General features: G+C 67.4%; 57 protein-coding genes and 1 tRNA gene (2 of these 58 cut by a window edge). 27 read left to right on the top strand and 31 right to left on the bottom strand.

Annotated features, from left to right (window positions below; all coding sequences use genetic code 11):
• The 6 genes from mmsB to ASE67_RS12680 all read right to left on the bottom strand — a co-directional run.
• Window positions 1–381: the 5' portion of a 3-hydroxyisobutyrate dehydrogenase gene (mmsB, locus tag ASE67_RS12655; RefSeq protein WP_268795373.1), read on the bottom strand. 702 nt of this gene lie to the left of the window's left edge; only the first 381 of its 1083 coding nucleotides appear in the window; the start codon lies at window positions 379–381; the stop codon falls past the left edge of the window.
• Entirely contained in the window at window positions 344–1120 is a 777-nt protein-coding gene (locus ASE67_RS12660; protein WP_055761870.1) for an enoyl-CoA hydratase, read from the bottom strand. The genes mmsB and ASE67_RS12660 overlap by 38 nt, the downstream gene beginning before the upstream one ends.
• A gap of 15 nt (window positions 1121–1135) precedes the next feature.
• Complete coding sequence (locus ASE67_RS12665) at window positions 1136–2170, bottom strand: enoyl-CoA hydratase/isomerase family protein (protein ID WP_055761873.1); 1035 nt, start codon at window positions 2168–2170, stop codon at window positions 1136–1138.
• A gap of 139 nt (window positions 2171–2309) precedes the next feature.
• On the bottom strand, window positions 2310–3449 hold the full coding sequence (locus ASE67_RS12670; protein WP_055761876.1) for an acyl-CoA dehydrogenase family protein: 1140 nt from the start codon (window positions 3447–3449) through the stop codon (window positions 2310–2312).
• A gap of 67 nt (window positions 3450–3516) precedes the next feature.
• The gene (locus tag ASE67_RS12675) at window positions 3517–4449 is read right to left on the bottom strand and encodes a polysaccharide deacetylase family protein (RefSeq protein ID WP_235511900.1); all 933 of its coding nucleotides are present in this window, start codon (window positions 4447–4449) and stop codon (window positions 3517–3519) included.
• A 153-nt stretch (window positions 4450–4602) separates the two neighbouring features.
• Window positions 4603–6132: a CoA-acylating methylmalonate-semialdehyde dehydrogenase gene (locus ASE67_RS12680; protein ID WP_055761879.1), complete on the bottom strand. Its 1530-nt coding sequence runs from the start codon at window positions 6130–6132 to the stop codon at window positions 4603–4605.
• A 141-nt stretch (window positions 6133–6273) separates the two neighbouring features.
• On the opposite strand from ASE67_RS12680, the gene ASE67_RS12685 reads away from it, so the two are divergent.
• Window positions 6274–6552: a DUF2798 domain-containing protein gene (locus ASE67_RS12685; protein WP_055761881.1), complete on the top strand. Its 279-nt coding sequence runs from the start codon at window positions 6274–6276 to the stop codon at window positions 6550–6552.
• Window positions 6553–6646: 94 nt separating this feature from the next.
• Window positions 6647–7879 (top strand): glycoside hydrolase family 27 protein, encoded by a 1233-nt coding sequence (locus ASE67_RS12690; protein WP_235511901.1) that lies wholly within the window; start codon window positions 6647–6649, stop codon window positions 7877–7879.
• 53 nt (window positions 7880–7932) lie between these two features.
• Here the strand turns inward: ASE67_RS12690 and ASE67_RS12695 are convergent, their stop codons facing one another.
• Window positions 7933–9063 (bottom strand): SGNH/GDSL hydrolase family protein, encoded by a 1131-nt coding sequence (locus ASE67_RS12695; protein WP_082457120.1) that lies wholly within the window; start codon window positions 9061–9063, stop codon window positions 7933–7935.
• A 113-nt stretch (window positions 9064–9176) separates the two neighbouring features.
• On the opposite strand from ASE67_RS12695, the gene ASE67_RS12700 reads away from it, so the two are divergent.
• A complete protein-coding gene (locus tag ASE67_RS12700) occupies window positions 9177–10196 on the top strand; it encodes a cupin-like domain-containing protein (protein ID WP_055762857.1) in 1020 nt (339 codons plus the stop codon).
• A gap of 12 nt (window positions 10197–10208) precedes the next feature.
• Here ASE67_RS12700 and ASE67_RS12705 read toward each other — a convergent pair whose 3' ends face one another.
• The 3 genes from ASE67_RS12705 to ASE67_RS12715 are packed head-to-tail and all read right to left on the bottom strand — an operon-like array spanning window position 10209 to window position 14454.
• Window positions 10209–11702 carry a tryptophan halogenase family protein gene (locus ASE67_RS12705; protein ID WP_055761887.1) on the bottom strand — a complete coding sequence of 498 codons (1494 nt, stop codon included), beginning with the start codon at window positions 11700–11702 and terminating at the stop codon, window positions 10209–10211.
• Window positions 11699–12964: a tryptophan 7-halogenase gene (locus tag ASE67_RS12710; RefSeq protein WP_055761890.1), complete on the bottom strand. Its 1266-nt coding sequence runs from the start codon at window positions 12962–12964 to the stop codon at window positions 11699–11701. Before ASE67_RS12710 ends, ASE67_RS12705 begins: the two co-directional genes overlap by 4 nt.
• Window positions 12961–14454 (bottom strand): tryptophan halogenase family protein, encoded by a 1494-nt coding sequence (locus ASE67_RS12715; RefSeq protein WP_055761894.1) that lies wholly within the window; start codon window positions 14452–14454, stop codon window positions 12961–12963. The genes ASE67_RS12710 and ASE67_RS12715 overlap by 4 nt, the downstream gene beginning before the upstream one ends.
• Before the next feature lie 204 nt (window positions 14455–14658).
• Between ASE67_RS12715 and ASE67_RS12720 the strand changes: the two genes are divergently transcribed.
• Together ASE67_RS12720 and ASE67_RS12725 are read left to right on the top strand one after the other, a co-directional pair.
• Complete coding sequence (locus ASE67_RS12720) at window positions 14659–17940, top strand: TonB-dependent receptor (RefSeq protein ID WP_055761897.1); 3282 nt, start codon at window positions 14659–14661, stop codon at window positions 17938–17940.
• 205 nt (window positions 17941–18145) lie between these two features.
• Window positions 18146–19486 (top strand): glycoside hydrolase 5 family protein, encoded by a 1341-nt coding sequence (locus ASE67_RS12725; RefSeq protein WP_055761900.1) that lies wholly within the window; start codon window positions 18146–18148, stop codon window positions 19484–19486.
• A gap of 49 nt (window positions 19487–19535) precedes the next feature.
• On the opposite strand, the gene ASE67_RS12730 is transcribed toward ASE67_RS12725, so the two are convergent.
• The 3 genes from ASE67_RS12730 to cpdR all read right to left on the bottom strand — a co-directional run bounded on the left by ASE67_RS12730 (window position 19536) and on the right by cpdR (window position 21772).
• The gene (locus tag ASE67_RS12730; RefSeq protein WP_082457122.1) at window positions 19536–21125 is read right to left on the bottom strand and encodes an amidase; all 1590 of its coding nucleotides are present in this window, start codon (window positions 21123–21125) and stop codon (window positions 19536–19538) included.
• Between the two features lie 120 nt (window positions 21126–21245).
• Window positions 21246–21320, bottom strand: a tRNA-Val gene (locus ASE67_RS12735).
• 74 nt (window positions 21321–21394) lie between these two features.
• Window positions 21395–21772: a cell cycle two-component system response regulator CpdR gene (gene cpdR, locus ASE67_RS12740; protein WP_055761907.1), complete on the bottom strand. Its 378-nt coding sequence runs from the start codon at window positions 21770–21772 to the stop codon at window positions 21395–21397.
• Between the two features lie 100 nt (window positions 21773–21872).
• Here cpdR and ASE67_RS12745 point away from each other — a divergent pair, with 100 nt between their 5' ends.
• Window positions 21873–22739, top strand: a complete 867-nt coding sequence (locus ASE67_RS12745; RefSeq protein WP_055761910.1) for an N-formylglutamate amidohydrolase — start codon at window positions 21873–21875, stop codon at window positions 22737–22739.
• A gap of 187 nt (window positions 22740–22926) precedes the next feature.
• Here the strand turns inward: ASE67_RS12745 and ASE67_RS12750 are convergent, their stop codons facing one another.
• The 3 genes from ASE67_RS12750 to ASE67_RS12760 form a co-directional block, all read right to left on the bottom strand.
• Complete coding sequence (locus ASE67_RS12750) at window positions 22927–23460, bottom strand: cytochrome b (protein WP_055761917.1); 534 nt, start codon at window positions 23458–23460, stop codon at window positions 22927–22929.
• Window positions 23460–24245, bottom strand: coding sequence for a SapC family protein (locus ASE67_RS12755; RefSeq protein ID WP_055761920.1), 786 nt, complete (start codon window positions 24243–24245; stop codon window positions 23460–23462). Before ASE67_RS12755 ends, ASE67_RS12750 begins: the two co-directional genes overlap by 1 nt.
• Before the next feature lie 84 nt (window positions 24246–24329).
• A complete protein-coding gene (locus ASE67_RS12760) occupies window positions 24330–25772 on the bottom strand; it encodes an FAD-binding oxidoreductase (protein WP_055761923.1) in 1443 nt (480 codons plus the stop codon).
• Between the two features lie 106 nt (window positions 25773–25878).
• Here ASE67_RS12760 and ASE67_RS12765 point away from each other — a divergent pair, with 106 nt between their 5' ends.
• The 4 genes from ASE67_RS12765 (at window position 25879) to ASE67_RS12780 (ending at window position 29524) form a co-directional block, all read left to right on the top strand.
• A complete protein-coding gene (locus tag ASE67_RS12765; RefSeq protein WP_156348610.1) occupies window positions 25879–26328 on the top strand; it encodes a hypothetical protein in 450 nt (149 codons plus the stop codon).
• Window positions 26329–26557: 229 nt separating this feature from the next.
• Window positions 26558–28036 carry a DEAD/DEAH box helicase gene (locus ASE67_RS12770; protein ID WP_055761929.1) on the top strand — a complete coding sequence of 493 codons (1479 nt, stop codon included), beginning with the start codon at window positions 26558–26560 and terminating at the stop codon, window positions 28034–28036.
• A gap of 4 nt (window positions 28037–28040) precedes the next feature.
• On the top strand, window positions 28041–28247 hold the full coding sequence (locus ASE67_RS12775) for a DUF1289 domain-containing protein (protein WP_055761931.1): 207 nt from the start codon (window positions 28041–28043) through the stop codon (window positions 28245–28247).
• Between the two features lie 65 nt (window positions 28248–28312).
• Window positions 28313–29524, top strand: coding sequence for an SDR family oxidoreductase (locus tag ASE67_RS12780; protein WP_055761934.1), 1212 nt, complete (start codon window positions 28313–28315; stop codon window positions 29522–29524).
• Between the two features lie 78 nt (window positions 29525–29602).
• Here the strand turns inward: ASE67_RS12780 and gmk are convergent, their stop codons facing one another.
• The 6 genes from gmk to ASE67_RS12810 all read right to left on the bottom strand — a co-directional run bounded on the left by gmk (window position 29603) and on the right by ASE67_RS12810 (window position 33397).
• Window positions 29603–30265 (bottom strand): guanylate kinase, encoded by a 663-nt coding sequence (gene gmk / locus ASE67_RS12785; protein WP_055761937.1) that lies wholly within the window; start codon window positions 30263–30265, stop codon window positions 29603–29605.
• 159 nt (window positions 30266–30424) lie between these two features.
• Complete coding sequence (locus tag ASE67_RS12790; RefSeq protein WP_055761940.1) at window positions 30425–30631, bottom strand: hypothetical protein; 207 nt, start codon at window positions 30629–30631, stop codon at window positions 30425–30427.
• On the bottom strand, window positions 30628–30846 hold the full coding sequence (locus tag ASE67_RS12795; RefSeq protein ID WP_055761943.1) for a hypothetical protein: 219 nt from the start codon (window positions 30844–30846) through the stop codon (window positions 30628–30630). The genes ASE67_RS12790 and ASE67_RS12795 overlap by 4 nt, the downstream gene beginning before the upstream one ends.
• A gap of 246 nt (window positions 30847–31092) precedes the next feature.
• Window positions 31093–32478 (bottom strand): class II fumarate hydratase, encoded by a 1386-nt coding sequence (fumC, locus tag ASE67_RS12800; RefSeq protein WP_055761946.1) that lies wholly within the window; start codon window positions 32476–32478, stop codon window positions 31093–31095.
• 23 nt (window positions 32479–32501) lie between these two features.
• Window positions 32502–32918: a GNAT family N-acetyltransferase gene (locus ASE67_RS12805; RefSeq protein ID WP_055761949.1), complete on the bottom strand. Its 417-nt coding sequence runs from the start codon at window positions 32916–32918 to the stop codon at window positions 32502–32504.
• Window positions 32915–33397, bottom strand: a complete 483-nt coding sequence (locus ASE67_RS12810; RefSeq protein ID WP_055761952.1) for an SspB family protein — start codon at window positions 33395–33397, stop codon at window positions 32915–32917. Before ASE67_RS12810 ends, ASE67_RS12805 begins: the two co-directional genes overlap by 4 nt.
• A gap of 81 nt (window positions 33398–33478) precedes the next feature.
• Between ASE67_RS12810 and hisB the strand changes: the two genes are divergently transcribed.
• The 9 genes from hisB (at window position 33479) to ASE67_RS12850 (ending at window position 39109) form a co-directional block, all read left to right on the top strand.
• Window positions 33479–34066 (top strand): imidazoleglycerol-phosphate dehydratase HisB, encoded by a 588-nt coding sequence (gene hisB / locus ASE67_RS12815; protein ID WP_055762863.1) that lies wholly within the window; start codon window positions 33479–33481, stop codon window positions 34064–34066.
• A gap of 1 nt (window position 34067) precedes the next feature.
• Window positions 34068–34373: a YciI family protein gene (locus tag ASE67_RS12820; RefSeq protein ID WP_200922225.1), complete on the top strand. Its 306-nt coding sequence runs from the start codon at window positions 34068–34070 to the stop codon at window positions 34371–34373.
• On the top strand, window positions 34370–34969 hold the full coding sequence (hisH, locus tag ASE67_RS12825) for an imidazole glycerol phosphate synthase subunit HisH (protein WP_055761953.1): 600 nt from the start codon (window positions 34370–34372) through the stop codon (window positions 34967–34969). Before ASE67_RS12820 ends, hisH begins: the two co-directional genes overlap by 4 nt.
• Window positions 34957–35685, top strand: a complete 729-nt coding sequence (gene hisA, locus ASE67_RS12830; RefSeq protein WP_055761958.1) for a 1-(5-phosphoribosyl)-5-[(5-phosphoribosylamino)methylideneamino]imidazole-4-carboxamide isomerase — start codon at window positions 34957–34959, stop codon at window positions 35683–35685. The genes hisH and hisA overlap by 13 nt, the downstream gene beginning before the upstream one ends.
• Window positions 35682–36443 carry an imidazole glycerol phosphate synthase subunit HisF gene (gene hisF / locus ASE67_RS12835; protein WP_055761961.1) on the top strand — a complete coding sequence of 254 codons (762 nt, stop codon included), beginning with the start codon at window positions 35682–35684 and terminating at the stop codon, window positions 36441–36443. Before hisA ends, hisF begins: the two co-directional genes overlap by 4 nt.
• Window positions 36444–36617: 174 nt before the next feature.
• On the top strand, window positions 36618–36773 hold the full coding sequence (locus ASE67_RS18235; RefSeq protein WP_156347750.1) for a hypothetical protein: 156 nt from the start codon (window positions 36618–36620) through the stop codon (window positions 36771–36773).
• 1 nt (window position 36774) lies between these two features.
• Window positions 36775–37092 (top strand): phosphoribosyl-ATP diphosphatase, encoded by a 318-nt coding sequence (locus tag ASE67_RS12840; protein WP_055761964.1) that lies wholly within the window; start codon window positions 36775–36777, stop codon window positions 37090–37092.
• A gap of 5 nt (window positions 37093–37097) precedes the next feature.
• Window positions 37098–37475, top strand: a complete 378-nt coding sequence (locus ASE67_RS12845; protein WP_055761968.1) for a histidine triad nucleotide-binding protein — start codon at window positions 37098–37100, stop codon at window positions 37473–37475.
• Between the two features lie 107 nt (window positions 37476–37582).
• A complete protein-coding gene (locus ASE67_RS12850; RefSeq protein WP_055761971.1) occupies window positions 37583–39109 on the top strand; it encodes an amino acid permease in 1527 nt (508 codons plus the stop codon).
• Between the two features lie 81 nt (window positions 39110–39190).
• Here the strand turns inward: ASE67_RS12850 and ASE67_RS12855 are convergent, their stop codons facing one another.
• Window positions 39191–40189, bottom strand: a complete 999-nt coding sequence (locus tag ASE67_RS12855) for an adenosine kinase (protein WP_055761974.1) — start codon at window positions 40187–40189, stop codon at window positions 39191–39193.
• 137 nt (window positions 40190–40326) lie between these two features.
• Between ASE67_RS12855 and ASE67_RS12860 the strand changes: the two genes are divergently transcribed.
• From ASE67_RS12860 to ASE67_RS12880, 5 genes are all read left to right on the top strand, one after another.
• Window positions 40327–41025 (top strand): EI24 domain-containing protein, encoded by a 699-nt coding sequence (locus ASE67_RS12860; protein WP_055761978.1) that lies wholly within the window; start codon window positions 40327–40329, stop codon window positions 41023–41025.
• The gene (locus tag ASE67_RS12865; protein WP_055761981.1) at window positions 41018–41395 is read left to right on the top strand and encodes a hypothetical protein; all 378 of its coding nucleotides are present in this window, start codon (window positions 41018–41020) and stop codon (window positions 41393–41395) included. Before ASE67_RS12860 ends, ASE67_RS12865 begins: the two co-directional genes overlap by 8 nt.
• 130 nt (window positions 41396–41525) lie before the next feature.
• Complete coding sequence (locus ASE67_RS12870; protein WP_082457123.1) at window positions 41526–42566, top strand: mannose-1-phosphate guanylyltransferase/mannose-6-phosphate isomerase; 1041 nt, start codon at window positions 41526–41528, stop codon at window positions 42564–42566.
• A 47-nt stretch (window positions 42567–42613) separates the two neighbouring features.
• Entirely contained in the window at window positions 42614–43360 is a 747-nt protein-coding gene (locus tag ASE67_RS12875) for an HAD-IIB family hydrolase (RefSeq protein WP_055761987.1), read from the top strand.
• A gap of 192 nt (window positions 43361–43552) precedes the next feature.
• Window positions 43553–44632, top strand: coding sequence for an acyltransferase family protein (locus ASE67_RS12880; protein WP_268795377.1), 1080 nt, complete (start codon window positions 43553–43555; stop codon window positions 44630–44632).
• Window positions 44633–44974: 342 nt separating this feature from the next.
• Here the strand turns inward: ASE67_RS12880 and acnA are convergent, their stop codons facing one another.
• The gene (acnA, locus tag ASE67_RS12885) at window positions 44975–47650 is read right to left on the bottom strand and encodes an aconitate hydratase AcnA (protein WP_055761993.1); all 2676 of its coding nucleotides are present in this window, start codon (window positions 47648–47650) and stop codon (window positions 44975–44977) included.
• Window positions 47651–48264: 614 nt separating this feature from the next.
• On the opposite strand from acnA, the gene ASE67_RS12890 reads away from it, so the two are divergent.
• Window positions 48265–48861: a 5'-methylthioadenosine/S-adenosylhomocysteine nucleosidase gene (locus ASE67_RS12890; RefSeq protein WP_055761995.1), complete on the top strand. Its 597-nt coding sequence runs from the start codon at window positions 48265–48267 to the stop codon at window positions 48859–48861.
• Here the strand turns inward: ASE67_RS12890 and ASE67_RS12895 are convergent, their stop codons facing one another.
• The 5 genes from ASE67_RS12895 to xseA are packed head-to-tail and all read right to left on the bottom strand — an operon-like array spanning window position 48862 to window position 52927.
• Window positions 48862–49938, bottom strand: coding sequence for a lactonase family protein (locus ASE67_RS12895; protein ID WP_055762000.1), 1077 nt, complete (start codon window positions 49936–49938; stop codon window positions 48862–48864).
• 35 nt (window positions 49939–49973) lie between these two features.
• Entirely contained in the window at window positions 49974–50498 is a 525-nt protein-coding gene (locus tag ASE67_RS12900; RefSeq protein WP_082457125.1) for a superoxide dismutase family protein, read from the bottom strand.
• Window positions 50499–50554: 56 nt separating this feature from the next.
• On the bottom strand, window positions 50555–51346 hold the full coding sequence (locus ASE67_RS12905) for a M23 family metallopeptidase (RefSeq protein ID WP_055762004.1): 792 nt from the start codon (window positions 51344–51346) through the stop codon (window positions 50555–50557).
• Window positions 51343–51540 (bottom strand): DUF2093 domain-containing protein, encoded by a 198-nt coding sequence (locus tag ASE67_RS12910; RefSeq protein WP_055762007.1) that lies wholly within the window; start codon window positions 51538–51540, stop codon window positions 51343–51345. Before ASE67_RS12910 ends, ASE67_RS12905 begins: the two co-directional genes overlap by 4 nt.
• Before the next feature lie 13 nt (window positions 51541–51553).
• Window positions 51554–52927 carry an exodeoxyribonuclease VII large subunit gene (gene xseA / locus ASE67_RS12915; RefSeq protein ID WP_055762010.1) on the bottom strand — a complete coding sequence of 458 codons (1374 nt, stop codon included), beginning with the start codon at window positions 52925–52927 and terminating at the stop codon, window positions 51554–51556.
• On the opposite strand from xseA, the gene purD reads away from it, so the two are divergent.
• Both purD and ASE67_RS12925 read left to right on the top strand, forming a co-directional pair.
• A complete protein-coding gene (gene purD / locus ASE67_RS12920) occupies window positions 52926–54197 on the top strand; it encodes a phosphoribosylamine--glycine ligase (protein WP_055762013.1) in 1272 nt (423 codons plus the stop codon). The genes xseA and purD overlap by 2 nt on opposite strands.
• A gap of 4 nt (window positions 54198–54201) precedes the next feature.
• Entirely contained in the window at window positions 54202–54873 is a 672-nt protein-coding gene (locus ASE67_RS12925) for a hypothetical protein (RefSeq protein WP_055762017.1), read from the top strand.
• A gap of 36 nt (window positions 54874–54909) precedes the next feature.
• Here the strand turns inward: ASE67_RS12925 and ASE67_RS18740 are convergent, their stop codons facing one another.
• Both ASE67_RS18740 and ASE67_RS12935 read right to left on the bottom strand, forming a co-directional pair.
• On the bottom strand, window positions 54910–55521 hold the full coding sequence (locus ASE67_RS18740) for a PAS-domain containing protein (protein ID WP_268795374.1): 612 nt from the start codon (window positions 55519–55521) through the stop codon (window positions 54910–54912).
• Between the two features lie 87 nt (window positions 55522–55608).
• Window positions 55609–55929, bottom strand: partial view of a hemolysin family protein gene (locus ASE67_RS12935; protein ID WP_055762022.1) — the final stretch only. Its footprint extends 984 nt past the window's final position; the window shows 321 of its 1305 coding nt (coding positions 985–1305); the start codon falls outside the window, past its right edge; the stop codon is at window positions 55609–55611.

A 55929-nucleotide genomic window follows, 5' to 3' on the forward strand; every position in this document is an offset into this window, starting at 1 on the left:
CACCACCGCCTGCGCGCCGCTTGCGGCCTCGACCGCATCGGCGACCGTCAGGCACCCCGCCGCCTTCGCCCGTGACAGCGCGTCGGCCGACAGGTCGAACGCGCGGACGTCATGCCCCGCCTTCGCCAGATTGGCCGCCATGCCCCCGCCCATATTGCCGAGGCCGATAAAGCCGATGCGTGCCATGCTGCTTCTCTCCTGTAATGTACGTCCGTTCGTCTTGAGTAGCCGTTGAGCCTGTCGAAGCGGCGTAGCGAAGGACCGCCGCGGGTGCTTCGATACGGGTCTTCGACTGCGCTCAGCCCCTACTCTGCACGAACGGATGTGTCGGGTCCGGGCCGACTCACCGCCCGGTCCAGTTGCCTGGACGCTTTTCGACAAAGGCGGTCATGCCTTCCTTCTGGTCCGCCGTGCCGAACAGGCCGTGGAACAGGCGGCGTTCGAACTGCACCCCCTGCGACAGCGTCGTGTCGAACGCGGCGTTGACCATTTCCTTGTTCGCCTTGACCGCCAGCGGGGCCATCGCGGCGATGGTGGCGGCGGTCTTCACCGCGTCCTCGACCAGGTCGTCGGCGGGCACGATCCGCGCGACAAGGCCGCAGCGTTCCGCCTCTTCCGCGCCGATCATCCGGCCGGTCAGGCACATTTCCATCGCCTTGGCCTTGCCCACCGCGCGCGCCAGCCGCTGCGACCCGCCCATGCCCGGCGTCACCGCCAGCTTGATCTCGGGCTGGCCGAACTTCGCGGTATCGGCCGCCAGGATGAAGTCGCACATCATCGCCAGCTCGCAGCCGCCGCCCAGCGCGAAGCCCGCGACCGCCGCGATGATCGGCTTGCGGGTGCGGGTGAAGGCATCCCAGCCGCTGAAATGGTCGCCGCCATACATCGCGGCGAAGTCCATTTCCTGCATCTCCTTGATGTCGGCCCCGGCGGCGAACGCCTTGGCCGACCCGGTGATGACCGCGCAGCCTTGGCCCGGATCGGCATCGAACGCGCACATCGCATCCAGCAGTTCGGACAGGATCTGCCCGTTCAGCGCGTTCAGCGCCTGCGGCCGGTTCAGCGTGACCAGCGTCACCGCATCGCGGCGCTCGACGAGGATGGTTTCATAATCAGACATCGGGGTTCCTCGGACTCAGTACGGCTGCCATTCGTCGGCGGGGGAAAGCGGCGCGAAGATGCGGTCGATCATATGGTCGCTGACCGCCGCCGGGGTGGCGGGGTCCCATTTGGGCGCGTGATCCTTGTCGACGATCACCGCGCGCACGCCCTCGACGATGTCGGGGCGCTGCACGATGCGGGTGACGACGGCATACTCCTGCCGCATCTCATCCTCGAAGGTCGGCATGGTCGCGCCGTCCAGCAGCAGCTTGAGCGATACCTTGCACGACAGCGGCGATCGCCCGCGGAGCGTCGCCAGCTGTGCCTGCGCCCAGTCCGATCCGTCCGCCTCCAGGGCAGCAAGGACTTCCTCGAAATCGTCGCTGGCGAACAGCCGGTCGATCACTTCGCGCTGCGCAAGGATCGGCGCATCGCACGCCGGCATCGCATGGTCGGACAGGATCGCCTCGGCCGCCAGCGGATCGGCGGCGATGGCCTGCTTGACCCTCTCCAGCGTGTCGGCGGGCAGCAGGTGTGTGGCAAGGCCCAGCGCCAGCATCTCGCTGCCGTCCAGCCGCGCACCGGTCAGCGCCAGATACTGGCCGATGCGACCGGGCAGGCGCGACAGATACCAGCCGCCGCCGACATCGGGAAACAGCCCGATCGCGGTTTCCGGCATGGCGAAGCGACTGTTCTCGGTCGCGATGCGGAAGCGGCAAGGCTGCGAAATGCCGACCCCGCCGCCCATCGTCACGCCGTCCATGACGGCGATGGTCGGCTTGGCATAGGTGAACAGCCGGTGGTTCAGCCGATATTCGGTCGCGAAGAACGCGCGGGCGGCGGCGCCATCGGTGGCGCTGCTTTCCGCGATCATGCGGATGTCGCCACCGGCGCAGAAACCGCGACCCTCGGCGTGGTCGATCAGGATTGCATAGACGGCCGGGTCCCCGCGCCATTGCTCCAACGCGACGAGCATCGCGTCGCACATGGCGTGGTCGAGCGCGTGGAGCGCCTTGGGCCGGTTCAGCCGGATGCGGCCGACATGATTTTCGACGAACGTCTCGATCATGCCAGTTCCTCCCCGCTCGCGGGGAGGGGGACCAGCGAAGCTGGCGGAGGGGGAGCGCCGCACGCGCAACCGTGGTGGAGCAGGACACCCCCCTCCACCATGCTGCGCATGATCCCCCTCCCCGTGCCGGGGAGGATCTTCATCGTACCAGCTCCCGTCCGACGATCATCCGCATCACCTGGTTCGTGCCCTCAAGGATCGAATGCACCCGCAGGTCGCGCCAGAAGCGTTCGATCGGATAGTCCATCAGATAGCCATAGCCGCCATGCAGCTGCAGCGCCTGATCGACCACCTTCGATCCCGTGTCGGTGGCGAAGCGTTTCGCCATCGCGGCGAAGCGCGTCTTGTCGGGCGCATTCGCCGTTACCTTGGCAGCGGCGGTGTAGAGCAGCGCGCGAGCCGCCTCCAGCTCGGTCGCCATGTCGGCCAGCGTGAACTGCGTATTCTGGAAATCGGCGATGGGCTTGCCGAACTGCTGCCGCGCCTTGGTATAGCCGATCGCTTCGTCGAGACAGCGCTGCGCCCCGCCCAGCGAGCAGGCGCCGATGTTCAGCCGCCCCCCGTCCAGCCCCTGCATCGCGATCGAAAAGCCCTGCCCTTCGGCACCGACCAGATTGGCGGCGGGCACGCGCACCTGGTCGAGGATCACTGCGCGGGTCGGCTGCGAATGCCAGCCGAGCTTGCGTTCGTTCGCCCCGAACGACACACCCGGCATGTCGCGTTCGATCAACAGGCACGAAATGCCCTTCGGCCCTTCCCCGCCTGTGCGGCACATGACCAGATAGACGCCGTTGTCGCCCGCGCCGGAAATGAACTGCTTGGTCCCGGTGACGATATAGTCGTCGCCGTCGCGCACCGCCTTCGTCTTCAGCGCCGCCGCGTCCGACCCCGACGACGGTTCGGTCAGGCAATAGCTGGCGAGCTTGTCCATCGTCACGAGGTCGGGGAGGAAGCGCGCCTTCAGCTCCGCCGATCCGAACGCGTCGAGCATCCATGCCGCCATGTTGTGGATCGAAATGAACGCACTGGTCGACGGACAGCCATAGGCCATCGCTTCCATGATGAGCGCCGATTCCATCCGGCCGAGGCCGATACCGCCCGATTCCTCGGACACATAGATCGCGGCAAAGCCCAGCTCCGCCGCCGCCTTGATCGTGTCGCGGGGGAAAATGTGCTTCTCGTCCCACTCCGCCGCATGGGGGGTGATCGCATCCGCCGTGAACCGGCGGGCAAGCTCCTGAATCTCGCGCTGGTCGTCGGTCAGATCAAACTGGGTCACGCTTTACTCTCCATTATCGTTCCGGCGGCGGTCATTGTGGGCGCGCCGTCTCTTGTAGCTGGCGCCGTCATGGCACCTTGTGCAGCACCCGCTCGCGATAGAGCGGGATCGCGATCGACAGCGTGTTGCGTTCGTACCAGCGCGGGGCCGGGACGCCCTTTTCCCACGCCATTGCTTCCAGCCGGTTGCCCTGTGCCGATGGCGTATCGGGCTGTGCCCTGGCGATCGGATCGCGATAGGCGACGTCGGCCGTGACGATCTCCCACCCTTTCTTGCGCAACGCGGCGACCAGATCGGCGATCCAATAGGCGGCGAGGTCGGTTTCGTGGAGCAGCATCACCTGCACCGGCTGCCGCCCCAGCGCCTGCTTCGCCAGCCGGTCGCTGAACTCTGCCGATTCGACATGGGTTTCAACATACAGGTCGCGCAGCGCGTCCATGTCGACCGGCTTGCCTGCCTTGCGCGCCTCGAGCGTCAGCCCTTCGATATTCCAGTCCGACCCGTCGACCGTGACATAGCCGTTCGACAGTTTGCGCGCGGCCAGCCCGGCGCGCACCGCGTCGCGCTTCGCCTTGTCGGTGCCGCCTTCGTCAAGGAACGGAAAGCGGAACCACGGCCGCAGCCCCTTGCGCCCCATCAGCCACCCGCTTGCCCGATCAATATCGGCCAGATAGGCCTCCGCCGTCATCGACTTGAGCGCCGGATGGCTGAAGCTGTGATTGGCGATGACATGCCCCGCCCTGACATAGGCCGCGATCCGCCGCTCGCCGCCGACCCCATCGGGCGCGGACAGGTTGCCCGGCACGACGAAGAACGCCGCCTGCCGCACCTTCGCCTTGCGCAGCCCCGCGATCAGCCGCGCAGTGCGTTCGTCGGGCGTCAGGAACGGCCCGCGCGCCCGTGGCGCATCGTCGAATGTCAGCGCGATGCGTTTCTGGGCGACGGCGGGGGTCATCGCCGCCAGCGACAGGAGGATCATTGCGATCAGGCGTCGCATCATCTTGGCAGTTCCTTCGAACGGAGGGTGGCTACCGACCATGTTAGAGCAGCATCATGAACGTTGGCCACACGCTCCCCGTATCCCCGCGCAGGCGTGGGCACGGTCGGCGTCGGGACGAAGGTCAGAACCACGGTTGCTTGAAAACCCCAGCCCTCACCCCATCGTCGGAATGACGAACGCATCCTGCGTCCGCGCCGCGGCACCATCCTCGGCCTGACCGCCCATTGCCGATCCGTCGGGCCAGCGCTGGGTAATCGTCTTGACCTTGGTCCAGAAGCGCACGCCCTCTTCGCCATGCTGGTTCACGTCGCCGAACGCGCTGCGCTTCCATCCGCCGAAGCTGTGGTAGGCGACCGGCACCGGGATCGGTACGTTGATGCCGACCATGCCGACATTTACCCGCGCGGCGAATTCGCGCGCGGCGTGGCCGTTGCGGGTGAAGATGGCGACGCCGTTGCCGTACTGGTGCTCGCTGGGCAGGCGCACGGCGCTTTCGAAATCGTTGGCGCGGACGATCTGGAGGACGGGCCCGAAGATTTCCTCGCGGTACGATTCCATCTGCGGCGTGACATGATCGAACAGCGTCGGGCCGATGAAGAAGCCGCGCTCGTGGCCCTGCAACGAGAACCCGCGCCCGTCGACTACCAGTTCGGCGCCTTCCTCGACGCCCTTGGCGATCCAGCCCTCGACGCGCGCCTTGTGCTGGGCGTTCACCACCGGGCCGTAATGTGCGTCGGCATCGGTCGACACCCCGACGCGCAGCGCGGCAATGGCGGGGATCAGCTTTTCGCGAAGCGCGACAGCGGTCTTTTCCCCGACCGGCACGACGACCGGCAGCGCCATGCACCGCTCGCCCGCCGAACCGAACGCGGCACCGGCGAGATCGGCGACGACCTGATCGAGATCGGCATCGGGCATCACGATGCCGTGGTTCTTGGCCCCGCCCATCGCCTGCACGCGCTTGCCCGCCGCGACGCCGCGCCGATAGACATAGTGCGCGATATCGCTCGACCCGACGAAGCTGACCGCGCCGATCGCCGGATGATCGAGGATCGCGTCGACCACCGTCTTGTCGCCATGCACGACCTGCAGGATGCCCTCGGGCGCACCCGCCTCCAGCATCAGTTCGGCCAGCCGCACCGGCACCGACGGGTCGCGTTCGCTGGGCTTCAGGATGAAGGCGTTGCCACACGCGATGGCGACGCCGAACATCCACATCGGGATCATTGCCGGGAAGTTGAACGGGGTGATCCCCGCGCCGATGCCGATCGGCTGGCGCATCGAATAGACGTCGATCCCCGGCCCCGCGCCCTGCGTATAGTCGCCTTTCAGCAGATGCGGCACGCCGCAGGCGAATTCGATGACGTCGAGGCCACGCTGGATATCGCCCTTCGCATCGGCGACCACCTTGCCATGCTCGCTCGACAGCATCTCGGCCAGTTCCTGCATGTTCGCTTCGACCAGCTGCTTGAACGCAAACAGCACGCGGGCGCGCTTCTGCGGATTGGTCGCGGCCCATGCCGGCTGCGCGGCCTGCGCGGCGGCGACGGCATGGTCGAGATCGGCGGCGGTGCCGAGGCGGACATGCGCCTGCACCTCGCCGCGATTGGGATCGAACACGGCGCCAGTCGCGCCGCCTGTGGCATTGAAATCGCCCGCGATCACATGATCGATGACCCGCATACACTCTCCTGTCGGTCGCGGTTGAGCGGTCGCTTGCCGACTCATTTCCGCGTGTAATTTTATTGCTTTTGGCATAGCCGTGCGGCGCTGTCAGCGGGCAATCGTCGGAACCTTGCCTCGGATCGTCCGCTTGGACGCCCGATGGACGACGCCTCTCCCCCCACCCGCGCGCAGCAGGCCGTGACGGTCCGGTCGCGCTTTCGCTATCGCCTGACCTCCTCGGTCATCAACGCCCTGATCTTCTCCTCCCTGATCGGTGCGGTCAGCGCGCTGGTCCGGGTCGGGCCGGCCGGCTTCTGGAGCGCGTTTGTCCAGGGCGCACCGATCGGCTTCGTGACCGCGCTCCCCGCCTCGCTGCTGGTCGTGCCGCTGGTGCAAAAGCTGGTCGACCGGCTGTTCGGGATCGACCCGCCGGAATGATCGCCGGTAGGCACGGTTGACAACGCCGTCATATTAATAAGATAATTTGATTGCATAAAGCCGGGCGGCGCCGTCACGGTCAGGGGAGAGCCACATGCCGGCACGTTTTTCGACCATCGTCGCCATGCTTTGCGCAGGGTTCTGCGCGATACAGCCGGTCGCGGCGCAGGAGGTGCTGGACACCGATCCCAACACGCTGGCCCCGTCGAAAGACCCCAAGCGCGTTGCCAACGGCCTGGCGCAGACGCCGCCGATGGGGTGGAACAGCTGGAACAAGTTCGCGTGCAACGTGAACGAAAAGGTCATCCGCGCCACCGCCGATGCCATCGCGTCGAACGGCATGCGCCAGGCGGGCTATGCATATGTCGTGATCGACGACTGCTGGCACGGCACGCGCGACGCCAACGGCTTCATCACCGAGGACCGGACGCGTTTCCCGAGCGGCCTGAAGGCGCTGGGCGACTATATCCATAGCAAGGGGCTGAAGTTCGGCATCTATTCGGATGCGGGCACCAAGACCTGCGGCGGGCGTCCCGGCAGCCAGGGCCATGAATATCAGGACGCGATCCAGTATGCCCGCTGGGGCGTCGATTACCTGAAATACGACTGGTGCTCGACCGGAGTACGTAACGCCGAGGAAGCATACGCCACCATGGCCGACGCGCTGAAGGCCAGCGGGCGGGCGATCCTGTTCTCGATGTGCGAATGGGGCAACAACCGACCGTGGCTGTGGGCGTCGAAGATCGGCAATATGTGGCGCACCACCGGCGACATCACCGACAAATGGACCGGCAAGCATAACTACAGCTACGGCGTCGCCTCGATCGTCGACATGAACGAGCCGCTCTGGCCCTATGCGGGTCCGGGCCACTGGAACGATCCCGACATGCTGGAGGTCGGCAATGGCGGCCTGACCGATACCGAATATCGCGCGCATTTCTCGCTCTGGGCGATGATGGCCGCGCCGCTGATCGCGGGCAACGACGTCGCCACCATGAACCAGGCGACGCGCGACATCCTGCTCAACCGCGATGTGATCGCGGTCGACCAGGACAAGCTTGGCCAGCAGGGCCACCGCGTCGTGCGCGACGGCACCAGCGAGGTGTGGGTCAAGCAGATGGCCGATGGCGGGCGCACGCTGCTGCTGTGGAACCGGGGCGAGGCCCCTGCGCGGATCACCGCCGACTGGGCAACGCTCGGCCTGCCCGCTGCGACGAAACTGAAGGCGCGCGACCTGTGGGCACACAAGGATCTGGGGCGGCTGTCACGCAGCTACAGCGCCGAGGTCGCGCCGCATGGCGTGGCGATGGTGCGGCTGGAGCCGTAGGATCGCTGTTGAAATCGTCACTCCCGCGTCGGCGGGAGTGACGAAAGGCTCGATTATTTACCCCAGACGCCGTTGCGCCCGTCGATCGCCTTGCCGATCGCATCGGCGATCTTGCCGTCATCGGCGACGTTCGGGTGGAAGTGGCACCCGCCAAAGCTGAGGCCGGTGACCGGCACCACCGCAAAGCGCGTTTCTCCCTTGGCACGCAGCAGATCGCCGACCTTCGCCACCTCGCGCGCGATCTCGCCATCGGCAAGGTCGGTCGCCCACAGGACGAAGAACGCGTGCGGGCTGCGACGGCGCAGATCCTGCACGAAGCGGACATAGCGCGCCTCATAATCGGCATGGAGCGCGTCGCGGCTCTTCCACCGTTCCTCGGGCTTCAGCGGCGTGGAAAAGTCGTTGGTGCCGAGTGCAATGACGATCACCTGCGGCCGCCACCCGGCATCGTTCGCGGGCGTCTTTCCGTCGAACAGTGCATAGGGGTAGGCATCGGGTACGGTCGGCGCGGCGAACCCGCCATAGTTGCGCACGATCCCGCGCCCCGAAATGGCGTTGACCCGGTAGGCCGCGGCGTAGCGACGCGACAGCTGCCCGGCGATCCCCTGCGACGTGTCGGTCGTGTCCCATACCTGCCCATCGCTGCAGTCGCGACTGGTGGAGGTGTTGCCATAGCCGACGGTGTGCGAATCGCCGATGAACTCGATCGCGCGGCGACGGACGGCGGGGGCGGTGAGCGGGGTCGATCCGGCGGGCGCATATAGCCCGCCGAACGCGGTTGCCCCGGCCTGCGATTCGCTCACCACGTCGACGCGGATGCGGTGGCGGCCGGGCGTAGCGGCATTCAACCGGTAACGACCGGGTGCTGGGCGGACCAGCGCGATCGGTGCGGCATCGTCGATGCGGATGCGCAGCGACACCTCGCCCGGCCCGACCGCCAGGTCGACCGCGCGCCCCTGGAAACCGCCCTCGAAATAGGTGCCGGGCCATTGCCGGCGGTAGCGCGACAGGTCGCCCTCCCCCGCAACCACCCGTCCGCCGATCGTCAGCGGCAGCGCGCGGCCGGGCGCGGTATCGGCGGGCAGCGGACGCAGGGCCAGGTCGGCGGGTGCCTGCACCGGGGCAGCGGCCGTGCCCAGCAGCAACATCAGCGGCAGGCCCGCGCGCAACAGGGACGGATGCATCGGATTCTCCTCTGGCCGTACACGGGCGGCGCCCACGAAAACGGTGTCTTTTGCCGGCCATAGCTGGCACGCACGCCCGGTCCAGCGGAAACGACAAACGACGGAATGGGATGATGAGCGACTGGATCGATACCGCGCCCCGTGTGCCCGAAGCAACGATCCCGAAGGATGCCGCCGCGTTCGACACGCTGCTCGACGCCGCGCGCCCGGTGGTGCTGCGCGGCCTCGTCGCCGATTGGCCGGCGGTGGCGGCGGGGCAGCAGGGACCGGCGGCGATGGCGGCTTATCTGCGGCGCTTCGACGGCGGACGTCCGCTGGGCTTGTTCGCCGGAGCGCCGGAGATCGACGGGCGATTCTTTTACCGCGACGACATGCGCGGATTCAATTTCGAACGCGGCAACATACCCTTGCCCGTCCTGCTCGACGGGCTGCAAAAGGCCGCGACCGAAGCCCATCCGCCCGCCTTCTACGCCGGGGCCAGTGCGGCCAAGGATCATTTTCCGGGCTGGACCGACAGCAACGTGCTGCCGCTGCCGACCGGCGATGCCACCGCGCGGCTATGGATCGGCAATGGCAGCCGGGTGTCGGCGCATTTCGACATGGCAAGCAACGTGGCGGTGGTCGTTGCCGGGCAGCGGCGGGTCGTGCTGTTCCCGCCCGAACAGATCGCCAACCTGTATATCGGCCCGCTGGACGTCACCATGGCGGGACAGCCGGCGACGATGGTCGATATCGAACGGCCCGATCCTGCCCGCTTCCCCCGGTTCGCCGAGGCGCAGGCCCATGCGATCGTCGCCGACCTGGGGCCGGGCGATGCGATCCTGATCCCGACGCTGTGGTGGCATGAAATCCGCGCGACCGGCGCGCTGAACGTGCTGGTCAATTACTGGTGGACGCGCGGCACGCCCGATGCGCCGTTCCTCGCGCTGGTGCATGCGATCCTGGCGGTGCGCGACCGGCCGGCGGCGGAACGCGCGGCGCTGCGCGTCTGGTTCGACCATTATGTGTTCGGCGACGACGCCCCGGCGGTGGCCGATCACCTGCCGGTGGCGGCACGCGGGGTGCTGGGCGCGCCGGGGCCGGAACGGGATGCACGGATTCGCGGGTATCTGCGGCAGATGCTGGGGGGTTGAGCCCCCCCTTCGTCACCCCAACCGCGCCAGCACCGTACCGTGCGACGGCAACCCGGCGACCGCCGACTGCGTCGCGTTGCGCATCTGGCGCAGCGCCCCTGCCAGCCGCTCCCCGTCCAGCGCGTCGGCGACCGGATCGTGACCGACCGGATCGACCCCCTGCCCCAGCAGCACCGCGACCCAGCTTGGCGTGGCGAACAGTTCGTCGTCATAGCGGAAGATGCGCCCCTTGCGCCGGAACAGGTCGAGCTTGCGCGTCAGGCTGTCGGGCACGTCCATCGTGCGGACATGGTGCCAGAACGGCGAATCGTCGCGCGCCGTTGCGTGATAGTGCAGGATGATGAAGTCGCGGATCGACCGGTAATTGTCCGCCATCTGCCGGTTATATTCGGTGCGCTCCACCCCCGAAAAATCGCGGTCGGGGAACAGCGCGAACAGCTTCGATATCCCCTGCTGGATCAGATGGATGCTGGTGGATTCAAGGGGTTCGAGGAACCCGCCCGACAGGCCGATCGCGACGACGTTCCCCTCCCACATGCGGTGCCGCTGCCCGGTGGTGAACGACAGGCGGCGGGGGGCAGCGGTAGGCGCGGAATCGAGGCGGGAGAGGAGCAGCGCCTCCGCCGCATCGTCGTCGAGGAACCGGCTGCAATAGACCACGCCGTTGCCGGTGCGGTGTTGCAGCGGGATGCGCCATTGCCACCCCGCCTGGTGCGCGGTGGCGCGGGTATAGGGCAGGACCGGTTCGGTGCGCTCGGTCGGCACCGCGATGGCGCGGTCGCACGGCAGCCAGTGCGACCAGTCCTCATACCCCACCCCCATCGCATCGCCGAGCAACAGCGAGCGAAAGCCCGAGCAGTCGATGAACAGCTCGCCCTCGACCCGGCGGCCGTCGTCCAGCACGACCGCCGCGACATGGCCGTTGTCGGCACGCTCGACCGCGACGATCCGCCCCTCGACCCGCTTTACGCCCTCTGCCTCGGCCCGGCGGCGCAGGAACGCGGCATAGAGCGTCGCGTCGATATGATAGGCATAGGCCATGCCCGACAGCGGCGATCGCGGATCGCCGACCGGCGGGCTGAACGCGGCGGCGCGTGCCGCGACGGTGCTGGGCGAATAGTCGGCGATCGGGCCGATCCCCGCTTCCCCGCGCAATTTCAGCCAGAGCTGGTGGAAATTAATCCCCTCGATATCGCGGCCGAAGCTGCCGAAGGGATGGAAATAGCCGCTGTCGGGGCGGTGCCAGCCGGCAAACTCGATGCCGAGCTTGAAGCTGCCCTTCGTCTCGCGCAGGAACTCGGCCTCGTCGATGCCGAGCAGGTTGTTGAAGTTCAGAATCGACGGGATCGTCGCCTCGCCCACCCCGACCGTGCCGATGGCATCGGATTCGACCAGCGTGATGCGGCGCTGCCCATCGTCGAGGAACCGTCCGGCGGCAGCGGCGGTCATCCACCCGGCGGTGCCCCCGCCGATGATGACGACATGGGCGATACGACGGTCGGTCATGCGATATAATCCAGTGCGGCAAGACGGGCGACAAGGTCGTTGATAAGGCGGGCGGCCTCCGCCGGGGAAACCGACAAGGCGATGGGATCGGGCCGCGCAGGCCATATCCCCTGTCCCAGCAGCACGGCGGTCCATGCATCGCGCTGGACCAGTTCCTCGTCCGCCGGCACGACCTGCCCCCGGCGCGCGAACTGCGCCAGCAGCCGGTCGAGCGAGGGCGGACGGCTGGTGTCGCGGAACTGGTGCCAGAACGGCCCCTGCGTCCGCCCGCCACCATGATAATGCAGCCCCAGGAAGTCGCGCATCCGGTCGGCCTGCAACCCGGCGCGGCGGTTATATTCGGCCTGCAACAACGGTTCGGGATCGCACGCGGGCAATAATTCCAGCAACAGCGCCAGCTGCCCCAGCGCGAGGGTGAAGCCCATGCGGCCAAGCGGCCCCGGCTGCACCGCCGCATCGCCCAGCGCGACGACCCGTCCGGCAAAGGTTTCGGACAGGCGGCCGGGGGCGATGGCGATGCCGTCGCCGCCCGCCTCCACCCGCACGCCGGGCCAAGTCGCCTGCCACCCTCGCGCGGTCGCGCGATAGCGGTCGCAGCTGCCGGGGTCGGCATCCGCCGCAGCGAACGCGACGCGCACGCCCGGCACGGCATCGCGCCAATCCTCGAACGCGCGGTTCGCCGTCAGCAGGCGGGCGGGGCCGCTCGCGTCGATCACCAGGTCAGCATCGGTGAGTGCTTCGGCGAAGCGCACGCCCGCCTGCCCGCCGATCGAGCGCAGCGCCTGCACCATCCGCGCGGGGTCGAGGTGCAGCGCGGGCTCGACTTGGGCGTCGGCGATGCCCGCCGCCGCCGCGACACAGGCCGGGACCAGCGCATGGAACGGCGGCACCCGCTCCCGTGCCACCCGCGCCCGCAGCCAGAGCGCTGCGACCCGCCCTTCGGCCAGCGTCGCGGCGGCATCGTCGCCGACCATCCATTCCGCGCCGTCGCGGCTCCAGTCGGCAAAGGCGCTGGCATAGCGCGCCCGCGCCACCCCGCGCGCCAGCAGCAGTTCGCGCGGCATCCCGATCCGCGCCAGCACGGCATGGACCGCGGGCAGCGCCAGCGGAAACCGGTCGGCCAGCGCATCGTCGGCAACCGGTGCCGGGGTCAGTGTCACCTCGGCATCCGGCAACGCCTGTTTCAGCGCCACCGCACTCACCAGCGCGACCGGCCCGCCACCGACCACCGCGACCGATCGCAACCCCGTTCGTGCGTTCATGCCCGACGCTCCAGCGCGGCATCGTGCGTGGGCATCGCCGCAACCCGATCGGCAATCGCAGTCGCCAGCGACCCCAGCGCACGGTCCAGCCCGGCGGCATCGGGCCGGTCGGCGCGCGGGTCCCACCCCGCGGGCAGCACCCCCTGCCCCAGATACACCGCGACCCAGCTGGGTTCGAGGAACAGCCCATGGCTGTATTTCGACACCTGCGCACTGCCGCGCCACAGCGCCAGCTTGTCAGCCAGCGTCGTCGGGATCGTCATGGTCCGCACATGGTTCCAGAACGGCGAATCGTCGCGCGTCGTCGCGTGGTAATGCAGGATCAAGAAGTCGCGGATACGGTCATATTCGGCATCGATCGCCGCATTGAACCCGTCGCGATCGACCTCGGCCACCCGCCCATCGGGGAAATGTTCGATCAACGCGGTGATCGCCGCCTGCACCAGATAGATACTGGTGGATTCGAGCGGTTCGAGAAACCCCGAGGCCAGCCCGACTGCGACGACATTCCCCGCCCAGCTGCGCCGCCGCCGTCCTGCACGAAAGCGCAGGAACCGCGGCTCGGCCAGCGCTTCACCGTCCAGCCCGGCGAGCAACGCCGCGGCCGCTTCGTCGTCGGACACATGGCCGCTGGCATAGACATAGCCGTTGCCGACCCGGTGGCGGAGCGGAATGCGCCAGCGCCAGCCGCCGGGCATGGCGGTCGCACGGGTATAGGGTTCGATCACCCCGGCCGGACTGGCGCACGGCACCGCCACCGCCCGGTCGCACGGCAACCAGTGCGACCAGTCCTCCCACGGTTCCCCCAGTGCATCGCCCAGCAACAGCGAGCGGAACCCCGAGCAGTCGATGAACACGTCGCCCTCGATCCGCTGCCCATCGTCCAGCGTGACAGCGCGCACCGTGTCGCCCTCGCGCTCCACCGCGACGATCCGCCCCTCGATCCGCGTCGCGCCGCGCGCCTCCGACCAGTCGCGCATAAATGGTGCGAAGCGGGTCGCGTCGAACTGATAGGCATAGCCGAACGAGGTCGTCGGATCGTTCGGGTCGCTGCCCGGCCGTTCGAACCGGCGCTGCTCGGCCGCCGTCACGCCCGCCGAAAACGCGCCGATCGGCGGCATGGCGCCTGCCGCCGCCCGCCGGAGCCAGTAATGGTGGAACGCCACCCCGCCCAGCGGCCGGCCATAGGTGCCAAAGGGATGGATGTAGCGGTCGCCGAGCGCGCCGAAGTCGCAAAATTCGATGCCGAGCTTATAGGTCGCCTCGGTCGCGGCCATGAACGCCGCTTCGTCGATGCCAAGGCGTTCGAGGTAGAGGCGCAGGTGCGGCAACGTCGCCTCGCCCACGCCGACGATGCCGATCGATTCGGATTCGACCAGCGTCACGGTGCACGCGGCCGGCAACAGCCCGACCAGCCCCGCCGCCGTCATCCATCCCGCCGTGCCGCCGCCCACGACGACGACCCTGACGCCCTGTCCTTCTTCGGTCATCCGCTCCCCGTCACCCGATATGTCACCATACAGCAACAGTGATCGCAAGATCGTATATTAGGAAAGTCATTTATCATATTTCTGTTGTGTTGCTGAAGTCGCAGACCTACCGGGACGATAACCCGCATTAGCGAGGTTGTTGATCGGGTCCTGCAGGGACCATGGGGAGGAAGCGTGATGGTGGTACGCCATAAGCAGACGGCTATGGACGGTTTGAACGCGCGCAAGCGGCTGGGTGCAACGGCATCGATGCTGGCGCTGACGGTAGCGGTGCAGCTGGCAGCCACCGGCGCCATGGCACAGACGACGGCGGCGCCCGCATCGCGCGACGACACGTCGAAGCCGCAGACCGAAGTCGCGCCGCAGACCGACGGCATTCCGGCCGGCAGCGGTGCTGGCAAGCGCCCCGTTTCGGGCAGCATGTCGATCCAGAACCAGGGCACCGTCGACCAGTCCAACGTGACGGCATCGGACGTTCAGACCCCGGCCGCCAATACGACGGACGGAGATGACATCGTTGTCACCGGCCTGCGTCAATCGCTGGCGAACGCACAGTCGATTAAGCGCAATGCTGACACCATTGTCGACGCGATCACCGCCGAGGATATCGGTGCCCTTCCCGACCGTTCGGTCAACGAAGCGCTGCAGCGCGTCGCCGGCGTCGCGATCACCCGCTTTGCCGCTGCGACCGACACCGCGCACTTCTCGGTCGAAGGCTCGGGCGTCACGATCCGCGGCCTCGCCTATGTCCGTGGCGAATTCAACGGCCGCGACAGCTTCGGCGTCGGCGGCGGTCGTGAAATCGGCTTCAACGACGTACCGACCGAACTGGTCGGCTCGGTCGAGGTGTACAAGAACCTGACCGCCGACATGATCGAAGGCGGCATTTCGGGTTCGGTCAACATCAACACCCGCAAGCCGTTCGATACCAAGGACACGCTGGTCTATCTGTCGGGCAGCGTGAACTATGGCGACTATAACGGCCGCAGCGAGCCGGCCGTGGTCGGCCTGTTTTCGAAGCAGTGGGACCTGAACAGCGGCGGCCGCTTCGGCATCATGGCCAGCGGCAGCTACAACCGCCAGCGCAGCCGGTCGGACTCGGTGTTCTATTCGGCGTTCCTGCCGCGCTACAACGACGACAAGAACGGCAACGGCGTACAGGACAATGGCGAAGGCCGCGTCCTGAATGGCGGCACCCCGTACCAGTCGACGCTGTTCGACCGCTATCCGGTCCCGTCGGGCCGCGATGTCGTCTATGTGCCGCTGGGCGCGGGCATGCGCATGCAGAATTTCGACCGCAAGCGCGTCGGCTATTCGGGCGCCGCGCAGTATGAGAACGCCTCGCGCAACCTGCTGGTCACCGCGCAGTTCCTGCGCGCCGAATCGTCGCAGACCTGGCTCGACCGCACCGTCGAACCCAACGTCTATTATGCCGATGCAAACGCGATCTTCCCGCAGGCCGGCACCACGCCGACCTATAACGACGACGGCCTGTTCACGAGCGGCTCGCTGATCCGTCAGGGTGGCGGGCAGTACACCACGCTGGGCAACCGCTACTTCCAGACGAAGGGTTATACCCAGGACCAGTCGCTGAACGTGAAGTGGGACCCGACCGATCGCCTGCACCTGAACTTCGACGGCCAGTACGTCTATTCGAAGGCGCGCGATTCGGACGACGTCGTCGAACTGGCGAACTTCAACGGCGTGTCGATCGACGGTCGCGGTGACGTGCCGCAGATCAACCTGATCCCGGGGAACGGCCAGTCGGTCGCGAACTATTTCGGCAGCCAGACCAACACGTATATCCGCGACGCGATGAACAATCGCACGCACAGCGATGGCGACGAATGGGCGTTCCGGGCCGATGCGCAGTATGACGTGTCGGACGATTCGTTCCTGCGCAAGATCCGCGTCGGCGGCCGCTATGCGACCCGCGACCAGACGGTGAAGGCCAACGACTACAACAACTGGGGCGCGGTGTCGGACACCTGGACCTCGGGCGGACTGGCGTCGGTGGACAAGTATCGCGACAGCATGTCGCCGGTGAACTTCGCCGACTTCTATCGCGGTCAAGCGGTGCAGCCGCCGACGGCATGGGGCATCCGTGACAACATCCTGACCGACCATGACGCGCTGACCGCACTGCTGCGCACTGCCACCAAGCAGGGCGGCGGCGGCTATACCCCACTCGAGGATCGCGGCACGGCCGCCGCGCCGCTCGTCGACGGTTATTTTCGGCCGAACGAAGTCTATCGCATCACCGAAAAGACCTATTCGGGCTATGCGCGCCTCGACTTCGGTGTCGATGACATCGGCGGCGGCTCGTCCAGCCTGTCGGGCAATATCGGCCTGCGCTTCGTGCATACCGAGGACCAGTCCTTCGGTGCGACTGCGTTCCCGAACATCGCCAACACGCTCGGTGGTTTCCCGACCGTCGCGGCATTCTGCGCCAGCCCGAACACCACCGGCACCGTTCGCCCGATCTGTACGCTGTCGGCCGCACAGCAGCAGGCGATCGTCGCCTTCTCGAACAACGGGTCGATCAACGACGTCGCTTCCCAGAAGTTCGACAAGTGGCTGCCCAGCCTGAACATCAAGTATCAGGCGACCGACCAGCTGCTGTTCCGCGTCGCGGCATCGAAGGCGATTTCGCGTCCGGGCTTCACCGATCTGCGCAACTTCGTCGGCCTGTCGCCGTCGTCGTCGAACACGACCGGCATCTACGGCTTCTCGGCCAATGCCCGGAACCCGTTCCTGCGTCCGATCGATGCGAAGCAGGTCGACCTGACCGCTGAATGGTATTTCGCCAAGGTCGGTTCGCTGACCGCCGCGGTGTTCTACAAGCAGTTGTCGAACATCATCCTCGACAATTTCGGGTATAGCCGCAGCTTCACGAATAACGGCCAGACCTTCGCCGCCACGATCAACGGCCCGGTCAACGTGCCGGGTAAGGCGAACATCAAGGGCGCGGAATTCTCGTACCAGCAGACCTACGATTTCCTGCCGGGCGCGCTGCGTGGGTTGGGGACGCAGGCGACGTTCACGTACATCTCGCCGGGTCAGCTGCCCAATGCACGGCCGGACAACCGTCCGGAAGACGGCAACCGTCCGCCGCTCGACGTCGCGGGTCTATATGACGGCCTGCCGCTGGCACAGCTGTCGAAGTACAACTTCAACGTCTCGGCCTTCTACGATCTGGCCGGGGTCTATGCGCGCATCGCGTATAGCTGGCGTTCGAAGTATCTGCTGACCAACCGCGACTGCTGTTTCCCGTTCCTGCCGGTCTATTCGGACGCGACGGGCCAGGCGGACGCCTCGCTGTTCTATACGGTCAACAAGCAGTTCAAGATCGGCGTGCAGGTCCAGAACCTGCTCGACGCGACGACCAAGACCTCGTTCGTGCTGAACGGCGACGGCCTCGAAGCGCCGCGCTCGTACTTCAAGAGCGATCGTCAGTTCCAGCTGAGCGTCCGCCTGACGCTCTGATCCTTCGGCTTCGAAGGATGCCTGTTCAGGGGGTCGCAACCATCCGGTTGCGGCCCCTTTTTTCTACGCCGAGCCGCCGCCGGGTAATTGAGAAAACAAATATCAATATTGCCGTTGACAGCGATGACACTCCCCGCCCAATCTGTCGGCATCGATCAAGACAAGGACGCGGCGACATCGGATCGACGCGCACGAAGGGGACCTGATGACCAACATCGCTCGACGCACATTCCTCGGCACGTCCGCCCTGCTGGCCGGGTGCACCATGGCGCCGCCGGTCGCGACCACGCCGGCCGCCACGAACCGCGCCTTCGTCCGGCGCGATGGCGCGCGGCTGATGGTCGGGACCGAGCCCTATCGCTTTGCCGGTGCCAACATCTGGTACGCGGCCTATCTCGGCGCCGATGCCCCTTACGGTGACCGCGCGCGGCTGGGACGCGAGTTGGACGCGCTGGCGGCGATGGGCGTCACCAATCTGCGCGTGCTGGCCTCGGCTGAGGAAGGGCCGCTCAAGAATTCGATCAAGCCGGGCTTTCGGGGGCCGGGCAAGGATTACAACCAGACGCTGCTCGCCGGCCTCGACTATGCGCTGGCCGAAATGGCCAAGCGGAACATGCGCGCGGTGCTGTACCTGACCAATTTCTGGGAATGGTCGGGCGGCATGATGACGTACCTGTCCTACGTCAACGGCGGCCAGTATCTGAACATGAACGATCCGGCGCATCCCTGGCCGGAATTCGCGAACTACAATGCGCAATTCTACGGCAATGCCCGCGCGATGGAGCTGTATCGCGACTGGATCCGCACCGTCGTCGGCCGCACCAACAGCGTGACCGGCCAGCGTTATGCCGATGATCCCGCGATCATGGCATGGCAGCTGTCGAACGAACCGCGCCCCTCGGGCGACCTCGCGCACGCCAACCTGCCGCAATTCTACGCCTGGGTCCGCTCCAGCGCGCAGCTCATCAAGTCGATCGATCCCAACCACCTCGTCTCGACCGGCAGCGAGGGATTGAAGGGCGGGCTGGAGCGCGCCGACATCGTGCTGGCCGAACATGCCATTCCCGAAATCGACTATCTGACCGTACACATCTGGCCGAACAACTGGGACTGGGTAAAACAGACCGACCTCGCCAACACCGCCGCCCGTGGCGAAGCACTGACCGACAAATATATCGCCGATCATGTCGCGCTGGCGAAGCAACTGAACAAACCGATGGTGATCGAGGAGTTCGGCTACCCACGCGACGGCGGCAGCAACGACCCGTCCGTGGCGACCACCTACAAGGATCGTTTCTATGGTCGCATCTATGCCGCTGCGCTGAAAAGCATGGCCGAGGGCGGGCCGATCGTCGGCACCAACTTCTGGGCATGGAATGGCGAGGCGCGGGCACAGCATCCCGACTATCGCTTCGCCGAGGGCGACCGGCAGTATATGGGCGATCCGCCCCATGAACCGCAGGGCTGGTACGGCATCTTCACCGGCGACACGACCATCCGGCTGGTCGCGGACCAGGCGGCGGCGATCGCCCGGTTGCCGCGCTAGAAGCGACCTTCGTCATTCCCGCGCAGGCGGGAATGACGGCGGGCGCGGGTCAGCGCCCCGCCCCCTCCAGCCCCGGTGCCACCGCCGCCTGCGAGAGGTAACGCGGCGCGACCCGTGCCTTTGATCGCTGTTCATAGGCATAGCCGGCCGACAGGATCGCCGCATCGGTGCCCGCCGTACCGATGAACGACAGTCCGACCGGCAACCCCTGCATCAGCCCCATCGGCACCGTCAGATGCGGATAGCCGGCGACGGCAGGCAGTTCGGACGCCGACGGCCCGCCATATTGGTCGCCATAGACCGGATCGCTGAGCCACGCGGCGGCATAGGTCGGTTCGACCAGCAGATCGGCCCGCGCGGTCTTCAGCATCGCGTCGATCCCCTCGCGCCCCGCCAGCCGCAGCGAGGTTGCGCGGGCGGTGCGATAGGCGGGATCGGCCAGCCCCTTGGTCTCCATCGCCGCCTCGAACAATTCCTGCCCGAAAAACGGCATCTCGGCAGCGGCGTTGGCGCGGTTGAACGCGATGACCTGTTGCAGCGTCCGTGCCGTCACCGCCGATGGCGTGGTCGCCAGATAGGCGTCGAGATCGGCCTTCAGCTCGGTCTTCAGCACCAGCAGTTCCGCCTCGCCCAGCCCGTCGCGCTTGGGCGGCGTCACCTCGACCAGCGTCGCCCCGGCAGCCTGCAGGACCTTCAGCGCCGCATCGAACCGCTCGGCCAATGCCGAGGGCAGCCCGGCGGGACGAATGACGCCGACCCGCTTGCCCTTGAGCGCGCCTGCCGACAGCCCGGCGGCATAGTCGCGCACCACCGTCCGCGCGGTGGCCGCATCGGTCGGATCGGGACCAGCCATCGCCGACAGCAGCAACGCGACGTCGCGTACCGATCGACCCATCGGTCCCGGCGTGTCCTGGCTATGGCTGATCGGCACGACCCGGCTGCGGCTGACCAGCCCCAGCGTCGGCTTGAACCCGACCAGCCCATTGATCGATGACGGACAGACCACCGACCCATCGGTTTCGGTCCCGACCGCAACGGCGGCCAGGCTGGCGGCGATCGCCGCGCCCGATCCCGACGACGATCCGCAGGCGGTGCGATCGAGCGCATAAGGGTTGCGCACGAGCCCACCGACCGCACTCCACCCGCTCATCGATCGGGTCGAGCGGATGTTTGCCCATTCGGACAAATTGGTCTTGCCGAGGATCACCGCCCCGGCACGGCGCAGATAGGCGACGACCGGCGCATCGCGGCGGGTGACGTTATCCTTGAGCGCCAGGCTGCCGGCGGTGGTCGGCACGGGATCGGCGGTTTCGATATTGTCCTTGATGAGCACCGGCACGCCGTGCAGCGGCCCGCGCACCCGCCCCGCGCGCCGTTCATCGTCCAGCGCCCTGGCCTGCGCCAGGGCATCGGGGTTGGTTGCGATCACGCTGCGCAGGGTCGGCCCCTGCCGGTCGATCGCAGCGATCCGGGCGAGATACGCCTGCGTGATCGCGACGCTGCTGGTCGCGCCGGCCTGCATCCGTTGCTGAAGCTGGTCGACCGACACTTCCTCGACCGGCGCGGCCGTCGTCTGTGCCGCCGCCGGTGCCGCGATGATCGCCAGCGCCGCGACGCCCGTCAGTCCATATCTGCGCATATCCGCCCCCTTCGATCCACGGACGGAAAGCTATCGCAGCCACGGCCGCGCGCAATGGCCGAAACGGACCCCGGACAGCAAAAACCCCGCCAATCCAATGGACTGACGGGGTTTTCGAAATGGTGGGCGCGGCAAGGATTGAACTTGCGACCCCTGCGATGTCAACACAGTGCTCTACCACTGAGCTACGCGCCCGGCGCTGTCCTTCCGGGGAAGGGAGCGAAACCGGAGACGCGCTGTTAGCCGCGCCGATTCCGCCTGACAAGCCCTTAATTGCTGGTCGGGATTCTTTCTCCCTCGAACAGCCGATCGACCTCCGCCACCAGCTCCCGCAGGTGGAACGGCTTTGACAGGATGCGAGCGTGCGGCACCTGCCGCCCGGCCTTCAGCGTCACCGCAGCAAAGCCGGTGATGAACATCACGCGCAGGTCGGGCACCATCTCCCCGGCCCGCTGCGCCAGTTCGATGCCGTCCATTTCCGGCATCACGATATCGGTCAGCAGCAGGTCGAAAGATTCGGTCTGCAGCAGCGGGATCGCCGCCGTGCCCCGATCCACCGCGCTGACGAAATAGCCGGCACGTTCCAGTGCGCGCGTCAGATATTCGCGCATCACCTGATCGTCCTCGGCCAGCAAGATTCTGAACATCCGACTCCCTTCGATGCCAGCCCCGACCCTAGGCGAGGGTGGTTAACATTTTCCAGCCGGACGCTCGACAAGCGCGACAGGGCGTGATCCTTTGCGACCGATGGAAGCCCCCAACGCCCCGCCCCTGTTCGACCGGTACGGATCGGACGAACCGGCGTCGCCGGTGGTCGTGTCGGTGCCCCATGCCGGGCGCGACTATCCGCAAGCGATGCAGGCGTTGCTGACCATACCGGTCGCGCGGTTGAGCACGCTGGAGGATCGCCATATCGATGCGGTCGCCGGGCTGGTCCGGGGCAAGGAGACGATGTTCGTCGCCCGCCGCCCGCGCGGCTGGATCGACCTCAACCGATCGCCCGATCGCGACCGCGATCCGCAGGTGGATGCCGGCGTCGATCCGCGCAGCTTTGCCGCACAGGCATCGGACAAGGTGCGCAACGGCATCGGGCTGATCCCCCGCCGGGCGGGCGGTGCCGACAATATGTGGCGGCGCAAGCTGAGCGACGCCGAAGTCACGACACGGATCGCGCAGGACCATGCGCCCTATCACGCGGCGCTGAGCGCTGCGCTGGACGCCGCCCGCGCGCGGTTCGGCATTGCGCTACTCCTTGACCTGCATTCGATGCCGCCGCTGCCGGGCGTCACCCCGGCGCAAGTCGTGCTGGGCAATCGCCACGGCCATAGCTGCGCTGCGCTGTTCACCGATCTTGCCGCCGGCATCGTGCGCGACGCCGGGCTGCGCGTGGCGATCAACCATCCCTATGCCGGCGGGTATATCCTGGCCGCCCACGCCCGCCCCCGCGCCGGCATCCATGCGCTCCAGCTGGAAATCGATCGCAGCCTGTATCTCGACGAGCTGCTCGATCGGCCGGGCGCGGGCGTCACGACTACCGCGCGCTGGGTTCGCGCCGCGATCGACGCGCTGGCCGGCGCCGCGCTGGCGACGTCGCACCGCATCGCAGCGGAATAGCCCCAAGAAAAAAGCCACCCCGTGCGGTTGCACGGAGTGGCCAAGGTTCAGGGAGGAGGCGCGTGAAACGCGCCGCACGGTCCAACGAAAGGGGGGACATCGAACCGTGTAACTGCAATCTAGGGAGCGGGTCGGACAGGTTCAAGACCCATTTTGCAGTTGACCGTGACTTTATCGCAACGGCGCGTCAGCGTACCGCGCGGGCCCCCGGCAGCATCCGCGACAGCACCCCGTCGCGCAGCAGGAAATGATGCCGCAGCGCGGCGGCAACGTGCAGCGCGACCAGCCCGGCCATCCCAAATCCGACCACTTCGTGCAGTTCATGCCCCAGATGCGCCGCCGACGACGAAATCGGCAGATAGGGGAGCGGAAACAGCCCGAACCAGTCGAGCGGATAGCGCTTCGCACCCGACACCATCGCCCAGCCGGTAAGCGGCACGAGCAGCAGCAGGACATAGAACAGGACATGCGACGCCTTGGCCGCCGTCCGCTCCCAGGACGCCATTTCCGGCGGGAGCGGCGGCGGGGCGTGGCCCAGCCGCCAGCCGATCCGGCCGATCGTCAGGGCCAGCACGGAGATGCCGATCGCCTTGTGCGCCGACATCGAGCCCCCGACGATGCCGATCCACAGATTGACCAGCACCAGCACGGCGATGATCCAGTGAAACAGGATCGCGCCGCGCGAATAGCGCTGGGCGTGGATCGGCTGGACGGTCACCATCAGAAGGTCGGAACGGCGACGGGCTGCGGCTGCACCTTGCCCTGGCGCATCTGGCGCGCGAACACGTCCCGCATCAGCGACAGCGAGAAGAGGTGGGCGAAGATCAGCGGCAGCATGCCCGACTGCTGCATCTTGCGCAGCTGGTCGCCGCGCAGGTCGTTCAGCTTCTCCTCGGACACCATCTGGAACCCGCGATAGATGAAGGGCTGGTCGTTGCCTTCCTGCTGGATCGCGACTTCGCCATCCATCAGCAGGCCCAGGTCCTTGATCTCCTTCATGAACATGCCGGTGCGCTGCCCGGCCTGCTCGAACTGCTCGTTGAAGGCGAGGATCTGCTTTGTCACTTCGCTCGGCTGGTCACCGTCGAACAGCGGCTCGCCATCTTCGAACGGGCCAACGACGTCCGACGTCGGGTCGAAGCACAGCGACAGGTCCTCCGATTCGGGACGCAGGCGCGCGAGCAGATAGGGATAGCGGCGGATATAGGCCGGGATATAGGTTTCCGGGTCGATCAGCCGGCCTTCGTCGTCCATGAAGGTGTTGACGCCTTCGTTCAGGCCCATCAGCGCCAGCGGCACGGGATCGTCACCGACCGAGAACACGATCGGCATCCGGCGCTGCACCAGCGGGAATTCCTCGACCGTTACGGGAATCGCGTGCTGCCCGACCAGGAACGGCGCGGTCTCGCTCGCGCGGACCTTCCAGTTGCCATGGGTCTGGCTCGAAAGCGGTTCGAGCTGGTTGTAGAACAGCGGAAGCGATTGATTCTGCGGCGCGCTGGCCATTTCAGGGTCTCCAGATACTCTATAGTCGGCCCGGTCATACCATGCCGGACGGCCGCCCCCCCGGGCGAGCCTCGGGAGCAACGTCTATGGATTGGCGGTGCGCGGCGCAAGCGATACGAGCTTGCCGGGATTGAACAGGCCGCGCGGGTCCAGCCCGGCCTTGATCGCGCGCAACGCCGCCAGCCGCGCCGGTGGCCCGAGCCGCTCCAGTTCGCCGAGCTTCATCTGCCCGATGCCATGTTCCGCCGAGATCGATCCGCCCGCCGCGCTCACCGCATCATGGACGAAGCGGGTGACGACCGGCGCATCCTCGGCATACCAGCGCGCCGGATCGACGCCGGCAGGCGCGCGGACGTGGAAATGGACATTGCCGTCGCCCAGATGGCCGAAGGCGGTGGCGTGGGTGCCGGGAAACTGTGCCTCGGCCGCCCGCGCGGCCTCCACCATGAAGCGCGGCATCGTGTCGACCGGGACCGAGATATCGTGCTGTACCGCCGGCCCGGTCGATTTTTCCGCCGCCGACAGCGAATCACGCAGCGTCCAGAATGCCTCGGCCTGCGCCTCACTGCTTGCCAGCACCGCGTCCGCCACCAGCCCCGCCTCGATACCGTCTGCCAACAATTGCTCCAGCGGCGGCCCCGGCGGCGATTCGCCGGACGCGGCCACCGCCTCGACCAGCAGCTGCCACGGATGGTCGCCCGACAGCGGTGCGCGCGCGCCGGGCAGATGCGCGACCGCCAGCGCCAGCGTGTCGGCGGGAATGATCTCGAAACTCTCGATCCGGTCGGTCGCCGCCTGCATGGCGCGCAGCAGGTCCAGCCCCGCCTGCGGATCGGTGATCCCGACCCACGCCACCGCCCGCTCGGCAATCGCAGGTACCAGCTTCAGCGTGACGGCGGTGACGATGCCCAGAGTCCCTTCCGCCCCGACCAGCAGCTGCGTCAGGTCATAGCCACGATTGTCCTTGGGGAGCGCGGCCAGCCCGTCATGCACGCTGCCATCGGGCAACACCGCCTCGATCCCCAGCACCAGTCGACGCATATTGCCCCAGCGCAGCACCTGCGTACCGCCGGCATTGGCCGAGGTCAGGCCGCCGATCGTGGCACTCCCCCGCGCGCCCAGCGTCAGCGGGAAACGCTGCCCCGCGTCGGCCGCCGCTTCGTGCAGATGCTGCAGGATCACGCCCGCCTCGGCCACCGCCTGCCCCTCGCCCACCTGGCGGATGCGGTTCAGCCGGCGCAGCGACAGCAGCACCGCCGATCCATCGGCCGGCGGGGTTGCGCCGCCGACCATCGATGTGTTGCCCCCCTGCGGTACCAGCGCGACGCCGTGCCGCCCGGCCAACGCCACCAGCGCGGCGATTTGGCCGGTATCCGCCGGTTCGAACAACGCGGCGCTGGCCCCATGATAGCGCCCGCGCCAGTCGGTCAGCCACGGCGCGATCCGGTCGGCATCGGTGGTCACGATCCGGTCGCCAAACGCGCTGCGGGCGTCGGCGACCATGGCGGCGATGGCTGCGGTCGTCATCTAAACGGGTTAGCATCCCGCTCCCCCTTGCCGCCAGTTCATCTGAGGTTAAATTCCATCGTAGGATGATCCCAACGTGACCGCCCTGCCGCTTTCCGCAGCGACCATGATGTTGCTCCTGCTCGCTTTGCCCGGCGCGGCGCAGCGTCGTCCCGTCGACACCCCGCCGGCGGTGACCACCGTGCGGACCGAAGTGCGGGTGCAACGGGTGATCCTGCGCGTGCCGCGCGCGCCGTTCGCCCCGGTCGCCTATAGCGCCCCGCGCGCGCTGCCGCCGATCCAGTGGGTCGAAAAGCGCACCGACCGCTGCGTGCCGCTGCAAAATCTCGCGGCGGTAACGATCAACCGCACCGACAGCGTCGACCTGCTGCTCAGCAGCGGCGGCCGGGTCCGTGCGCGTCTGGCCGACGATTGCCCGTCGCTCGATTTCGTGTCGGGCCTGTATATCCGGCCCAGCGGCGACGGCCGAATGTGCGCGTCGCGCGACGTCATCCGCTCGCGTTCGGGCGGCCAGTGCCGCATCGCCGCGTTCCGGGCGCTCGTACCGGCGCGCTAGATTAGATTCGCTCGCGGGGATGCGGTGCCGGCCCGCTCCCCCACCCGGCCACCCACACGGTATCATCGATGGGTGGCCGGGTGGGGGAGCGGGCCGGCACCGTCTGATCCAGTCTCTCTGGATCAAACACCACCCATCCGAAAACTTGACTTTTCCGGCGTTTTTCGCGAGGGGCCGTCGGATATATCAGGAGCGCGGACCAGTTGCGTTCCCCAGCCATGGAACCGCAATGACCTTTGCCGATCTCGGCCTGTCCGACGAACTGCTGCGTTCCGTCAATGATTCGGGCTATACCGAACCTACCCCGATCCAGGCGGCGGCGATTCCGTCGGTGCTGATGATGCGCGATCTGGTCGCCATCGCCCAGACCGGCACCGGCAAGACCGCATCCTTCGTGCTGCCGATGATCGACATTCTGGCGCAGGGGCGCAGCCGCGCGCGCATGCCGCGCTCGCTGATCCTCGAACCCACGCGCGAACTGGCGGCGCAGGTTGCCGAGAATTTTGAAAAGTACGGCGCCAATCACAAGCTATCGATGGCGTTGCTGATCGGCGGCGTGTCGATGGGTGACCAGCTGGCGGCACTCGAAAAGGGCGTCGACGTCCTGATTGCGACGCCGGGCCGGCTGATGGACCTGTTCACCCGCGGCAAGATCCTGCTGACCGGCTGTTCGATGCTGGTCATCGACGAAGCCGACCGCATGCTCGACATGGGGTTCATCCCCGACATCGAGGAAATCTGCACCAAGCTGCCCAAGCAGCGCCAGACCCTGCTGTTCTCGGCCACCATGCCGCCGCCGATCAAGAAGCTGGCCGACAAGTTCCTCGACAATCCCAAGACGATCGAGGTGTCGCGCCCGGCATCGACCAACCTCAACATCGCCCAGCATGTCGTGCCGGTGACTGCCGCCAAGAAGCGCGACGTACTGCGGCAGCTGCTGGCGACCGAAGAGGTCCGCAACGCGATCATCTTCTGCAACCGCAAGACGACCGTGCGCGAACTGAACAAGGTGCTGCAGCGCGCCCGCTTCCGCTCGGCCGAAATCCATGGCGACATGGACCAGTCGTCGCGGATCGCCGAACTGGAACGCTTCAAGTCGGGTGACGTCACGATCCTCGTCGCGTCCGACGTCGCCGCACGCGGATTGGACGTGAAGGGCGTCAGCCACGTCTTCAACTTCGACGCGCCGTGGCACCCGGACGATTATGTCCATCGCATCGGCCGCACCGGACGCGGTGGTGCGACCGGCATCGCCTATACGCTGGTGACGCCCGACGATGCCGAGAACATCGCCAATATCGAAAAGCTGACTGGTCAGAAGATCCCGGTGCTCGACCTGGGCAATGCCCCGGCCGAGGTCGTGGCCGAGCCGGAAGCGGCACCGGTCGAGGAGGCCCCGCGTCGTGGCCGCCGTCGTCCCGCCGCCGAGGTGGACGCGGCGCCGGCGCGCGAGCGCAGCGAACGCCCCGCCCGTGCCGAGCGTGAGGAACGCCCGGCACGCGCCGAGCGCGAGCAACAGCCCGCCCGCGAGGAACGGCCTGCGCGCGAAGAACGCCGCCCCCGCCGCGACCGCGAGGAGCGTTCCGACGACCGCTACGACCAGCGTCGCGACGAACGCCCCGCCCGCTATGTCCAGCAGGATGCGGTCGAGGACGGCGCATGGAACGGCCCGGTGCCCGCCTTCCTGAATGTCCGCATCCCCGGCTGATCCGGTGGCTGACGACCCGTTCGAAACGGTCGCCGTGCAGGCGATCGAAAGCCCGTGCGTACTGGTCTGCTCGATCGATATCGCCACCGGCTGGTGCCTTGGGTGTGGACGGACGCGGGATGAAATCGCCCGCTGGACCACGATCGACGCCGATGCCCGCCGCGTGGTGATGGCCACGCTGCCCGAACGGATGGCCGTTCTGGAGCAATAGCCGGGCGGACCCCGGGGTGGGATCGTGCGTTGAGCGCGCGACCTTTCAGCCCCCGGAGTATCGTCATGGCCGTTACGCTCAAGCCGCTATCCGAACAGACTCTCGTTATCACCGGTGCCTCGTCCGGCATCGGCCTGGCCACCGCCCGCCGCGCCGCGCGCGAGGGTGCGAAGGTCCTGCTGGTGGCGCGCAACGAAGACGCGCTGCGTGAAGCGGTCGAGGGCATCCGGCTGCGCGGCGGCAAGGCCGACCATCTCGCCATCGACGTGACCGCCGCCGATGCGCCCGAGCAGATCGGAGCGAAGGCGCGCGAGGTGTTCGGCGGGTTCGATACCTGGGTCAACGACGCCGCCGTCGCGCTTTATGCCCGGCTGGCGGACACCAGTGTCGAGGAACAGCGCCGCCTATTCGACGTCGGCTATTTCGCGATGGTCGCCGCATCGCTCTATGCCGCGCGCGAACTGGCCGCGCGGGGTGGCGGCGCGATCGTCAATATCGGGTCGATCCTGTCCGATCGCTCGGTTCCGGTGCAGGGTGCGTATAGCGCCATGAAGCACGCCGTGCAGGGTTTCACCGATGCCTTCCGCATGGAACTGGAAGCCGATGGCAAGCCGGTGTCGGTGACGCTGGTCAAGCCGGCGGCGATCGACACCCCCTATCCCGAACATGCCCGCAACCGGATGGACCAGCCCGCGCGCGTGCCCCCGGTCGTCTATGACCCCGAACTGGTGGCCAAGGCGATCTGCTTCGCCGCCGCGCACCCGAAACGCGACCTGAGCGTGGGCGGCACCGGCATGGCGATGACCAGGATCAGCAACCTGCTGCCGCGCAGCGCCGACCGCTTCATGGAAAAATTCTTCAAGGAAGACGCACAGTCGACCGACACGCCGGCAGCGCCGGGCACGCAGGACAATCTGTTCCGCCCCCGCGCCGATGGCCGTACCCGGTCGAACCAGGACCAGTATGTCCGCAAACAGAGCCTCGCGCTCGAGGCGCAGATGCGGCCGTGGACGACTGCGGCGGTGCTGGGCGGGATCGGTGTCGCGGCCGGCCTGCTGCTGTCGCTGCGCGGATCGACGCCGCGTCGTCCGGCGGAGGGCCCCAAGCTGCTGCCGCCGCCGCGTGGCGATCAGGCGGACGGCACCGATGCCCGCGCGTCCCATGCCGCACGGATCGTCGATGCGGGGACGGTTCCGGGCGAGCCGGTATTCTCGGAAAAGCCCGCAGGTGCAGCAGTTGCGCCAAATGCGGCCGACATCAAGGTCGCCCACCCCTGAAGGTGTGCCCCGCTGTTCGCATCGTCACCCCGGACCTGATCCGGGGTGGCGTTCTTACATCGGACAGTCGGGCAGGGCTTATTCCCCCGGCCCGCGCATCAGCTTGCGGATGAATCCGATGACCCCGGTCTGGCGCGACCGGCGCAGGCGTTCGGCGGCGAGGATCGTCTGCACCTTGCGGAAGCACGCCTCGACGTCGTCGTTGACCAGCACATAGTCATAGCCGTCCCAGTGGCTGACCTCGGCTGCGGCGCGCGCCATGCGCCCTTCGATCACCTCGGCGCTGTCGGTGTTGCGCGACACCAGCCGCTGGCGCAGTTCGGCCATCGACGGCGGCAGGATGAACACCCGCACCACGTCGCCGCCCGCGATCTGGAACAGCTGCTGCGCACCCTGCCAGTCGATGTCGAACAGCACGTCCTTGCCCGCGCTCAGCATCGCCTCGACCGCCGCGCGCGGCGTGCCGTAGCGGTTGTCAAACACATGCGCCCATTCGAGGAATTCATGGTCGGCGACCATGCGGCGGAATTCCTCGAGGTCGACGAAGTGATATTCCTTGCCGTCGGTCTCGCCGGGCCGGGGGCCGCGAGTCGTCGCCGATACCGACATCGACAGGTCGTCCTCGGCCGCGAGCAGCTTGCGCGCGATGGTCGATTTGCCCGCACCGGAGGGCGAGGACAGGACGAACAACACGCCGCGGCGCTTGAAGCCGTGGAGGTCGGGGTCTGGCAGATGGCTCATGGACCGGCCTATTCGCGCGGGCAGACGCGCGGCGTCAAGGGGCGACGGCACAAAGCCATCGCCCCTTGCTCTTGGTCCACGGAATGTGGAGGTCTATCCGGCCGGTCACGGGCGGCCCCGTCCGGCACCGGTTCGCCATTGCGGCGAACCGGGCATTCGTCAGTAGCCGCGTCGCATCTTGTCCAGCTTGCGCCGGTCATATGCCTTCTTGGCCGCATAGCTGCCGCCGAGAATCATGCCCAGCGGCCCCATCCGGCGCATCACGGCGCCAGCGGCCCAGCCCATCGCAGCACCCTTCACACCACCACGTCCATCGCGGCGATCCATCTGACGCCCGACAAGCGCGCCGATAATCCGTCCGATCATGCTGCATCCTCCGTTTCGAAGAGTTGTTCCTTCAGCTCGGCCGCACCGCGCAAGACGGCCCAGCCGACGGCATAGGTTATCGCCATCGGAATCGTGACTTTCAGGACGTTGGCGATGATGGCACCCTTGATTGCGCCATCGACGCTCGAATCGTCATCGCCACTCATCTTGTCGATCGCGGCACCGACCAGTGCCCCTATCGTCGTCGCACCCATGGTTTCCCTCGCTGGAGTTATACAGATACAGCGCAGGAACGGCCGGGATGTTCCCTGTCGCGACACTACCGTTCGCAGGCATTCGCGCCATCGCCGACGCCAAAGTTCACAAAGTTCACACTCGCCACGTTTTCGCGGCCTCACGCATCACGATCGTCAAACCACGTCAGACTGCTCGAAGGACAACACCCCCAGCAGGCAGCATGGCATCCACCCACCATGTAGGAAAGCGGTCGGCGATCGGCGCTATCCGACCATCGTTTCCGGCCGGACCAGTCGGTCGAACGTCCCCTCGTCGACCAGCCCGAGCGCCAGCCCGGCCTCTCGCAGCGTCAACCCTTCGGCGTGCGCGTGCTTGGCGATCTTCGCGGCGTTGTCATAACCGATCTCGGGCGCCAGCGCGGTGACCAGCATCAGGCTGCGTTCGACCAATTCGCCGATGCGTGCGCGGTTCGGCTCGATCCCGTCGACGCAGCGTGTGGCGAAACTGACCATGCCGATGCCGAGCAGATCGATCGAGCGCAGCACCGCCGCACCGATCAGCGGCTTGAAGACATTGAGTTCCAGATGCCCCTGCATGCCGCCGACCGTTACCGACAGGTGGTTGCCCATCACCTGTGCCGCGACCATCGTCAGCATCTCGCACTGGGTCGGATTAACCTTGCCCGGCATGATCGAACTGCCCGGTTCGTTGGCCGGCAGGTCGAGTTCGCCCAGCCCCGAACGCGGTCCCGATCCCAGCAGGCGGATATCGTTGGCGATCTTGGTCAGCGCGACAGCCAGCGTGTTGAGCGTGCCTGACAACTGCACCAGCGGGTCGTTCGACGCCAGCGCCTCGAACTTGTTGGGTGCGGTGACGAAGGCATGGCCGGTGATCGATGCGATCTCCGCCGCGACGCCCTCGGCAAAACCGGGTGCGGCGTTCAGACCGGTGCCAACCGCCGTTCCGCCTTGCGCCAGGCGCAACAGATCGCCCTCAGCCGCCTGCAACCGGCGCTTCGCATCGCGCAGTTGCGCACCATAGCCCGAAAATTCCTGGCCCAGCGTCAGCGGCGTCGCGTCCTGCAAATGGGTGCGGCCGATCTTGACGATATCGGCCCAGTCCTGCGCCTTCGCCTCCAGCGATCCGGCCAGCCGGTCGAGCGCCGGGAGCAGGTCGCGGTTCAGCGCCACGACCGCCGCGACGTGCAGCGCGGTCGGGAAGCTGTCGTTCGACGACTGGCCCATATTCACATGGTCGTTGGGGTGGACCGGCACCTTGCCGCCACGGACACTGGTCAGCGCTTCATTGGCGCGGCCGGCGATCACTTCGTTGACGTTCATGTTCGACTGGGTACCGCTGCCGGTCTGCCAGATGACCAGCGGGAACTGGTCGTCGAGCTTTCCCGCGATCACCTCGCCCGCTGCCGCCTTGATCGCATCGGCGATGTTGGCATCGAGACCATGCGCCCGGTTCACCCGCGCCGCCGCCTGCTTCACGATGGCGAGCGCGTGGACGATGCCGATCGGCATGCGTTCGGACGGCGGAAAGGGGAAATTCTCGATCGATCGTTCGGTCTGCGCCCCCCAATAGGCGGCGGCGGGAACCTCGACAGCGCCGATCGAGTCGGTTTCGGTACGGGTATCGGTCATGCCGACCAAAACCCGTGGCCGCGTCAGTCGATCCGTTTCGACAGGAAGAAGCGCGCATGCCCCGGTGGAAAATCGTCGATCGTTCCGAACTGCGCAAAGCCCAGCTTTTCGTAGAAGCCGCGCGCCTGAAAGCTGAAGGTGTCGAGCCACATGCCGATGCACCCCGCGTCGCGCGCAAGGGTCTCGGCCTGCTGCATCAGGTCGCGGCCGATCCCCTGCCCCTTATGCTCGGGCGCGATCGCCAGGAATTCGACGAACAGCCAGCGATAGCCGATCTTGCCGTACAGCCCGCCGGTGATCGTGCCCGCCGCGTCGCGCAAGACGATCGCGACCTGCCGCCGCTCGGTCGGCCCGACCGAGGCGTCGTTATGCGCGGACAGGATGCGCAGAATCGCCTCGCGCTCTACCTCGCTTGGGGACGCGACGACCTCGATCGTCACTTCTTGCGCTTGAAGTCCACGGCGACGACGTTCGACCCGTCCTCGCTCACCGCGATCGGGGCGTCGTTTTCGGGCGGATCATGCGGTTCGGGTTCGTCGCCCGGCTCGTCGTTCGCCTGGAACCGCAGTTCGAAATTGACCGCCGGATCGTGGAAGCCGGTGATCGCGGCATAGGGGATGACCAGCGTCGACGGGATGCCGCCAAAGCTAAGCCCCACCGAGAAGCGCTCGGCATCGACGGTCAGGTCCCAGAAGCGATGCTGGATGACGATCGTCATTTCATCGGGGAAGCGTTCGATCAGCCGCTTGGGGATATCGACCCCCGGTGCCTGCGTCTTGAACGTGATATAGAAGTGATGCTCGCCGGGCAGCGCGCCGGTGGCGGAGACCTGCCCCAGGACGCGACCGACTACGGCGCGCAGGGCTTCCTGGACGATCTCGTCATACGGGATCAGGCTGTCGGCGACGGTCTGGCTCATGGCGCCCTTGGGTAGCGGCGTTTGACGGGGCGTCAAGATTCGTTGCGTTGCATGGGCGTCGCCAAGCGCTATGAGACGGCCATGCGCACCGCCACCATCGCCCGCAAGACCAGCGAGACGTCGATCGACGTCACGGTCAACCTCGACGGTACCGGCATCTACGACGTGTCGACCGGGGTCGGATTCTTCGACCATATGCTCGAACAATTGTCGCGCCATTCGCTGATCGACCTGACCGTGCGGACGGTCGGCGACCTGCATATCGACGCGCACCATACGGTCGAGGATACCGGCATCGCCATCGGCGAGGCGTTCGCCAAGGCGCTGGGCGACAAGCGCGGCATCCGCCGCTATGGCGACGCGCTGTCGCCGATGGACGAGACGCTGACCCGTGTCGCGCTCGACATCTCCGGGCGCCCGTGGCTGGTGTGGAAGGTGCAGTTCACCCAGGCACAGCTGGGTACGATGGATACCGAGATGTTCGGCCATTTCTGCCACAGCTTCGCGCAGGCTGCCGGCATCACGCTGCATGTCGAGACGATCTACGGCACCAACAACCACCATATCGCCGAAAGCATCTTCAAGGGGCTGGCGCGTGCCTTGCGCACCGCCACCGAGATCGACCCGCGCAAGGGCGATGCCATCCCGTCGACCAAGGGAGTGTTGTGACATGGTAGCCCGTTCGATGCAGCCGATGTGCCTGGCGATGCTGACCTATGTGAAGCCGCTGGACGAAGTCGACGTCCACCGCGACGCGCATGTCGCGTGGATCAAGGCGGCGATGGACGCCGGCACCATGCTGCTCGCCGGGCGCCGTACTCCGCCGACCGGCGGCGTGCTGCTGTTTCGGGGTGAAGAGGACGCCGTGCGTGCGCTGGTCGAGACCGATCCGTTCGTCGTCAACGGCGTCGCGACGGTCGAGGTCGTCGCCTTCACCATGACGCTGGCGATGGACCAGATCGGCGACCTGTTTTGATCGCATTGATCGATTACGGTGCGGGCAATCTTCAGTCGGTCGCCAATGCGCTGAACGCCGCCGGTGCGCAGAACCTTTCGATCACCGCCGACCCGGATGCGGTCGCGAAGGCCGACCGGATCGTCCTGCCCGGCGTCGGTGCCTTTGCCGCGTGCATGAACGGGCTGACCGCGATCCCCGGCATGGTCGAGGCGATGCGCGCGCGCGTGCTTGAGGGTGGCGTGCCGTTCCTCGGCGTGTGCGTGGGCATGCAGTTGCTGGCCACCACCGGCGAGGAGTTCGGCAGCCATGCCGGCCTTGGCTGGATCGAGGGCACCGTCCGCCGCCTGCCCGCTTCGCCCGGCATCACCGTGCCGCATATGGGCTGGAACGATGTCGTACCGGCCACACCGCATCCGCTGCTGGTACCCGGCGAAGCCTATTTCCTGCACAGCTATGCGTTCGAGGGCAGCCATGTGCTGGCCACCACCGACCATGGCGGCCCGGTGACCGCGGCGATCGGCCGCGACAACCTGCTGGGCGTGCAGTTCCACCCCGAAAAAAGCCAGCGCTATGGATTGGCGCTGCTGGAGAGGTTTCTCGCATGGCGTCCTTGATCGTCTTTCCTGCCATCGACCTGAAAGGCGGACAGGTCGTCCGTCTGGCCGAGGGCGATATGGACCGCGCCACCGTCTATGGCGACGATCCCGCGCACCAGGCGACGTTGTTCGCCGATGCCGGTGCGGACCATCTGCACGTCGTCGACCTCGACGGGGCGTTCGCCGGGCAATCGGTGAACGGCGATGCGGTCGCCGGCATCCTGAAGGCGTTTCCGGGCCGGGTGCAGTTGGGCGGCGGCATCCGCAATCGCGCAAATGTCGACCGCTGGCTCGACCTGGGTGTTGCGCGGGTGGTGATCGGCACCGCCGCGCTGGAGGACCCCGATTTCGTGCGCGAAGCCGCCGCCGCCTGTCCGGGGCGGATCGTCGTTGCGGTCGATGCGTGGGACGGCATGGTCGCGACGCGCGGCTGGGCGGATGTGTCGACCGTTTCGGTCACCGACCTGGCCCGCCGGTTCGAGGATGCCGGCGTTGCCGCGCTCCTGTTCACCGATGTCGGGCGCGACGGGATGCTGAAGGGCTGCAATGTCGAGGCGACCGCCGCGCTCGCCGCCGCCGTATCGATCCCGGTCATCGCCAGCGGCGGGGTTGCCGGCATCGAGGATATCCACGCGCTGAAGGGCAAGGCCGGGATCGAAGGCGTCATCACCGGCCGCGCGCTGTACGACGGTCGCCTCGACCTGGCCGAAGCGATCCGGGTCGCGACCGCATGACGGTGCGGGCGCGGGTCATCCCCTGTCTCGACGTCCATGCCGGGCGGGTGGTGAAGGGCGTGAACTTCGTCGACCTGCGCGATGCGGGCGATCCGGTCGAACAGGCGCGCGCCTATGACGCCGCCGGTGCCGACGAGCTGACCTTCCTCGACATCGGCGCCAGCCACGAAGGGCGCGACACGATCATCGACGTCGTGCGCCGCACCGCCGAAGTATGCTTCATGCCGCTGACCGTCGGTGGCGGGGTGCGGTCGCCCGACGATGCCCGCGCGCTGCTGCTGGCCGGGGCCGACAAGGTGGCGGTAAATTCCGCCGCCGTGGCGCGTCCCGAACTGGTCGCCGACATCGCCGACCGCTTCGGTAGCCAGTGTGTCACCGCTTCGGTCGATGCGCGCCGGGTCGATGGTCATTGGGAGGTGTTCACCCATGGCGGCAGGCGCGCGACCGGGATCGATGCGGTCGACCATGCGCTGAAGCTGGCGAAGCTGGGCGCTGGCGAGTTGCTGGTGACGTCGATGGACCGCGACGGCACGCGCGATGGCTATGATCTTGACCTGATCCGCACCATCGCCGATGCGGTATCGGTGCCGGTGGTGGCGTCGGGCGGCGTCGGCACGCTCGACCACCTCGTCGCAGGCGTGACGCAGGGCCATGCGAGCGCGGTCTTGGCGGCGTCGATCTTTCATTTCGGCGAGGCATCGGTGGCGGACGCGCACGCGGCGCTGGCGGCGGCGGGGGTGCCGGTGCGGTCGCACTAAAAATCCTCCCCGCCCCGCGGGGAGGTGGACCATCCGCAAGGATGGTGGAGGGGGTCGCGGCGCAAGGCAACGGTCCCGTATGCGGACATCCCCCTCCACCATCGCTTCGCGACGGTCCCCCTCCCCGTGCCGGGGAGGATTTTCAGGTCCGGCAAAACCCCCTACAGCCGCTCCATGGCCACGACCGCCCTTGCCGCCGCCCATTCCGGCATCGCCCCACCCCGCGAAGGCTTTGCCTTTTCGGACGTCGCGACCTTCGTGGCGTTTGCGTTCATGGTGGTGTTGGCGCGGCGGGCGATCCGCAATCGGCAACGCAAGAACAGGGACTGACATGGACGCCTTCGACCGGCTTGAATCGGTGATCGCCAGCCGGATCGGCGGCGATCCCACGCAATCCTATGTCGCGAAGCTGCACGCGCGTGGGCCGGCCAAGATCGCGCAGAAGGTCGGTGAGGAAGCGGTCGAGTGCGTCATCGCGGCGATGGCCGACGACCGCGCCGGGCTGATCGGCGAGGCTGCCGACCTGATGTTCCACCTGACGCTGCTGCTGCAAGCCCAGGGCATCGCCCTCGACGATGTCCGTGCCGAACTGACCCGCCGCGAGGGCCAGTCGGGCATCGCCGAAAAAGCGTCCCGCCCCCAGGAGTGATCCCCATGCCGATCGACGCCACGAAGCCCTATGACGACACCAACATCTTTGCCCGCATCCTGCGCGGCGAAATCCCGGCCAGGCGGGTGTATGAGGACGACTTCGCCCTCGCCTTCCACGATATCGCCCCGCAGGCACCGGTCCATGTGCTGGTGATCCCCAAGGGCCGCTATGTATCGTGGGACGATTTTGCCGCGAACGCGCCCGATGCGGAAATCGCCGGCTTCGTCCGCGCCGTGGGCCATGTCGCCCGCGCGGAGGGGCTGGTCGAACCGGGCTATCGCCTGCTCGCCAATATCGGCGGGCATGGCGGGCAGGAGGTGCCGCACCTCCACGTCCACCTGTTCGGCGGGGCGCCGCTGGGGCCGATGCTGGCGCGATAGGACAGCTTTATTGCACGAAAGGAATTGCGCGGGGCGGATTTGCGGGTAGGTTTACGCCTTTGTAACTTCGCGGCCCCGGAAGAAGGCGCCGCGTTTGGGGGGCCTGCATGATTTTTGGCCGTATCAAGCCACTCGATGCGATCCTTGCGACCGCAGAGAAGAAATCGCTTACGCGCACCCTGGGTGCGTTCCAGCTGACGATGCTGGGCGTCGGGGCCATCATCGGCACCGGCATCTTCGTCCTCACCTCCGAAGCCGCGCAAAAGGCCGGGCCGGGCATGATGGTGGCATTCGTCATCGCCGCGCTGGTCTGCGCGGTCGCGGCGTTGTGCTATTCCGAATTCGCGTCGATGGTCCCGGTATCGGGGTCGGCCTATACCTATACCTATGCCGTGCTGGGCGAACTGCTCGCCTGGATGGTCGGCTGGGCGCTGGTCCTTGAATATGCGGTTGCCGCATCGGCGGTGTCGGTCGGCTGGTCCGGCTATTTCGTCGGGCAGTTGCAGGGTTGGTTCGGCATCACCCTGCCGACCGCGATCATCTCCGGCCCCTATGTGCCCGGTGGCATCGTCAACCTGCCCGCCGTCATCATCGCGCTGCTCATCACCGGTCTGCTGATGCTCGGCACCAGCGAGAGCGCGAAGGTGAACGCGGTGCTGGTCGCGATCAAGGTGACGGCGCTGACCGCGTTCATCATCCTCGCGCTGCCGGTCATGCGGATGGACAATTTCGAACCCTTCGCCCCCAATGGCTGGTTCGGCAACGAAGGACAGGGTGTCGTCGGTGCCGCGGCGTCGATCTTCTTCGCCTATGTCGGGTTCGACGCGGTATCGACCGCGGCGGAGGAGACGAAGAATCCGCAGCGCAACGTGCCGCTGGGGCTGATCGGCAGCCTTGCCATCTGCACCGTCTTCTACATGCTGGTGGCCGCCGGCGCGATCGGTTCGCCGCTCGGGTCGCAGCCGGTGACCAGTGCGCTGGGCGAATGGCTGGCACCGGGGTCGCAGGCGCTGGGCGCACGCTGCACCGAACTGGCCGGCATGGGCACCGAACCGCTTGCCTGTTCGAAGGAAGCACTGGCGCACGTCCTGCGCGAGATCGGTTATCTGAACATCGGTAACCTGATCGGCCTGGCGGCGTTCCTCGCCCTCCCCTCGGTCATCCTGGTCATGCTGTTCGGCCAGACGCGCATCTTCTTCACCATGTCGCGCGACGGCCTGCTGCCGGAAAAGCTGTCGTCGATCCACCCGAAGTGGAAGACGCCGCACGTCATCACCGCGATCACCGGCATCGGCGTGACCTTTGCCGCCGCATTCCTGCCGGTCGGCAAGCTGGCCGATATCGCCAACGCCGGCACGCTGTTCGCGTTCTTCATGGTGGCAGTCGGCGTACTTGTGCTGCGCAAGCGCGATCCGCATCGCCATCGTCCGTTCCGCACGCCCGCCGTCTGGCTGGTCGCGCCGGCGACGATGATCGGCTGCATCGGCCTGTTCGTGGCGCTGCCGCCCGATGCCAAGCTGGTGCTGCCGGTGTGGGGCGCGGTCGGCCTCGTGATCTATTTCCTCTATGGCTATCGCCGCAGCCATCTGGGTCGTGGGATCGTCGAGGTGGCGGATCTGGACGGCGGTCACTGATCCCCGCCAAGGTCAAAAAAAGGGGGGGAGGCCGATCGGTTCGGCCTCCCCCCTTTTCGTTTCAGGACAGGATCGACGGGCTCAGCCGATCTTTTCCTGCATCAGCCGGGTCAGGTCGACCTCGGGCCGCGCGCCATAGTGCGAGATGATCTCGGCGGCGCACAGCGCCCCCAGCTTCAGCGAGCGTTCGATATCATAGCCCTGCGCCTGTCCGTGCAGGAACCCGGCGGCGAACAGGTCGCCCGCGCCGGTCGTGTCGACCACCCGCTCGATCGGCTGCGCGGGCACGCTGGTCCGCTGCCCCCCGGTCACCGCGATGGCGCCCTGTTCGCCGCGCGTGACGACCAGCACCGGCACCTGCCCCGCGATCCGCTCCACCGCCGCGTCGAAATCCTCGACCTGCGCCAGCGCGACCAGTTCGTTCTCGTTTGCGAACAGGATGTCGACCTGCCCCTCGGCGATCAGCTTACGGAAATCATCACCGTGGCGCGAGATGCAGAAGGTGTCCGACAGGGTGAAGGCGACCTTGCGCCCCGCGTCACGTGCGATGCGGATGCCGGCACGCATCGCGGCGCGCGGTTCTTCCGGGTCCCACAGATAGCCTTCGAGATACAGGATCGCGCCGCTGGCGATCAGGTCGGCATCCAGCGCCGCTTCGGGCAGGAACTGCGATGCGCCGAGGAAGGTGTTCATCGTCCGCTGCCCGTCGGGCGTGACGAAGATCAGGCAGCGCGCGGTGGTCGGCTCGCCTGCGCGGACGGCGGTGTCGAAACGGACGCCGGCGGCGCGGATATCGTGCGCGAACACCGCGCCCAGCTGGTCATCGGCGACCTGGCCGATGAAGCCGGTCTTGCCACCCAGCGCCGCGATGCCGGCGACGGTATTGGCGGCCGACCCGCCCGACACTTCGCGGCCCGGACCCATCTTAGCATAGAGCGCATCGGCATCGGCGGGCGAGAAGACGAGCTGCATCGACCCCTTGGTCATGCCCTCCGCGGCAAGGAAGGCGTCGTCCGACTGGGCGAGAATATCGACGATGGCGTTGCCGATCGCAACGACGTCGAGTGTGGGCTGGGTCAATCAAGGTCTCCGAAACATGGCGCCCGGCGACGATGCGCGGGCATTGCCCTGCGCGTTAGCCAGCGGCGCGCGCGCTAGCAAGCGCATGCCCCCGCCGGGCGTTGACGTGCCCTTCCCGGCTCACCATCGTCCGATGCATGATCGAAAGCTTTTTCCTGTCGCTCGCCCAGCTCGGCGACCGTGCGTTCCTGCGGGTGCTGGCCAAGTCGCTGGCGCTGACGCTTGTATTGCTGGCGCTGGTCGGTGCCGGGCTGGCATATGGCGCACGCTGGGTGACCACCGACGTCTTCGTGCTGGGTGACGATGCCGGCACGCTGGCGGTCATCGCCACCGTCATCGTCGCGATCGGCCTTGCCTGGCTCCTCTTCCGCATCGTCGCCATCGCCGTCATCGGCCTGTTCGCTGACGAAGTGGTCGAGGCGGTCGAGGCGAAACATTATCCCGCCGCACTGGCGACCGCCCGTCCGGTGCCGCTCGGCCGGTCGCTCGCCATGAGCGGCAAGTCCGTGCTGCGGGCGGTGGCAGTGAACCTGTTCTTCGTGCCGCTCTATCTGCTGCTGCTCGCCACCGGGATCGGGACGGCGGCGGTGTTCTTCGTCGTCAATGGCTGGCTGCTCGGCCGGGACCTGTCGGACATGGTTGCGGCACGCCACCTGCCCCCCGCCGCGATGCCCGCCGAACGACGGGCAAGCGGCGGCCGGCGGTTTCTTCTCGGGCTGGTGGGAACCGGATTGCTGTTGATACCGTTTGTGAATTTCGTTGCGCCGCTGATCGGCGCGGCGATGGCGACGCATGGCTTTCATCGGCGCCGGGGCAAAGGGGGTGGGAATGCGTAGCGTTGGGATCAGCGTGGGATTGGCGCTGGCTGTCTCCGCCTGCGCCACGCCCGGTCCCGTCGTACGCCAGAACGCCCTGCCGACCCCGCCCGCACCCAGCTATGGCACGATCGGCCTAGAGCGGGTGATGGGGCAGAATGCCAATGCCCTTACCCAGTTGTTCGGCCAACCGCTGCTCGACCTGAGCGAAGGGGCCGGGCGCAAGCTGCAATTCGGATCGAACATCTGCGTCCTCGACGCCTATCTCTATGCGCCGCAGCAAGGCGGGGTGCCCGTCGTGCGCCATGTCGATGCGCGCCAGCGCACCGGCGCGCCGATCGACCGCGCCAGTTGCGTCGCCGCACTGACCCGGCGGGAAGGCGGACGATAGCCTCTCAACATGCGTTGGATGATATACGAAAAAGCATCTACGCGCCGAATACCCAAATCACGGGGCATCCTGCCCCAACGCCGGTCGACAGGCGTCTTTTCCAGTGCGACAGACAGGAACCTGCTTGACCATGCCCATGATCGTACCCGTCATTCTTTCCGGCGGATCGGGCACACGCCTATGGCCGATGTCGACCCCGGAAACGCCCAAGCAGATGCTGGCGCTGACGGCGGAAGCGACCATGCTGCAGCTGACGGCGACCCGCGCTGTCGGGGATGGTTTCGCCGCCCCGATCGTGGTCGCCAACGCCCGCCATGCCGACATGATCGACCGCCAGTTGGGCGCGGTCGGCGCCGCGCCGAGCGCACTGATCCTCGAACCTGCGGGACGTAACACCGCACCCGCGATCGCACTGGCGGCGCTGGCGGCGGAGACGCCCGATGCGGTGCTGCTGGTGATGCCGTCGGACCATGTGATCGCGGACGTCGCGGCATTCCACGCCGCGGTACAGCGCGCGCTGCCCAAGGTGCAGGACGGTTGGCTGGCGACCTTCGGGATTTCGCCCGATGCACCGGAAACCGGTTATGGCTGGATCCAGGCCGGCGAAGAGATTGCCGATGGCGTGCACCGCGTCGCCCGCTTCGTCGAAAAGCCGCCGCTCGAGGCGGCACAGGCGATGCTAGCAGCCGGCGATCACGTCTGGAACGGCGGCATCTTCCTGTTCCGCGCCGATCGATATCTGGCCGAACTGGGCCAGCACGAACCCGATATGCTGGCCGCGTGCCAGCGCGCGATGGATCAGGCCGACCGCACCGGTAACCGCATCGCCCCCGATGCAGCGGCCTTTGCCGCCGCCCCGTCGCAGTCGATCGACTATGCCGTCATGGAAAAGGCCGACCGCGTGGTCGTCGTGCCGGTCGCGATGGGCTGGAACGACCTGGGCAGCTGGGACGCGCTGCACGCGATCAGCGAGCGGGACGAGACCGGCAACGCGCATCGCGGCGAAGTGCTGGCGATCGACACGCGCGACTGTCTGGTCCGTACCGATGGCGTGCGGATTCGCATGGTCGGCGTGTCGGACCTGATCGTCGTGGCCAGCGGCAACGACCTGCTGATCCTGCCGCGCGGGCGCAGCCAGGACGTCAAGAAGCTGGTCGAAGCCCTGAAATAATCCTTGTCCGGCGGGCCGTGCGCCCGCCGATCCTGCCGGAGTATCCCATGAAGCAACTGGTAGCCTTCGACCTCGACGGCACGCTGGCCGAGAGCAAGCAGCAATTGACCGAGGCGATGGGCGAAGCGCTCGCCGACCTGCTCGGCGTCGCGCACGTCGCGATCATTTCGGGCGGCGACTGGCCGCAGTTCGAGAAGCAGGTCGCCACCCGCCTGCCCGCGCGCGCCGACCTGTCGCGGCTGTGGATGATGCCGACCAGCGGCACGAAGCTCTACACCTGGGGCGACGGCCGCTGGAACACGGTCTATGCCGACCTGTTCGACGATGCGACCAAGGCCAAGATCCTCGAAGCGTTCGATGCCGCGCTGGAGGCGACGGGCTTCGTCCCCGAACAGACCTGGGGCGAACGGATCGAGGATCGTGGCAGCCAGATCACCTTCTCGGCGCTGGGCCAGCAGGCTCCGATCGACGCCAAGGAACATTGGGACCCCAAGTTCGAGAAGCGCAAGATCATCCAGGCTGACCTGAAGCAGCGGCTGCCAGGCCTGTCGATCAACATGGGTGGTGCGACCTCGATCGACATCACCAAGGAAGGCGTCGACAAGGCGACCGGCCTTGCCAAGCTGGCCGATATCAGCGGGATCGCCACCGACGACATGCTGTTCATCGGCGACGCGATCTTCCCTGGCGGCAACGACTATGCGCCGAAGGCCGCCGGCATGGACACGGTGAAGATCCGCGATCCGCAGGAAACGCTGGCCGTGATCGAGGCGATCGTCGCCTGCCAGAAATAACCCGTCGATCCCGTCGCCCTGTGCGGCGGCGGGATCGCCACGTGGCAACTATCGTACCAGATCCGGGGATCGACGCGCCGCAGTGCGCCCGGAACGGTACGGATGCGGCGAAATGCCCGATTGCCAAGCCGTGATGAGTCGGCCTAGGTCGGCGGTCTGGCATTTCGGGAAGGACGTCCGCTGAGCAAGCGTATTGCAGGTTTCGACGGACTTCGCGCGATCGCGTCGATCGCGGTCGTGTTCTGTCACACGGTCGCTGGCCGGACCCAGATCGGTGGCTATGCCGTCAACCTGTTCTTCGCGCTCAGCGGCTTCCTGATCCTGTCGATCCTGTTCGATACGCGCCGGGCGATCGAGCGGCGGGAGATCGCCGCCGGGACCGCGCTCGGCAATTTCTGGACGCGCCGGTTCGCGCGCATCTGTCCGGTTTATTATGTCGTGCTGGCCTTCGCGCTGCCGTGGCTGGTGCTGACCGGTCAGATGCCGCTGGAGCACGCCCCGGCCTATATCGCCTATGTCCAGAATTACCTGATCCTGTGGACCGGGGACTGGGGCGCGTTCGGCTATACCTGGACGCTGGCGGTCGAGCAGCAATTCTATGTCCTGTCGGCGGCGCTGCTGTTGCTCACCCCTTCGGCGCGGCATCGTCCGCTGCTGGGCGCGGCGGCGGTCGTGTTGCTGGTCCTGGCGCTGGCGCTGGGACAGATGCCGTGGCTGATTTCGGCCTTCAGCGTCGACCGGTTGCCGCTGGTCGGTTTTTCGATGGCGTCGGCGGGCGGATGGCTGGCGCTGTCGTGGCGGGAGGGGCGGTCGTTCAAGGGACTGCTCGGGTTTCCCGCCTTCCTGGTTTCCGTTGCCATCTGCGCCGTGCTGGCGCCGATGCCTGCACAGTGGCTCAGCGGCAATCCGGTCACGCTGTTCGCGCAGCCGATCGTGCAGCTGATCGCGGTGTGCGTCATCCTCGGCCATATCGTCACGCACCAGTCCTCGGCTGTGGTGCGGTTCCTCGACCATCGCATCCTCAAATTCTACGGCGCGATCTCGTACAGCCTGTATCTGTGCCACGGCATCCTCGCCGACCAGCTCAAACCCTATTGGTTCGAAGCTAATCTGGGGATCGGCGTGCTGAACTTCGCGGTCGAGCGGCTGTCGTACTTCGCGTTCATCCTGGGCATTTCGACGGTGATCGCCACGCTGTTGTGGACCTATGTCGAGCGGGTGTTCCACCGCAGCCGCCCGGCGGTTCCAGCAGCACCGCTTGCGATGGCGTAACCCCGCCTCCAGTCGATATGGGGCGCAAGGCGCGTCCAAAGTTCACTAAGTTCACACTCGTGCGCAGTTCGTGCCGCTTGCGGTTCGGGCGATCGATGCGCGACGGGTCGACGGTGAGAAAGAGCCGCTGCGGCTATACGCGGATCGCGATGCTGTAGGACAGGGCCGAGGGCGTGTGCGCCTGACGGAATGTCCTGCCCCGCCTATAACCGGGAAATCCCAGCCCTTGCCGGCATGACATCTAGTTCGACGAGGGGCGATCGACCGCCAGCTCGCCAAACGAAAAAGGCCGCGCCTCCGATCAGGAGACGCGGCCTTTTTGTCGCCGTCAGGCTGGACCGCTTACGCGGCCAGCTTGCGCAGCACGTACTGCAGGATGCCGCCGTTCAGGAAATATTCCAGCTCGTTGACGGTATCGATCCGGCACTTGGTCACGAAGGTTTCGGTCGTGCCGTCGGCGCGGGTCATGACGACCTCGACGTCCTGGCGCGGGCGCAGGTTGGCGACGCCGGTGATCGTGAAGGTTTCGTCACCGGTCAGGCCCAGCGTCTGGCGCGTCACGCCTTCGGCGAACTGCAGCGGCAGCACGCCCATGCCGACGAGGTTCGAACGGTGGATACGCTCGAAGCTTTCGGTGATGACCGCGCGGACGCCCAGCAGGTTGGTGCCCTTCGCCGCCCAGTCGCGCGACGATCCGGTGCCATATTCCTTGCCCGCGATCACGACCAGCGGGGTGCCGTCGGCCTTGTGGCGCATCGCCGCGTCATAGATCGGCATGACTTCGCCGTCATAGCGGCTCATGCCGCCTTCGACGCCGGGGACCATTTCGTTCTTGATGCGGATATTCGCGAACGTGCCGCGGACCATGACATTGTCGTTGCCGCGACGCGCGCCATAGGAGTTGAAGTCGCTGCGCGCGACCTGCCGCTCCATGAGCCACTTGCCCGCCGGGCTGTCGGCCTTGATCGAGCCGGCCGGGGAGATGTGGTCGGTGGTGATCGAGTCGCCGAGGATCGCCAGCGGCTTCGCCTCGACAATGTCGGCGATCGGGTTCGGCGTCATACCCAGCCCGTCGAAATAGGGCGGGTTGGCGATGTAGGTGCTCGACGTCGGCCAGTTGTAGGTGTCAGACCCCTCGACCGAGATGCCCGCCCAATGCTTGTCGCCGGCATAGACGTTCCCGTAGCGCGAACGGAACATGCCGTCGTCGATGTTGGCGGCCATCAGGTCGGCGACCTCTTCGTTCGACGGCCAGATGTCCTTCAGGAACACGTCCTGCCCGTCCGAGCCCTGCCCGATCGGGGTCGACACCATATCCTCGGTCACGGTGCCCTTCAGCGCATACGCCACGACGAGCGGCGGCGAGGCGAGGAAGTTGGCGCGAACATCGGCCGACACGCGGCCTTCGAAGTTGCGGTTGCCCGACAGGACCGACGCGGCGACGATATCGTTGCCGTTGATCGCCGCCGAGATCGGGGCCGCCAGCGGACCCGAATTGCCGATGCAGGTGGTGCAGCCATAGCCGACAAGGTTGAAGCCGACCGCGTTCAGGTCGGCGGTCAGGCCCGCCTTGTCGAGATAGTCGGTGACGACCTGGCTACCGGGTGCCAGCGAGGTCTTGACCCACGGCTTGGGGCGAAGGCCCAGCTTGTTCGCCTTGCGCGCGACCAGACCGGCGGCGACCAGCACCGACGGGTTCGACGTGTTGGTGCAGCTGGTGATCGCGGCGATCACGACGTCGCCGTCGCCGATGTCGTGGGTAGCACCCTCGACCGGGGTGCGAACGGCGGCGGCCTTCTTGTAGACCTTTTCCAGATCGGCGTTGAACACATCGTCGACGTTCGGCAGCTCGACGCGGTCCTGCGGGCGCTTGGGGCCGGCGAGCGATGGCACGACGGTCGACATGTCGAGTTCGAGCGTGTCGGTGAAGATCGGGTCGACGGCGTTCTCGTCGCGCCAGAAGCCATTGGCCTTCGCATAGGCCTCGGTCAGCGCGATCACTTCCTCGGGCCGCGCGGTCAGGCGCATATAGTCGATCGTCTTGTCATCGACCGGGAAGAAGCCGCAGGTTGCGCCATATTCCGGCGCCATGTTGGCGATCGTCGCACGGTCGGCGAGCGTCATCGACGACAGGCCGGGGCCATAGAATTCGACGAAGCGGCCAACCACGCCCTTGGCGCGCAGCATCTGCGTGACGGTCAGCACGAGGTCGGTGGCGGTGATGCCTTCGCCGAGCTTGCCGGTCAGCTTGAAGCCGACGACTTCGGGGATCAGCATCGACACCGGCTGGCCGAGCATCGCGGCCTCTGCCTCGATACCGCCCACGCCCCAGCCGAGCACGCCCAGACCATTGACCATCGTCGTGTGGCTGTCGGTGCCGACCAGCGTGTCTGGGTACGCGATGGTGCCCGAACCGTCGGTCGATTCCGACGACCACACCGCTTGGGCCACATATTCCAGGTTCACCTGGTGGCAGATGCCGGTGCCCGGGGGCACGACCGAGAAATTGTCGAGCGCCTTCGAGCCCCACTTCAGGAACTCATAGCGTTCGATGTTGCGCTGATATTCCAGCTCGACATTCTGTTCGGCGGCCTTGGGCGTGCCGAATTCGTCTACCATGACCGAGTGGTCGATGACGAGGTGGACGGGAACCTGCGGATTGATCTTCCCCGCGTCGCCGCCGAGCGTGGTGATCGCGTCGCGCATTGCCGCGAGGTCGACCACGCAGGGAACGCCGGTGAAGTCCTGCATCAGCACGCGCGCCGGGCGATACTGGATTTCGCGATCCGACCGGGCGTCCTTCTGCCAATCGACGATCGCCTGTGCGTCCTCGGGCGTGACGGTCGTGCCGTCCTCAAAGCGCAGCATGTTCTCCAGCAGCACCTTCATCGAGAAGGGCAGCCGCGACACGTCGCCGAGCTTGGCCGACGCCTTGGCCAGCGAATAATAAGAATAGGTCTTGCCGCCGACATCGAGCGTGTCGCGGGTGCCGAGCGTGTCCTGGCCAATGGCGGTCATGCGGATCCTTCCCAGTTGGTCGCGGGCGGGATTCGACGGGCCGAGGGCCGTCGACGGAATGGCCGCCGCGGGTAGGTTATCGAGCTGTACCCGTGGCCCTTAGCAACCGTGTCCGGCGGGGGGAAGTGGGTGAATCCGCCTGATGGGCGCAGTAGACCCCAGTTTTAGTCCATCACAAATGATTTCGATTTGCAATAGCGATATCGAGAGAATTTGTCGGAGTAGGCGGGTGCGAGCCCGTCATGGGCAAGCGGGCGGTTCCGAAGGACTGCCCATTTTCCTACAAGGTCCTTGTTCGCGTAACGCTCCCCTTTCAGCAGTGGAGGGCAGGTAATGACGGGTGGACGCCGCAGCGGCGGCGGGCGTTTCTGTGGGCGCTGGGCGAGACGGCTTGCTGCGGCTGTTGCTGACGCGCGGTGTGACGGCAGCGCCGGAAACGGAAGCCCACGGGTTCCCGGCGAGCAAAGGGTGGGATCGGGCGACGGAGGCGGAAACCGATGCGCTGCTGATGGCCAATCTGAAGGCGTTCAGGCGGCGATTGGCCAAGGAAGAGGCACGCAAGGCCTTGCCCGCGCCCGCCCCTGTCGCCACCACGGCGCCATTGCAACAGGGGAATGGCGATGCAGGCGACGCGGATCGGGGGGCGGCGGGTGCTGTTCATCATGGCGACGGGCCACGAATATGGCCCCTGCCTGGCTGAACGGTTCGTACCGGTGATTACCGGGGTGGGGCCGGTCGAGGCGGCGGTGGGGACGGCGCAGGCGCTGGCCGGAATGGACGCCCTGCCCGACCTGATCGTGTCGATCGGGTCGGCGGGGTCGCGCACGCTGCCGCTGGGGTCGGTGTGGCAGGTCGCCAGCGTGTCGTGGCGCGACATGGATGCGTCGCGGATCGGCTTTGCGAAGGGCGTGGTGCCATTCGCCGACTTCGGGGCGGTGCTGCCGCTCAACACCCCGCTCGACTGGCCGGTGGCGCGGCTGTCGACGGGCGCGGATATCGTCGGGGGCGACGACTATGCCGCTATCGATGCCGATATGGTCGACATGGAAACCTATGCCGTGGTGCGGGCCTGCGCGCGGTTCGGCGTGCCGGTGCTGGGGCTGCGCGGCATTTCGGACGGGCCGGGCGAGCTGGAGGCGATTGGCGGGTGGACCGCGATGCTGGGCGTGCTGGACGAGAAGCTGGCGGGGGTGGTCGACCGGCTGGGGTAATTACGCCCGGTCGAGGAACACCACGCCCGGCACCGCGATGCGCGCAGGGGTAGCGCGCAGGCGGCCGTCATAGGTCAGGTCGAAGATCGCCACGTTGCCGCTGCGTTCGTTGGCGACCAGCAGCTGCCCGCTATCCTCCAGCAGCAGGAAGAAGCGCGGCCAGTCGCCGCCGCACGGGATATGCTGGGCCAGCGTCGCGCTGCCGTCCTCGGCCAGGTCGAACACCGCGATGCTGTTGTGCCCGCGGTTCGAGGCATAGAGGCGGCGGCCGGCGCTATCGATCGCGATATGCGCGCCATAGGACGTGCCCTGCCAGTCGGGCGGGAGCAGCGAGGTGGTGGCGCGCGCCGTCAGCGTGCCGTCGGCCTGCGCGTCGAGCGTGGTCAGCGTGTTGGCGAATTCGGTGACGACATAGCCGATCGGCAGCGTCGGGTGATAGGCGAGATGGCGTGGCCCCGATCCGGCAGGCGCGCGCCATGCGATCGCCGGATCGCCGATCTCCCCGGTCGACAGCGGATAGGCGAAGACGGCATCGGCGCCCAGGTCGACCGCGTGGAGGAAGCGGTTGTCGGGGGTGAAGCCGACCCAGTGGGCGTGCGGGCCAGCCTGTCGATCGGTGCGCGGGCCGGTGCCCTTGTGCTGGCGGACGATCGGCGGCTGCGGCATGCCGGCGGCGAGCGGATAGAGCGCGACGGTGCCCGACGAATAATTGGCGACCGCCAGCAGCGCGCCGTTGGGGGCGATGGCGATGTGGCAGGGATCGTCGCCGCCGCTCGGCAGGTCGGCGAGGATCTTGCCGTCGCGGTCGGTGGCGACCATCCGCCCTGCCGTGAACTCGCGGACGAAATAGCGCATGTCGCCGCGCGACACCCCGAACGATGCGTCCTTGAGCGCGGGATCGGCCGCGCCGACGCTCCAGCTGCGGCCCGATGCGGGCAGGCGATACACGCCCGCCCCGCCCTTTGCGGCATAGGTGCCGGCGATCAGCGCCTGCCGCCACCCCTGCGCCCGGACGGGCAGGGCGGACAAGGTGGCGGTGGCGGCCATGCCGGCCAGAACGGAGCGTCGCGAGGTCATGGCCCCGCTATGCGCCGCCCGGGCCGGCCATGCAATCAGGCGGCGGCGAACACCCCACAGGCGATGCGACCGCCCGAATTGCCCGACGGATCGGTCTTATAGTCGTCGGCACCGGCATGGATCACGAACGCCGATCCATCGGCATCGAGCAGCCCGTCCATCGTGCCGGCGGGCAGCATGATCGTGACCGATCCCGACCCATCGGCACCGATGGTCAGGTTGGGCGCATCCCCGGCGTGCGGGCCGGCGGGGTTGCTGGTGCCGTGCTGCTTGCCCGTGGGGTTCCAGTGTCCGCCGGCGGTGGTGAAGTCGGGCGCGTCGCAGCGGCCCACGGTGTGGACGTGCGCGCCGTGCATCCCGGCGGGCATGCCGCGCGCGTCGATCCTGATCTGGATACCGCCCGCCATCTCGGTCGCGGTCACGGTGCCGACATCGGCCCCGGCGGCGGTACGCAGCGACGCGGTGGCGGTGCGGCCCGCGCTCGGCCCCGTCGCGGTGGTGGTGGTGCAGCCGGCAAGGGCGGTGGCGGCGATGGCGGTGAGCAAGGCGGCACGCAGCATGGTCGAAATCCCCTTTGATTCAGATGCGGAATGTTTTGGGGTCACGGGCGGTTCCGTCAGGGCGTCATCGGCCCGGCGAGCAGCAGCGGATCGATCCGCGCGTCATGCCATTTCATGCCCCAGTGCAGGTGCGGACCCGTCGCGCGGCCGGTCGCGCCGATCGCGCCGACGACCTGCCCCTGCCGCACGTGGTCGCCGGGTTTCACGTCGATCCGCGACAGGTGCAGGAACGCGCTGTTCAGCCCCATGCCATGGTCGATCATCAGGAGGTTGCCCTCCAGCGTGAACGGCGCGGATGCGGCGAGGATGACGACGCCATCGGCGGGCGCGGCGACCGGCGTGCCGGTCGGCCGGGCGACATCGACGCCCGAATGGTACGCGCCGGGTTCGCCGGCATAGATGCGCTGCGAGCCGAACAGGCCGGAGATGCGGCCCTTCACCGGCCAGGCGAAGCGTTGCCGCCACCCCTGCGCGTCGGTCGCCCGATCGCGCGCGGCGTTGATCTGCCCGAGTTCGGGGGCGCGGCGGCGCTGGAATTCGGCAGAGGGTTGCGACACGCGCGGCAAGGTCGGCAACCGCTCGATCCGCCAGCTGCGGGCTGCGACGCTGAGTGGACGAACGATGCGCTGCCCATCGGGGAGCGTCGCGATCAGCGTCGCGGCAGGCCCGGCGTCGCGGTCGAACGCGATCAGGAAACGGCCGTCGGCAGCGACCGCGACCGGTTGCCCGTCCAGTTGCAGCGTTGCGCCGGGGGCCACGCTGCCGGTCAGCACCGCGCCCTGCCCCGGCGTGCCGTCGAGCAGGATCGCGGCGGGGGCCGCCACGATCAGGGCGGCGGCAACGATCACTCCGGTGCCAGCGCCTTGGTCGACGCTTCGGCATCGAAATAGGCCTCCTGCCGCTCCGCATTCCAGTAGCGCAGTTCTTCGAGCGGGATACGGGCGCCGGTGACCGCGCAGGTCACGAAGTCGCCATCGGCCAGCACCCGGAAGTTGTTGGTGAGGTAATGGAGCTTGGCGGGGCGGCTTTCAGGCTTCAGCATGGGGGTGTCCGGATCAGAGCAGGGTGGGTTGCGTGGGCTCGACATAGGCGCGGCCCCCGGCACGCTCAACCTTCGCGTCCAGCACGCCGTCGCGGAAGTGGAGCTGGAGCGCGCCGGCGGCGCGGGCATCGGCGGCAGTCGCCACCGTCTTACCGTTCGTCTTGGCGACGACGCGGACATAGCCTTTTTGCAGCAGGTTGTCGGGGTTCACCTGCTCCAGCATGCGGGCGGTGCCGTCGAAGCGGGCGCGGGCCTGCGCCAGCCGCTGCGTCAGCATGGCGGGGCGCAGCGCATGGCCGTGGCGGTCGAGATTGCGCCGGGCAGTGGTTACGCGGCGTTCGAGCGCCAGCGACAGGCGGCCGGCGGCATCGTCCAGCCGCTGGCGCTGCGGGCCCAGCAGCGCGTCGCGGCGGGGCATGACGCGGACCAGCGCGGCCAGCTGTTCACGCCCGCGGTCGTGATAGCGCCGCGCGCACCGCTCCGTCCGCAGCGCCAGCGTGGCGATGCTGTGGGCAAGGTCGGCGCGCACCGGCACGGCCAGTTCAGCGGCGGCGGTCGGCGTCGGCGCGCGGAGATCGGCGGCATGGTCGCACAGCGTCGTGTCGGTCTCATGCCCTACCGCCGAGATGACCGGGATCGGCGAGGCGGCGACCGCGCGGACCACGACTTCCTCGTTGAAGCACCACAGATCCTCGATCGACCCGCCGCCGCGCGCGACGATCAGCAGGTCGGGGCGACGCACCGGCCCGTCCTCCGGCAGTGCGCCGAACCCCCGCACCGCCGCCGCGATCTCCGCCGCTGCCCCTTCGCCCTGCACCTTGACCGGCCAGACCAGCACATGGGTCGGGCAGCGATCGGCGAGGCGGTGGAGGATGTCGCGGATGACCGCGCCGGTCGGCGAGGTGACGATGCCGATGGTGCGCGGCAGGAACGGGAGCGGACGCTTCTTGGCCGCGTCGAACAGTCCCTCGCCCGCCAGCTTTGCCTTCAGCTTCTCCAGCAACGCCATCAGTGCGCCTTCGCCCGCCAGCTCCAGATGGTCGATCACGATCTGATAGCGCGAGCGACCGGGATAGGTGGTGAGCTTGCCGGTCGCGATCACCTCCACGCCGTCCTGCGGGGTGAAGGCAAGGCGGCCGGCCGATCCGCGCCACATCACGCCGTCGATCAGCGCGGCATCGTCCTTCAGCGCCAGATAGACATGGCCCGACGAGGCGCGCTTGTAGCCCGAGATTTCGCCGCGCAGGCGGACGCGGCCGAACTCCCCCTCGACCATGCGCTTCAGCCGGCCGGCGAGTTCGCTGACGCTTTCGGGCGCGGCGTTGTCGTTCGCGCGCGGCTCGGCTACGAGCCGGCTCGAGGTAAAATCGGGGAAACGATCGTCCATGAATGTCCTGTTGATCGGATCGGGTGGGCGCGAACATGCGCTGGCGTGGAAGCTGGCGCGCTCGCCGCTCCTCGATACGCTTTATGCCGCGCCCGGCAACCCCGGCATCGCCCATCACGCGACGCTGGTGCCGCTGGAGGTGACCGATCACGCCGCAGTGGTGCGGTTCTGCGCCGAACATGCGGTCAAGCTGGTGGTGGTCGGGCCGGAAGCGCCGCTGGTAGCAGGACTGGCCGATGATCTGCGTGCCGCGGGAATCGCGACGTTCGGGCCATCGGCTGCCGCCGCGCAGCTGGAAGGGTCGAAGGGCTATACCAAGGATCTGTGCCGTGAGGCGGATATCCCGACCGCCGGCTATGTCCGCGTGACCGACCTCGACAGCGCGATTGCCGCCCTCTCCCCCTTTTCGCTTCCCGTCGTCATCAAGGCCGACGGGCTGGCGGCGGGCAAGGGCGTTACGGTGGCGATGGACCGGGCCGAGGCCGAAGGCGCGCTGGCCGCGATCTTCGAACAGCCCGGTGGCGAGGCGGTGATCGAGGAGTTTCTGGCGGGCGAGGAAGCCAGCCTGTTCGTGCTGACCGATGGCGTCACGCTGCTGCCGTTCGGATCGGCGCAGGACCACAAGCGGGTCGGCGACGGCGATACCGGGCCGAACACCGGCGGCATGGGGGCATACTCCCCCGCGCCGGTGCTGACCCCGGCGCTCGAAAAACTGGCGATCGACACGATCGTCGCACCGACCGTAGCGGCAATGGCCGCGCGCGGTACGCCCTATTCCGGCGTCCTCTATGCCGGACTGATGCTGACCGATCGGGGGCCCAAGCTGATCGAATACAACGCCCGGTTCGGCGATCCCGAATGTCAGGTGCTGATGGCGCGGCTGGACAGCGACCTGCTGCCGGTGCTGCTGGCGGTGGCGCAGGGGACGCTGAGCACGGTCGAGCCACCGGTGTTCAGCGACGATACCGCGCTGACGGTGGTGATGGCAGCACCGGGCTATCCGGGCACGCCGGAGACGGGGCGTCCGATCGGCGGGATCGAGGCGGCGGAGGCGACCGGCGCGACCGTGTTTCACGCGGGAACCCGATCGGCGGGTGCAGGCGTTGTGACCGCCGGTGGCCGGGTGCTGGCCGTGACCGGGCGCGGGGCCGATGTAACCGCTGCGCAAGGTGCGGCGTACCGGGCGGTCGATGCGCTCGACTTTCCGGGCTTCTGCCGCCGCGACATCGGCTGGCGCGAAGTCGCGCGCGAAGCGGCGATGAAGGATTGAGACGATGGACAGCACCTCCCCCCTGCAATCGCCCGGTTTCCTGGGCGCGCTGACGACGGTGAATCTCGTCATCATCGCCGTGCTGGCGGTGGTGACGATCATCGGCATCGCCTATGGCATGAAGCTCGCCCGCGCCCGGCGGCAGGGTGTGCGCGAGCTGGAGGATGGCGGGCATCTGGAGCGGGGCGACACCTCGGTCGAGGAGCCGGCGGCGGTCGAGAGCCCCCGTGCGGTAGCGCCGGTCGCGCCTGTGCCCGCCACCGTCGAGCGGGTGGCGGCACCGCCGCCTGCACGGGTCGAGCCGGTCGTGGCCCCGGCCCCGGCCCCGGCCCCGGCCCCCGCCCCCGCCGCGCCGGTCGAACCGGTAGCGGAGCCGATCGTGGCGCCGGTCCCAGTCGCGGTAACGACGCCCCCTGCCCCCGCTGCCCCGGCGGCTGGCGCGACCGATCTCATCCGTCTGAAGGGGCTGGGGCCGAAGGTCGCGGCGATGCTGGTCGAACAGGGCGTGCCGGATATCGCAACGCTGGCGACGCTGGATGCGGCACGGGCCGAAGCGGTCGCCGCGCAGCTGGGCATGTTCGCGCCGCGCATGGCCAAGGACCGCTGGGTCGAACAGGCGCGGTTCCTGGCGGCGGGCGATGTGGCGGGGTTCGAGGCGACGTTCGGGAAGCTGTAGGATCCCGGACACCCCGCCGTCCGCACCCCGGGCGGCCTACATCTGCCGCAGCGATTCCTCGATGACGTGGCTGATGTCGTGCAATACGTCGGATGTCTGGCGCGACAGGCTTCGCACCTCGTCGGCGACGACAGCGAAGGCGCGCCCGCCCTCGCCGATGCGGGCCGCCTCAATGCTGGCGTTGAACGCGACGACCCGGTTCTGCGCAGCGATCTCGGCGACCCGGCGCAGCATCGTGCCGGCTTCGCGAGTCAGCGATTCGCGGCGATCGCCGATGCGGTGCAGGTGCCGTTCATGGCTGACGTCGGCGAACGTGAGGACGGCACCGCCCTGCCCCAGCGGCGTGAAGCTGATCTCGAAAATCTTGCCGTCGTCGAAATGATGGTCGAACTGGCGAGGCTGGCCGGTACGGGCCCAAAGGCGGTGATTGTCGATCACCCCTTCCAGCCGCTCCGGTGACCAGCCGACCACCTTGGCCGAACAGGTAAGATAATCGCGCAGCGTCGATCCGACCGAGACCGCCGCTTCCGGAAAGCCGACGATGCGACTGACGTGGCGGTTGATGAGCACGATCCGCTCTTCGGCGTCATACACGACGATGCCGTGACGCATATGGTTCGTCACCAGCGTGAGCAGTTCGGCCGCCATCATCGTTGGTATCGTATACCTTTCGACGCCACGGGTAGATGGCGGGTCGTTAAAAGACCGTTATCCACCAACGTACCGTCCGACCGCCTACGCCACCTGTCCGACCAGCAGCTTGTCGATCTTGCGCCCGTCCATGTCGACGATTTCGAAGCGCCAGCCCTGTTCGGTGAAATACTCGCCCTCGGTCGGCAGGTGCTTGAGCACCGCCAGCGCGAGGCCGGCGACGGTGGCATAGTCGCGGTCCTCGGGCAGGTCGATGCCGATGCGTTCGGCCAGCTGGTCGGCAGGGGTCTGGCCCGATACCAGCAGCGATCCGTCCTCGCGCCGGACGATCAGCGGGTGATCGCCCTCCTCCGCGTCCGAAGCGAAGTCGCCGGCGATGGCGCGCAGCAGGTCGGCGGGCGTCAC

The sequence above is a fragment of the Sphingomonas sp. Leaf23 genome (assembly GCF_001421585.1).
Classification (GTDB): domain Bacteria; phylum Pseudomonadota; class Alphaproteobacteria; order Sphingomonadales; family Sphingomonadaceae; genus Sphingomonas.

Coding starts and splice junctions, on each gene's coding strand:
- ASE67_RS12660 (WP_055761870.1), bottom strand. CDS start 1,120: ATGTCTGATTATGAAACCATCCTCGTCGAGCGCCGCGATGCGGTGACG.
- ASE67_RS12665 (WP_055761873.1), bottom strand. CDS start 2,170: ATGATCGAGACGTTCGTCGAAAATCATGTCGGCCGCATCCGGCTGAAC.
- ASE67_RS12675 (WP_235511900.1), bottom strand. CDS start 4,449: ATGATGCGACGCCTGATCGCAATGATCCTCCTGTCGCTGGCGGCGATG.
- ASE67_RS12680 (WP_055761879.1), bottom strand. CDS start 6,132: ATGCGGGTCATCGATCATGTGATCGCGGGCGATTTCAATGCCACAGGC.
- ASE67_RS12685 (WP_055761881.1), top strand. CDS start 6,274: ATGGACGACGCCTCTCCCCCCACCCGCGCGCAGCAGGCCGTGACGGTC.
- ASE67_RS12690 (WP_235511901.1), top strand. CDS start 6,647: ATGCCGGCACGTTTTTCGACCATCGTCGCCATGCTTTGCGCAGGGTTC.
- ASE67_RS12695 (WP_082457120.1), bottom strand. CDS start 9,063: ATGCATCCGTCCCTGTTGCGCGCGGGCCTGCCGCTGATGTTGCTGCTG.
- ASE67_RS12700 (WP_055762857.1), top strand. CDS start 9,177: ATGAGCGACTGGATCGATACCGCGCCCCGTGTGCCCGAAGCAACGATC.
- ASE67_RS12705 (WP_055761887.1), bottom strand. CDS start 11,702: ATGACCGACCGTCGTATCGCCCATGTCGTCATCATCGGCGGGGGCACC.
- ASE67_RS12710 (WP_055761890.1), bottom strand. CDS start 12,964: ATGAACGCACGAACGGGGTTGCGATCGGTCGCGGTGGTCGGTGGCGGG.
- ASE67_RS12715 (WP_055761894.1), bottom strand. CDS start 14,454: ATGACCGAAGAAGGACAGGGCGTCAGGGTCGTCGTCGTGGGCGGCGGC.
- ASE67_RS12720 (WP_055761897.1), top strand. CDS start 14,659: ATGGACGGTTTGAACGCGCGCAAGCGGCTGGGTGCAACGGCATCGATG.
- ASE67_RS12725 (WP_055761900.1), top strand. CDS start 18,146: ATGACCAACATCGCTCGACGCACATTCCTCGGCACGTCCGCCCTGCTG.
- ASE67_RS12730 (WP_082457122.1), bottom strand. CDS start 21,125: ATGCGCAGATATGGACTGACGGGCGTCGCGGCGCTGGCGATCATCGCG.
- cpdR (WP_055761907.1), bottom strand. CDS start 21,772: ATGTTCAGAATCTTGCTGGCCGAGGACGATCAGGTGATGCGCGAATAT.
- ASE67_RS12745 (WP_055761910.1), top strand. CDS start 21,873: ATGGAAGCCCCCAACGCCCCGCCCCTGTTCGACCGGTACGGATCGGAC.
- ASE67_RS12750 (WP_055761917.1), bottom strand. CDS start 23,460: ATGGTGACCGTCCAGCCGATCCACGCCCAGCGCTATTCGCGCGGCGCG.
- ASE67_RS12755 (WP_055761920.1), bottom strand. CDS start 24,245: ATGGCCAGCGCGCCGCAGAATCAATCGCTTCCGCTGTTCTACAACCAG.
- ASE67_RS12760 (WP_055761923.1), bottom strand. CDS start 25,772: ATGACGACCGCAGCCATCGCCGCCATGGTCGCCGACGCCCGCAGCGCG.
- ASE67_RS12765 (WP_156348610.1), top strand. CDS start 25,879: ATGATGTTGCTCCTGCTCGCTTTGCCCGGCGCGGCGCAGCGTCGTCCC.
- ASE67_RS12770 (WP_055761929.1), top strand. CDS start 26,558: ATGACCTTTGCCGATCTCGGCCTGTCCGACGAACTGCTGCGTTCCGTC.
- ASE67_RS12780 (WP_055761934.1), top strand. CDS start 28,313: ATGGCCGTTACGCTCAAGCCGCTATCCGAACAGACTCTCGTTATCACC.
- gmk (WP_055761937.1), bottom strand. CDS start 30,265: ATGAGCCATCTGCCAGACCCCGACCTCCACGGCTTCAAGCGCCGCGGC.
- ASE67_RS12790 (WP_055761940.1), bottom strand. CDS start 30,631: ATGATCGGACGGATTATCGGCGCGCTTGTCGGGCGTCAGATGGATCGC.
- ASE67_RS12795 (WP_055761943.1), bottom strand. CDS start 30,846: ATGGGTGCGACGACGATAGGGGCACTGGTCGGTGCCGCGATCGACAAG.
- fumC (WP_055761946.1), bottom strand. CDS start 32,478: ATGACCGATACCCGTACCGAAACCGACTCGATCGGCGCTGTCGAGGTT.
- ASE67_RS12810 (WP_055761952.1), bottom strand. CDS start 33,397: ATGAGCCAGACCGTCGCCGACAGCCTGATCCCGTATGACGAGATCGTC.
- hisB (WP_055762863.1), top strand. CDS start 33,479: ATGCGCACCGCCACCATCGCCCGCAAGACCAGCGAGACGTCGATCGAC.
- ASE67_RS12820 (WP_200922225.1), top strand. CDS start 34,068: ATGGTAGCCCGTTCGATGCAGCCGATGTGCCTGGCGATGCTGACCTAT.
- hisA (WP_055761958.1), top strand. CDS start 34,957: ATGGCGTCCTTGATCGTCTTTCCTGCCATCGACCTGAAAGGCGGACAG.
- hisF (WP_055761961.1), top strand. CDS start 35,682: ATGACGGTGCGGGCGCGGGTCATCCCCTGTCTCGACGTCCATGCCGGG.
- ASE67_RS18235 (WP_156347750.1), top strand. CDS start 36,618: ATGGCCACGACCGCCCTTGCCGCCGCCCATTCCGGCATCGCCCCACCC.
- ASE67_RS12840 (WP_055761964.1), top strand. CDS start 36,775: ATGGACGCCTTCGACCGGCTTGAATCGGTGATCGCCAGCCGGATCGGC.
- ASE67_RS12845 (WP_055761968.1), top strand. CDS start 37,098: ATGCCGATCGACGCCACGAAGCCCTATGACGACACCAACATCTTTGCC.
- ASE67_RS12850 (WP_055761971.1), top strand. CDS start 37,583: ATGATTTTTGGCCGTATCAAGCCACTCGATGCGATCCTTGCGACCGCA.
- ASE67_RS12860 (WP_055761978.1), top strand. CDS start 40,327: ATGATCGAAAGCTTTTTCCTGTCGCTCGCCCAGCTCGGCGACCGTGCG.
- ASE67_RS12865 (WP_055761981.1), top strand. CDS start 41,018: ATGCGTAGCGTTGGGATCAGCGTGGGATTGGCGCTGGCTGTCTCCGCC.
- ASE67_RS12870 (WP_082457123.1), top strand. CDS start 41,526: ATGCCCATGATCGTACCCGTCATTCTTTCCGGCGGATCGGGCACACGC.
- ASE67_RS12875 (WP_055761987.1), top strand. CDS start 42,614: ATGAAGCAACTGGTAGCCTTCGACCTCGACGGCACGCTGGCCGAGAGC.
- acnA (WP_055761993.1), bottom strand. CDS start 47,650: ATGACCGCCATTGGCCAGGACACGCTCGGCACCCGCGACACGCTCGAT.
- ASE67_RS12890 (WP_055761995.1), top strand. CDS start 48,265: ATGGCGATGCAGGCGACGCGGATCGGGGGGCGGCGGGTGCTGTTCATC.
- ASE67_RS12895 (WP_055762000.1), bottom strand. CDS start 49,938: ATGACCTCGCGACGCTCCGTTCTGGCCGGCATGGCCGCCACCGCCACC.
- ASE67_RS12900 (WP_082457125.1), bottom strand. CDS start 50,498: ATGCTGCGTGCCGCCTTGCTCACCGCCATCGCCGCCACCGCCCTTGCC.
- ASE67_RS12910 (WP_055762007.1), bottom strand. CDS start 51,540: ATGCTGAAGCCTGAAAGCCGCCCCGCCAAGCTCCATTACCTCACCAAC.
- purD (WP_055762013.1), top strand. CDS start 52,926: ATGAATGTCCTGTTGATCGGATCGGGTGGGCGCGAACATGCGCTGGCG.
- xseA (WP_055762010.1), bottom strand. CDS start 52,927: ATGGACGATCGTTTCCCCGATTTTACCTCGAGCCGGCTCGTAGCCGAG.
- ASE67_RS12925 (WP_055762017.1), top strand. CDS start 54,202: ATGGACAGCACCTCCCCCCTGCAATCGCCCGGTTTCCTGGGCGCGCTG.
- ASE67_RS18740 (WP_268795374.1), bottom strand. CDS start 55,521: ATGGCGGCCGAACTGCTCACGCTGGTGACGAACCATATGCGTCACGGC.